The sequence below is a fragment of the Cellulosimicrobium funkei genome (assembly GCF_900155925.1).
In the GTDB taxonomy this organism is placed as follows: Bacteria; Actinomycetota; Actinomycetes; order Actinomycetales; family Cellulomonadaceae; genus Cellulosimicrobium; species Cellulosimicrobium funkei.
This window is the reverse complement of sequence record NZ_FTMI01000003.1, coordinates 169,723-226,800: the sequence shown is the minus strand read 5'-3', so window position 1 is coordinate 226,800 and position 57,078 is coordinate 169,723. Positions and strand designations below refer to the sequence as shown.

The following is a 57,078-nucleotide window of genomic DNA, read 5'->3' as shown; positions in this document are numbered from 1 at the left end:
GGCGTCACGACGAAGTCCTTGCGGAGCACGGGGACGTCGACCCGCGCCCGGACGGCGTCGAGGTCGGCAAGGCTCCCGTTGAACCGCCGCTGCTCGGTGAGCACCGAGATCGCGGCCGCGCCGCCCTTCTCGTACTCCCCCGCGAGCTCGGCCGGGTCGGAGATGGACGCGAGCGCGCCCTTGCTGGGGCTCGACCGCTTCACCTCGGCGATGACGGCCACGGCGTCGTCCGCCTTGAGGCGGCTTACGCACTCGAGCGCACCGGGGACGCGGGCGGCTCGTTCCTTGAGCTCGTCGAGCGAGGTCGTCGCCTGGCGTACCGCGAGGTCCTCGCGCACACCCGCGACGATGTCGTCCAGCACCGTCATCGTCCCACCACTCCCCGTGTCGTCCCGCCCCCTGCCGGGCCGGTCGGCCGGCGTGCACCCACAGGTTCGGGCCGACCCGTTGACAGGGAGGTACCTGCCATCGTAGAGCCGCCCCCGAGTGACGATGACCACGGCCCAGCCCCCGAGACGCGCGCGGCGCGGCCGGTCGCAGTCACGGCCGCCGGCTCAGGCGGCCACCGGGCCGAGCCACGGGACCAGAGCGGGCACGTTGCGCAGCACCCCGAAGAGCACGAGCACGGCGAGCGACGTCCACGCCACCCCCGCGGGCACGCGCGGCGCGGGGCGGCCGCGCCAGGCACGGACGAGCCACACGCCCCACAGCACGACGAGCAGAGGCGCGACGACGACCCACAGCGGGTTCATGGACCAGGCCGCGGCGAGGTCGAGGTGCACGAGGTCGTGCGTGGCCCGTAGGCCGCCGCACCCGGGGCACGCGAGGCCCGTCAGGGCGAGCAGCGGGCACGTGACGTAGTGGCCCGGGCGGTTCGGGTCGACTGCGCCCACGTACGCCGTCGCGGCCGCGACGAGCGCACCGACGGCGAGCGGCGCCACGGCCTCGCGCGGCACCAGCCGTCGGCGCACCGCCTCGGACGTCACGTGACCGCCCCGTCAGTACTGGTCGGGGATCGTGCCGACCCAGGCGAGCACGGCGGGGAAGAACACCAGCAGGAGCAGCAGACCGATCGCGGACAGGCCGATCGCGACCCAGCCGAGGATGATCCCCGCCGTCGCCATGCCGTCGTTGTCCGCCTGGCCCTCCGCGACGGCACGCTTCGCCGCGTTGCCCACGATCACCGCGGGGATGCCCGTGAAGAAGCCGCAGCTGAGCACGAACGCGGCGATGCCCAGGACGAGGGACCAGATCGCGAGGTTGTTCTTCGGGTAGTACGGCGGCGGCGCGTAGGCGCCTGCCGGGTACGGCTGGCCCGGGTACTGCTGGCCGGGGTACGGCTGCCCGGGGTACTGCTGGCCCGGGTACGGCTGACCGGGCTGCTGCTGCCCGGTGTAGCCCTGGTCCGGGTCCTGCGGGCCGGGGTGCTGCGCGCCGCCGGGCACCGACGAGCCGTACGGCGCCTGCGACCCGTCCTGCGGGGGCGTGCCGTCGTGCGGGCCCGGTCCCGGCGGCTGCGTCACCGCGCGTCCTGCTTCTTCTGCCCGTAGCCCATGTTGCGGAGCACGAGGCCGCCGACGAGCGCCACGGCCACGACGCCCATGCCGACCCAGAACAGCCAGACGGCGGCGACCACGACACCGATCGCGGCCACGAGGGCGCCGACCATGATGCCGATCATGGTGAACCACGCGGCGACGGTGTGGCCGTGGTTCGTGGGCGGTGCCGCGGGCGGCAGGTAGGCGATCTCGGTCGTCTGCTGGTTCTCGGCCATGAGGGTCGTGCCTTTCGTCAAGATGTGGTCAGAGCCTATCGGACCGGGCCGGGGCCCGTCCCGTCGCGGGACGTCGGCGGACGTCGCGTGGGACACGTCCGCGCTGCTCAGCGGTCCGTGGGGTCCTCGCCGCGGGAGAGCGCGTCCCACGCGTCGTGGTCGGAGACGTCCTCGGCGTCGGCGGGGCCGGCCGCGCCCTTGGCCTCGGGCGTCCCGTCCGCGGGCGTGCCGGCTGCCGTCGCGGGCGCCGCCCCGGCCCGCTCGTGCCGCGTCGAGGCGCTCGCCCACGACCGCGCGCCGCGCGCCACCCACACCACCACGAGCACGGTGAGCACGCCGAGCACGGCCGCCACCCAGGGCGCCGCGGTGAGCTCGACCGGTGCGATCAGCTCCGTCACGCCCGTCGCCTCGGCCACCGCCGACCGGGCGGTCGGTTCCGGGTCGATCGCGACGCTCAGCGCCGACACCGTCGCGACGACGCCGCTCGCCGCCGCGACCGCCAGGACGACCCACCGGCCGACACGTCCCACGAGGCCGAGCGCGAGCGCGGCCGCGACGAGCACGAGCGCGGCCGCGCTCACGCCGGGTGCGGCCGACGTGCCGGCCACCGCGACGTCGACCTGCGGGTCGAGCGCGGTGGCCCCCGTCGTGCGCAGCCACGTGGGCACGGCCGCCGCGAGGGTCGCGCCCCCGAGGAGCAGCAGGACCCAGATGGCCGTGCGGCGGGCCGGGCCGCCGGGGCGGCTCACGCGAGCCCCCGCAGCCGCGCCGCGACCTGCACGGCGCGGACCGCCGCGGCCGCCTTGTTGCGCGACTCCGCGTACTCGAGCGCCGGCACGGAGTCGGCGACGATCCCGCCCCCGGCCTGGACGCTCGCGCGCCCGTCGCGGATCAGCGCCGTGCGGATGGCGATCGCCATGTCCATGTTCCCGTCGAAGTCGAAGTACCCGGCCGTCCCACCGTAGATCCCGCGCGAGGCGGGCTCGAGCTCGTCGATGAGGGCGATCGCGCGCGGCTTGGGCGCGCCCGAGAGCGTCCCCGCGGGGAACGTGGCCCGGAAGGCGTCGAGCGCGGTCGCGCCGTCGCGCAGCGTGCCGACGACCGTCGAGCACAGGTGCATGATGTGGCTGAACCGCTTGGTCGCCATGAACTCCACGACCTCGACCGACGTCGGCTCGCAGACCTTGACGAGGTCGTTGCGCGAGAGGTCGACGAGCATGATGTGCTCCGCGAGCTCCTTGGGGTCCTCGCGCAGCTCCTCCCCGAGCGCGACGTCCTCCTCGGGCGTCGCGCCGCGCGGCCGCGAGCCCGCGATGGGGAACGTCGTGACCCGCCCGTCCTCGACCTTGACCAGCGTCTCCGGGCTCGACCCGACGACCGCGAAGTCGCGCCCGTCCGCGTCCGTGAGCTGGAAGTAGTACATGTACGGGCTCGGGTTGATCGTGCGCAACGCCCGGTAGACGTCCAGCGGGTCCGCCGGGCAGTCGAGGTCCAGGCGCTGCGAGAGGACGACCTGGAAGACCTCGCCCTCGCGGATCGCGTCCTTGCCCGCCACGACGGACGCCTCGAACTCGTCGCGCGTCGAGCGGAACTCGAGCTCCGGCTCGACGGCGTCGGCGGCCACGACCGACGCGACGTGCGCACCGCCGGCGACGAGGCGCGCCTGCATCGCGTCCAGGCGCCGCACCGCGTCGGCGTACGCCTCGTCGACCCGCTCGTCCGTGTCGTCGAAGTTGATCGCGTTCGCCACGAGCCACACGCTGCCCTCCGCGTGGTCGACGACCGCGAGGTCCGTCGCGAGGCACAGCGTGAGCTCCGGGACGCCCAGCTCGTCGGGCGCGTGCGCGGGCAGCGTCGGCTCCCAGTGCCGGATGACGTCCCACCCGATCGCCCCGGCGAGCCCGCCCGTGAGCGGCGGGAGGCCGTCGACCGCGGGCGTGCGCAGCACGTCGAGCGTCGCCTCCAGCACCTCGACCACGTCGCCCTCGCGCGGGACGCCCGCGGGCACGTCGCCCGACCACACCGCCCGGCCGTCGCGCGCCGTGAGGGTCGCGCGGGACGCGACGCCGACGAACGAGTAGCGGGCCCAGCGCCCGTCCGACTCCGCGGACTCCAGCACGAAGGTGCCCGGCCGCCCCTGCGCGAGGGTGCGGTAGAGCCCGACGGGCGTGACGTCGTCGGCCAGGAGGCGCCGCACGACCGGGACGACCCGGCGGGAGCGGGCGAGCGCGCGGAAGCCGTCGAGCACGGGCCACGTCGTGCCCCACGCGGGCCCGCCCGCGGGGACGGTGGTGGTTCCGGCCGGGTCGACGGTCGTGCTCACTGGTTCTCCTCCTCGGGGTCCGGTCCGACGGCGGGCGCGGCCCCGGCGTCCGGGGCACCCGGCGCGGACGGCAGCTCGCCGACGACGGCGCCCAGGTCTCCGCCGGCCTCGAAGCACGTGCGGGTGCCCGTGTGGCACGCGGCGCCGACCTGGTGCACGCGCACGAGGAGCGCGTCGCCGTCGCAGTCGAGCGCGACCGAGCGCACCACCTGGACGTGGCCCGACGTGTCGCCCTTGCGCCAGTACTCCTGGCGCGACCGGCTCCAGAACGTCACCCGCCCGGTGGTCAGGGTGCGGTGGAGCGCCTCGTCGTCCATCCAGCCGAGCATGAGCACCTCGCCCGTGTCGTGCTGCTGGACGATCGCGGCGACCAGGCCGGCGTCGTCGCGCTTGAGCCGCGCGGCGACCTCGGGGTCGAGCGCGGACGGGGTCGTGGTCTGCGGGCCGGTCGTGGAGTCGGGCACCCGAGAATCCTGCCAGACGCCGGGCCGCCGCCGGTCCCCCGTCTCGCCCGACCCGGCGTGACGTCGGTCGCCCGGCCGCGCGGGTCAGCGGGTCTGGGAGACCCAGGCGTCGTGCATGCGGGCGTAGACCCCGCCCGCGCGGGCGAGGTCGTCGTGGTGGCCCACCTCCACGACGTGCCCGGCGTCGACGACGACGACGAGGTCGGCCGCCTCGGCCGTGGAGAGGCGGTGCGCGATCGTCAGCGTCGACCGGCCCGCGGTGAGCGACGCGAGCGCCCGCGCGATCCGGACCTCGGTCGCCGGGTCGACGGCGGACGTCGCCTCGTCGAGGACGAGCAGGTCCGCCTCGGCCAGGTAGGCCCGGACGAGCGCGACGAGCTGCCGCTCGCCCGCGGAGAGGGACTCGCCCCGCTGGCCGACCGAGGAGTCGAGCCCGTCCGGCAGGTCCGCGACCCAGTCGGTGAGGCCGAGCCGCTCGACGGCCGCCTCGATCCGGGCGCGACGCGCGGCGGCCGGCTCCTCCTCGGCGGCGCCCCGGAGCCCGTAGGCGACGTTGTCGGCGAGCGTCCCGTCGAACAGGAAGCCCTCCTGGGGCACGAGCACGACGCGCTCGCGCAGGGACGCCACGGACAGGTCGCGCAGGTCCGTGCCGTCCAGGAGCACGCGCCCGCCCGTCGGGTCCATGAGCCGCGTGACGAGCTTCGCGATCGTCGTCTTGCCCGAGCCGGTCGCGCCGACGACGGCGACCGAGGCACGCGCCGGCAGGTCGAGGTCGACGCCGTGCAGCACCTCGGGCCCGTCGGGGTAGGCGAACCGGACGCCCTCGAGGCGTACGTGGGCCGGGCCGCGCAGGCTGCGCACGCCGTCGGGGCCCTTGTCGACGACCTCGACCGGCGTCTCCAGGACCGCAAGGACGCGGCGCCAGCCCGCCACGGCGTTCTGCAGCTCGTTGAGGATCTCCGTCGCCATCTGGACGGGGCCGGTGAAGAGCTGGACGAGGAACAGGAAGGCGAGGAGCTGCCCCACCGAGATGTCGCCCGCCACGCCGAGCAGCGACCCGACGACCACGACGACCGCGAGCACGAGGTTCGCCACGAGCACGCCGCTCGAGAACACGACGGCGACGAGCTTCTGCGCCCGGACCATCGCGCGCCGCGTCGCGTCGACCGCGGCGTCGATGCGGCGGGCCGTCCGGGCCCCGGCGCCGTACGCGCGGATGGTCTCCGCGCCGACGACGGACTCCGAGATCGCGCCGAGCATCGCGCCGACCCGCGCGCGGACCTGGGTGTACGCGTCGTTGACCCGCGCCTGCGCGGGGCGCAGGACGAGGAACAGCGGCACGAAGCACGCCCACACCACGAGCGTGAGCTGCCACGAGTAGACCGCCATGAGCACCGTCGCGACGCCGATCTGCAGCACCGAGACGAGCAGCATGATGCCGCCCCACTGCACGAACAGGGAGATCGTGTCGACGTCGCTCGTGACGCGGGAGACGAGCGACCCGCGCCGCTCGGAGTTCTGGGTGAGCACCGACAGGTCGTGCACGTGCCGGAACGCGCGCACGCGCAGCGCGGCGAGGCCCGCCTCGGTCGACCGGAACAGGCGCACGTTGACGAGGGCCGAGCACAGCCCGGCGAGGACGAGGATCCCGGCGGCGACGCCCACGAGCACCGCGACGCGCGTCGTGTCCGGACCGCCGTCGGCGAGCACGCCCGTGTCGATGGTCTGCTGCACGGTCACGGGCACGACGACCCGGCCCAGCGCCGCGGCGACGGCGAGGCCGAGGGTCACCCAGATGCCGGCGAGGATCTGCGGCGACACCTGCACGCCGCGACGCAGCGTCGCGAGGACGCCCAGGGAGCTCGCCGAGGCGATGCGCGCGTCGCCGGTGCGGACGTCCGCGCCGCCGTCGACGGCGGGACCCGCGCCCCGGCGGGGCGAACGCCCGGGTCGTTCGGTCGTGGTCCGGGTCATTCCTCCAGCGCCCCCGTCTCGACGTGCCGCACGACGTCGTCCTCCTCCGTCTCCTCCTGGCGCACGAGGTCGTCGTCACGGTGACCGTCGCGGACCTGCTCGTCCTCGCCCGCCTCGCGCACGGAGTCGTCCGTCGCGTCGGCCCGCTCGTTCTCCCGGCGCTCCGCCTCGCGCGCGTACGCGGTCGCGAGCTCGCGGTACCCCGGGTCGCGGGCGAGCAGCTCGTCGTGCGTCCCGACGTCCACCACCCGCCCGGACTCCACGTGCACGACGACGTCCGCCAGCGCGACGCTCGACATGCGGTAGGCGACCATCACGACCGTCGGGCGGTCGTCGCCGCCCCGCGCGACGCCCGCGAGGATCTCCTGCTCGACCCGCGGGTCGACGGCCGAGGTCGCGTCGTCGAGGACGAGGAGGCGAGGACGCCGGACGAGCGCGCGCGCGATCGCGAGACGCTGGCGCTGGCCACCGGACAGGTTGGCCCCCCGCTCCCCGAGCGGGGCGTCGAGGCCCTCCGGGAGCCGCTCGACGACGTCGTCCACGCGCGCGAGCCGCAGGGCCGCCCAGACCTCCGCGTCGTCCGGGCCGGGATCGCCGTCGTCGACGAGCGTGACGTTCGCGCGCACGGTGTCCTCGAACACGAACGCCTGCTGCGCGACGAGAGCGACCTGCGTCGTGAGGTCCGCCTCGCGCACGTCGCGCACGTCGGTGCCGTCGAGGAGCACGCGCCCGCGCGTCGGGTCCGAGAGCCGCGCGAGGAGCGAGACGAGCGTCGTCTTGCCGGCGCCCGTCGGGCCCACGACGGCGACCGTCGTCCCCGGCGCCACGGTGAGGTCCACGCCGTCGAGCAGCGTGAGCTCGCGGCCGCCCGCCCGGACGTCGACACCGACGCCCTCGAGCCGCACGCCCAGCCCGGCACCCGTCCCGCTCAGGGCCGACGTCCCGGGACGCAGCACGCCCCCGGCGTCGACGACGCGGCTGATGCGCTCGTACCCGACGAGCGCGCGCGGGAGTTCGCCGAGGACCCAGCCGAACGCGCGGACCGGCACGGCCATGACGGTCAGGAGGTACGCGGCGGTGATGATGTCGCCGGGCGCGACGTCGCCCGCGGTGAGGCGCACGGTCCCGACGCCCAGCACGAGGAGCGTGCCGAGCGACGGCAGGAGCTCGATGACGGGGTCGAAGAACGCGCGCACGACGCCGACCCGCACGTTCGCGGCGCGCAGCTCGTCGGTGCGCTCGGCGAAGCGGCGCTCCTCGCGGTCCGCGGTGCCGAGCGACGTGACGAGGAGCGCGGCCTCGAAGCTCTCGTGCGCGACGTCGGACACCTCGGCGCGCAGCTGCTGCGCCCGCGTGATGGCGGGCGACATGTAGCGCTGGAACACGATGTTCACGGCGACGGCGACAGGGATCACGACGAGCGCCGCGCACGCGAGCCAGACGTCCACCCGGAAGAGCATCACGGCGGCGACGCCGATCATGACGACGACGCCCAGCGCGAACGGCAGCGGGTTGAAGACGCCCGTCGCGGCCTCGACGTCGGAGTTCGCGTTCGACAGGAGCTGCCCGGCCGGGTGCGAGCGGTGCCACGACATCGGCAGGCGCAGGTACTGGCGGGTCACCGCGGTGCGGTGGCGTGCCTGCAGCGCGGCGTACCCGTTGCCCGCGAAGATGCGCCGCGCGGCGACGCTCACCGCGAGCGAGAGCGCGATCCCGGCGAGCACGAGGCCCGCGACCCAGATGCGGCCGCGCGCAGCCTCGTCGCCCGCGAGCGCGGGCACCACGACGTCGTCGGTGACCCGGCCGACCGCGCTGCTCACGGCGACGGTCAGCGCGCCGAACAGCGCGGAGGACCCGATCGCCAGCACGTAGGTGCGCGGCTCGTCGCGGATGCCGCGCCCCATGAGCGCGAGCGAGCGGCGGACCCGGGAGCCGGTGAGCGCGTGCGGTCGGCGGACCGACGGCTCGGCGGGGAGCCGGTCGCGGGAGCGGTCGTGCCGGGCGGCGGTGGCCGGCGGGTCGGTCGGGGCGGGCGGGGCGTCGGCGCCGGTGGGGCGCGTCCTGCTGCCGGGCACGGGACGGTCCTCGTCTTTCGTTCAGGGGGTGGCCCGATCCTCTCACGGGCTCCCGACACCGCCGCCGGGCGTCCGCGCCGGTCAGCGCACCCGCACGCCCTCGGCCCGCATCGCGTCCTTCACCTGGCCGACGGTGAGGGCGCCGAAGTGGAAGACGCTCGCGGCGAGCACCGCGTCCGCCCCGGCGCGCGCCGCCGCCACGAAGTGCTCGGGCGCGCCCGCCCCGCCGCTCGCGATCAGCGGCACACGCACCTCGGAGCGCACCGCGGCGAGCATCTCGAGGTCGAACCCGGCGGTCGTGCCGTCCGCGTCCATCGAGTTGAGCAGGATCTCGCCCGCGCCCAGCCCCGCTGCGCGCGACGCCCACTCCACGGCGTCGATCCCCGTGCCGCGACGCCCGCCGTGGGTCGTCACCTCGTAGCCGGACTCCGTCCGCACGTCGCCGGTCGTGCGGCGCGCGTCCACCGAGAGCACGAGCACCTGGCTGCCGAAACGGTCCGCGATCTCCGCGATGAGCTCCGGACGGGCGATCGCCGCCGTGTTCACGCCGACCTTGTCCGCGCCCGCGCGCAGGAGACGGTCCACGTCGTCCGCCGAGCGGACCCCGCCACCGACGGTGAGCGGGACGAAGACCTGCTCGGCGGTCCGCCGCACGACGTCGTACGTCGTCTCCCGGTTGCCGGACGACGCCGAGACGTCGAGGAACGTCAGCTCGTCGGCGCCCTCGGTGTCGTAGCGGGCGGCGAGCTCGACGGGGTCGCCCGCGTCGCGCAGGTTCTCGAAGTTCACGCCCTTGACGACGCGTCCCGCGTCGACGTCGAGGCACGGGATCACGCGGATCGCGACGGTCATGGGGAGTCTCCTCGGTCGGCCGGCGCTCCGCCGGTCGTGTCGGTGCCGGCCGTGCCGGTCGTGTCGGTGCCGGTGTCGGTGCCGGCTGTGTCGTCGGCCGTTCCGGTGTCGCCCGCGTTCTCCTCGGTCACGGGGAACTGGGCGTCGAGAATGTCGACGACGTAGACGAGCGTCTCACCGGCCAGCGGGTTGGCGGTCGCGCCGTAGGCCAGGTCGGGCGGCACGACGAGGAGCACCTGGCTCCCCACCGACTGCTCGAGGAGCCCTTGCTCCCACCCCTCGATGACCTCGCCGATGCCGATCATCACCGACAGGGGCGCCGCGCCGTCGGTCCACGTCGAGTCGAAGACCTCGCCGTCGGACCAGCGCACGCCCGAGTACCGGACGGTGACCACCTGACCGACCTCGACCTGGCGCCCGTCGCCGCGGACGAGCGGCTGCACCACGAGGCCCGCGGGCGCCGCGGCCTCCGACGGGACGGTGACGCTCGGTGCGCCCTGCTCGTCGAGCGTCACCGTGGGCAGGCCGTCGACCGGCTCGACCGGCTCCCCGGACGCACGCGTCGGCAGGACGTCGACGACCAGGGCGACGGGGACGCCGTCGTCCACCTCGAGGCGCAGCAGGCGCGCCCCCACGCGCTGGCCCCGCAGAAGGTCACGCAGCTCGCGGCCGACGGACTCGTCGGTCAGCGTGCGCCAGCGCGGCGCGTCCGTGTACGTGTTCTGCAGGACGGTGCCGTCGCGCAGGTCCTCCGCGTAGAGGTTGAGCAGCAGCGGGCCGCCGTCGACGAGCTCCGCCCCGGCGCCCGGCCACACCACCTCCGACCGCGCGTCCGGCACGTCGAGCGGCGCGCGGTACTCCAGCGCCGGCGGGGCGCCGGACGACCCGGCGACCGTGAGGTCGGTGTTGAGCGGCGTCTCCGTCGCGTCCTCCGGCTCCGTGCACGCACCGAGCACGAGCGCCGCGAGGAGCGCCACGAGCAGCACGAGCGCGGCCCGGGACGCGGGCGCACGACGAGCGCGCCGGACGCCCCGAGGGCGCCCGGCCGCGAGGGCCAGGTTCGTCACATCACGTCCTGCATCACATCGACTCGATGAGGCGCTCCACGCGCTCGTCGACGTTCCGGAACGGGTCCTTGCACAGCACGGTGCGCTGCGCCTGGTCGTTGAGCTTGAGGTGCACCCAGTCCACCGTGTAGTCCCGGCGGGCCTCCTGGGCGGCGCGCACGAAGTCGCCGCGCAGCTTCGCGCGCGTGGTCTGCGGCGGGACGGCCGTCGACTCGAACACCTCGAGGTCCGTGGTCACCCGCTCGACCATGCCGCGCGCCGCGAGCAGGTTGTACAGCCCCTCGGTGCGCGAGATGTCGTGGTAGGCGAGGTCGAGGCGCGCGATCCGCGGGTCGTCGAGCTCGAGACCGTGCTTGGCCTGGTAGCGCTGGATCAGGCGGTACTTGATGACCCAGTCCAGCTCGCGGTCGACGAGCGAGAGGTCGCCCGTCTCGAGGGCGCGCAGCCCGCGCTCCCACAGGTCGAGCACCTGCTTGACGACGGGCGTCGGCGCGACGTCCTGCTCGACGAACTCGCGCACGCGCTGCAGGTACTCGCCCTGGAGGTCGATCGCGGTGACCGTCCGGCCGCTCGCGAGCTGGACGGGCTGCTTGCCCGTCATGTCGTGGCTGATCTCGCGGATCGACCGGATGGGGTTCTCGAGCGCCAGGTCCCGCATGGGGACCCCCGCCTCGACCATGCGCAGGATGAGGTCGGTCGAGCCGACCTTGAGCATGGTCGTCGTCTCCGCCATCGAGGAGTCCCCGACGATGACGTGCAGGCGCCGATAGCTCTCGGCGTCGGCGTGCGGCTCGTCGCGCGTGTTGATGATCGGGCGCGACCTGGTCGTCGCGCTCGACACCGCCTCCCAGATGTGGTCGGCGCGCTGGGACAGGCAGTACACGGCGCCGCGCGGCGTCGCGAGGACCTTGCCGGCGCCAGTGAGGACCTGGCGCGTGATGAGGAACGGCACGAGGACGTCCGACAGGCGAGCGAAGTCGCCCTGGCGTCGCACGAGGTAGTTCTCGTGGCAGCCGTACGAGTTGCCCGCCGAGTCGGTGTTGTTCTTGAACAGGTGGATCCGGCCGGGCAGTCCCTCGTGCTCGAGCCGCTGCTGCGCGTCCGCGACGAGGCCCTCGAGGATCCGCTCGCCGCCACGGTCGTACGCGACGAGCTGACGGACGTCGTCGCACTCCGCCGTCGCGTACTCGGGGTGCGAGCCGACGTCCAGGTACAGCCGGGAGCCGTTGCGCAGGAACACGTTCGACGAGCGGCCCCAGGCGACCACCTTGCGGAAGAGGTACCGCGCGACCTCGTCCGCCGAGAGCCCGCGCCCGTCGTCGGACGCGCACGTCACGCCGTACTCGGTCTCCAGCCCGAAGATCCTGCGGTCCATGCGGCGCTACCCCTCGTCCGTCGGGCCGGTGCCCGTCGTGTCGTCGGGCGCGCCCTCGGCGGTCCCGTCGGTGGTGGTCGCCGCGTCCTCGTCCGCGAGGAGGCCCTCGAGGACGGAGCCCGTGAGACGGCGGAACGCGCGCCGGGGCCGGGTGCGGTCCAGGACGGCCACCTCGAGCTGCGCGGCCGGGATGGTGCGGGCGTCGTCCCCCTCGCCGCCGGACGCGAGCGCGTGCACCGCCAGGCGCAGCACCTCGGCGAGCCCGAGACCGGGCCGCCACGCGTCCTGGAGCACGCGACCGAGCTGGTCGGCCTGGCCGCCCATGACGACCACGCCCTGCTCGTCGGCGACGGAGCCGTCGTAGGAGATGCGGTAGAGCTGGTCCTGCTCCGCCGTGCGACCGACCTCCGCGACGACGAGCTCGACCTCGAGCGGCTTCGACTCCGTGGTGAACACCGTGCCGAGCGTCTGGGCGTACGCGTTCGCGAGACCGCGCGCGTTGACGTCCGTGCGGTCGTAGGAGTAGCCGCGCAGGTCCGCGTACCGCACCCCGGCGACGCGCAGGTTCTCGAACTCGTTGTACTTGCCCACCGCGGCGAACGCGATGCGGTCGTAGATCTCCGAGATCTTGTGCAGCGCGCGCGACGGGTTCTCCGTCGCGAACGCGATGCCGTCCTCGTAGGCGAGGACCACGACCGACCGGCCGCGCGCGATGCCCTTGCGCGCGAAGTCCGCCCGGTCCTTCATCAGCTGCTCGGGCGAGACGTAGAAAGGCATGTTCACGCGTCGTCACCTCCGGTCGGGCCGTCCTGCGGGCGGTCGTGCGGGACGGCCTCGGCGTTCGTCACCGGGGGACGGCCGCGCTCCACGCCCGCCCCGGAGCGCTCCGCCACGATCTGCTCGACGACCGCCGCGAGCTCGTCGTCCGGCACGCGCTCGTAGCCGTCGGCCGTGACGACCGCGACCACCGGCCAGATCCGGCGGACCGGGTCCGGGCCGCCGGTGGCCGAGTCGTCGTCCGCCGCGTCGTAGAGCGCCTCGACCGCGACGCGCACGGAGGCCGCCCGGTCGAGACCGGTGCGCCACAGCTTCTTCAGGGAGCCGCGCGCGAACACCGAGCCCGATCCCACCGAGTGGTACGCCCGCTCCTCGTACCGCCCGCCCGTGACGTCGTACGAGAAGATCCGGCCGGCGCCGCGGTCGAGGTCGAACCCGGCGAAGAGCGGCACGACCGCGAGGCCCTGCATGGCGAGGCCGAGGTTCTGGCGGATCATCGTCGACAGGCGGTTCGCCTTGCCGTCGAGCGAGAGCAGCGCGCCCTCGATCTTCTCGTAGTGCTCGAGCTCGAGCTGGAACAGGCGCACGAGCTCGACGGCGATCCCCGCCGTCCCGGCGATACCCACGGCCGAGTACTCGTCGGCCGGGAAGACCTTCTCGATCTCCCGGTTCGCGATCATCGAGCCCATCGTCGCGCGGCGGTCCCCCGCCATCACGACGCCCGCGCCCACGCCCTCGGCGCCGAACGTCAGCGCCACGATCGTGGTGGCGTGCGGCGCGTCCGGAAGCGTGCCGGACGCCGCGTGCCCGGCCACGCGGTGCGACGGCAGCAGGTCGGGGGCGTGCCCGGACAGGAACTCCAGGAAGGACGACGACCCGGGGGTCGTGAACGCGTCGGGCAGGCGCCCGGGCTGGTCCGTGCTCATCGGGTTGCCGTCACCCTTCCTACTCGCCGCCCTTCTGCACGAAGCCCCGGACGAAGGACTCCGCGTTCGTCTCCAGGACCTCGTCGATCTCCTCGAGGAGCGCGTCCACCTCGGCGTCGCGCGACTGCGCCTGCGGCGCGACCGGGGTCGCCGGGGCCTCGGGCTCGTCATCGGGACGCCGGTCCTCGTGCGACGCGTGCGTGCGTTCGGTACCCGCCATGGCTGCCTCCTCGTCCGTCGGCCGGCCTCGCGCCGACGCTCTGTCCGTTCCAACCCCGTCCGGGCTCGCGCCCTTCCCGGCCCTGCTCGCACGCGGCGCCCCTCCCACGGAGGGCGGGCGCCGTCGTGCGTCCAGCCTAGTCGCCGCCGGTCACGACGGGCCTGCCAGACCCGCCAGCAGCGCGGCGGCGTCCGGGCTCGCGTCGAGCAGCGCCCCGATGTGGGCGCGCGTCCCGCGCAGCGGGTCCATCATCGGGACGCGCTGGAGCGACGGCGCGCCCGGCACGTCGAAGATCACCGAGTCCCAGCTCGCCGCGGAGACCTCGTCGCCGTAGCGCGCCATGACCTCGCCGCGGAAGAACGCGCGCGTGTCCTCGGGCGCGTGGTGCACCGCCGCGCCGACCTCGCGCTCGGTGACCACCCGGTCCACGGCGTCGGCGGCGAGGAGGCGGTGGTAGATGCCGCGCTCGGGCCGCACGTCGGACCACTGGAGGTCCATCGCCGCGAGGCGCGAGTGGCCCCAGTCGAGACCGTCGCGCTCGCGCAGGCGGTCGAGGAGCCGCAGCTTCGCGACCCACTCGACGTCGCGCCCGCACGCGTCGCGGTCGGTCGCCAGACGGTCGAGCACCGAGCGCCACCGCGCGAGCACGTCACGCGTCGGGGCGTCGACCCCGTCCGGTCCCGCGAGGCGCTCCGCCGCGTCGGCGGCGACCTCCAGGTACTCGCGCTGGATCTCGAGCGCCGTCAGCTCGCGCCCGTCGGCGAGGGCGAGACGACGCGTCAGGTCGAGGTCGCGGCTCACGCGCTGGACGTCCGCGACCGGGTCCGCGAGGCGCAGCCCGGCCAGGCGGGCGCGCACCTCCGGGCCGAGCTCTTCCAGGTGCTCGACGACGAAGAGCACGAGCGACGTCGTGCCCGTCTTGAGGTAGGTCGCGGTCTCGAACATGTTCGCGTCGCCGATGATGAGGTGCAGCCGGCGCCAGCGCTGCCGGTCCGCGTGCGGCTCGTCGCGCGTGTTGACGATGGGGCGGCGCAGCGTCGTCTCCAGCCCGACCTCCGCCTCGACGTAGTCGGCGCGCTGGGAGATCTGGAACCCGTGCTCCTCCCCCGCCGGGCCGAGCCCCACGCGCCCCGAGCCGGCGAACACCTGCCGGGTCACGAGGAACGGCGTGAGCATCTCCACGAGGACGCCGAACGGCACCTCGCGGTCGACGAGGAAGTTCTCGTGGGTCCCGTAGCTCGCGCCCTTGCCGTCGACGTTGTTCTTGTAGAGCACGACGCCGCCGCCCGGCACCTGGGCCAGCTCGCGCGCCGCGGCGAGCATGACCCGCTCCCCCGCGACGTCCCAGCACACGACGTCGTGCGGCACCGTGACCTCGGGCGAGGAGTACTCGGGGTGCGCGTGGTCGACGTAGAGCCGGGCGCCGTTGGTGAGGATGACGTTCGCCGCGCTCGGGTCGTCGTACTCCTCCGTCGTCGGCCGCGCGACCTCTTGGAGGGAGGCCCCGGCGGCGCCGCCCTCCGCGGCCCGGTCGACCGGCCCCGACGGCGCGGGGCGCGACGGGTCGTCCGTCAGGAGGGACGGGTGCGCCGACGCGCGCGGCACGTGGAACCCCCGCGCGTCCTGCAGCGGGTCCTCGTCGTCGTAGTCCCAGCGCGCCCGACCCCGGGCGCCGTCGCTGCGCGCGGCGAGCGCCCGGTACGTGGTGACGACCTGGCTCGACATGAGCATCGGGTTCGCCATCGGCTTCCCCGGCTGCAGGACGCCGTACTCCGTCTCGATCCCCATGACCCGTCGTACGCTCACGCGCTCACCCTATGTCCGCCCTCCGACGCCGCGCCGCGCCGTCCACGGGGCGGCGCGACCACCCCTGCTTACAGGTACTGGCCGGTGTTGGTGACCGTGTCGATGGTGCGCGGCGAGCCGCCCTCCCCCTTCTTCTGGACGATCGTGCGGATGAAGACGATGCGCTCGCCCTTCTTCCCGCTGATGCGCGCCCAGTCGTCGGGGTTGGTGGTGTTCGGCAGGTCCTCGTTCTCCTTGAACTCGTCGACGCACGCGGCGAGCAGGTGGTCGACGCGGATGCCGCGCTGGCCCGTGGCCAGGAGGTCCTTGATCGCCGACTTCTTCGCGCGGTCCACGACGTTCTGGATCATCGCGCCCGAGTTGAAGTCCTTGAAGTACAGGATCTCCTTGTCGCCGCTGGCGTAGGTGACCTCGAGGAACTGGTTCTCCTCCTCCTCGGAGTACATGCGCTCCACGACCGAGCGGATCATCGCGTCGAGGGCCTCGCGCTGGTTGCCGCCGTGCTCGGCGAGGTCGGCCGCGTGGATCGGCAGGTCCTCCGTGAGGTACTTGGCGAAGATCTCCTTGGCGCCCTCGGCGTCGGGCCGCTCGATCTTGATCTTCACGTCGAGGCGCCCGGGCCGCAGGATGGCAGGGTCGATCATGTCCTCGCGGTTCGACGCCCCGATGACGATGACGTTGTCCAGCCGCTCGACGCCGTCGATCTCGGCGAGGAGCTGGGGCACGATCGTCGTCTCGACGTCCGACGACAGGCCCGTCCCGCGGGTGCGGAACAGCGACTCCATCTCGTCGAAGAACACGACGACGGGCGTCCCCTGCGACGCCTTCTCCCGAGCGCGGGCGAAGATCAGCCGGATGTGCCGCTCGGTCTCGCCCACGTACTTGTTGAGCAGCTCGGGGCCCTTGACGTTGAGGAAGTAGCTGCGCGCCGCGCCCGAGCCGTCCTCCACCTGCTCGCCGCGCGCCCGCGCCACGGTGTGCGCGAGCGAGTTGGCGACGGCCTTGGCGATGAGCGTCTTGCCGCACCCGGGCGGCCCGTACAGCAGCACGCCCTTGGGCGGGTGCAGGCCGTGCTCGCGGAACAGGTCGGGGTGCGTGAACGGCAGCTCGACGGCGTCGCGGATCTGCTCGATCTGGGGCCCGAGACCGCCGATGTCCTCGTACTCGATGTCCGGGACCTCTTCGAGGACGAGCTCCTCGACCTCGGACTTCGGGATGACCTCGAACACGAAGCCGCTGCGCGTGTCGATGGTGAGCGAGTCGCCGACGCGGAGCGTCGTGCGCGCGACCGACCCGGCGAGCCGCACGACCCGCTCCTCGTCGGCCCGGCCGACGACGAGCACGCGGTCGGCGTCGAGGATCTCCTTGACCGTGACGATCTCGCCCGTGCGCTCGTAGCCGCCCGCGGCGACGACGGTCATCGCCTCGTTGAGCTTGACCTCCTGCCCCGGGCGCAGGCGCTGGACGTCGAGGCTGGGGCTCGCGCCGACGTGCATCTTGCGCCCGGCGGCGGACACGTCGACCGATCCGTCCGGGTGCGCGGCGAGGAACACCGCGTACGTGCCCGGGGGCTTGGCGAGGTCGTCGATCTGCCGCTTGAGGTCGAGGATCTGGTCCCGGGCCGCGCGCAGCGCCTCGGCGAGCCTCTCGTTCTTCGCGGACAGCAGCGCGAGCTCGCGCGCGCCGTCCTGCGGGGCCTGGTCGCTACGGCCGAATGTCTCGCTCATCGGGTGTCCCTCTCGCCGCCGGCTCGCCCGACCACGGGTGGACGGCGGACGACGGGCCTCGCGAGGCGCCCGTGCCGACCATCGTCCGGCGGTCGGGTGTAGACCTTAGGCACAAGTCTCGCCCGTGCACACGGACGACACCCAGGGTGAGACGGCGGCGCCCCGATCGTTACCGGACCGTCACGCGCCCGACACGTCGGGCGCCCCGCCGGCCTCGTCCGCGCCCTGCTGCACGCCGTGCTCCGCGCCACGGTCCGTGCTCTGCTCGGCGCCCGGACCGGTCGTCTGCTCGGGGCCCTGGCCGACGTCGCGCCGCACGCGCCGGATCTTCTTCTCGGAGACCGGGCGCTCGCCCAGCTCCTCGGGCGACCACTGCTCCGCGTCGGTCGGGTACGCGCCCTTGGCCGGGCGGCGCTTGCGCTCGGGCGGCGCGACGCCGTCCGCGAGGCGCCGTGCGGTGAGCAGGAACCCGGTGTGCCCGATCATGCGGTGCTGCGGCCGCACCGCGAGACCCTCGAGGTGCCAGCCGCGCACCATCGACTCCCACGCGACGGGCTCCGCGTAGCGGCCGTCGGCCCGCAGGTCCTCCGCGAGGCGCGAGAGCTGGGTCGTCGTGGCGACGTAGCACACGAGGACGCCGCCGGGCACGAGCGCGCGCGCGACGACGTCGAGGTTCTCCCAGGGCGCGAGCATGTCGAGCACGACGCGGTCGACCGTGCCGTCCTCGGCGACGGTCGGGAGCACGTCGGCGAGGTCGCCCACGGACAGCGTCCAGGCCGGGTGCTCGCCGCCGAAGAACGTCTCGACGTTGCCGCGCGCGATCGCGGCGAAGTCCTCGCGCCGCTCGATCGAGTGCAGCTCGCCCGCGTCGCCGACGGCGCGCAGCAGCGACATCGTCAGCGCGCCCGACCCGACGCCCGCCTCGACGACGCGCGCGCCCGGGAAGATGTCCGCCATCGCGACGATCTGGCCGGCGTCCTTCGGGTAGACGACCGCCGCGCCGCGGGGCATCGAGAGCACGTAGTCCGCGAGGAGCGGGCGCATCGCGAGGTACTCGATCTCGGCGGTGTTGCGCACGACGCTGCCCTCGGGGCGGCCGATGAGGTCGTCGTGCCGCAGGTAGCCCTTGTGCGTGTGGAACGTCGCGCCCGGCGCGAGCGTGATGGTGTGCAGGCGACCGCGCGGGTCCGTGAGCTGGACCTTGTCCCCCACGCGGAGCGGGCCGCGGCGCTCGTCCGCGCCCGTCGCGCCGGGGCGGTCGGACGCGCCGTGCGCGGGGGCGGCTGCGCCGTCCCCACCGGGCTGCGGGGTCGGGTGGCCGGGCGTGGTGGCGGGCTCGGAGGTCACGGGCGACCATCCTACGGGCCGCCCGCCCCGCGCCCGACGCCGGTCGGTCGCGCGCGCGGACGACGCGCCGGTCACCGTCCGCGTCGGGCGTCCCGCAGCGCCGCGACGACCCGGGCGACCTCGAGCGCGCCGACGACGCGGCCGCCGTCGGTCACGACGACGACCGCCGCGTCCCGCCCGACGCGCGAGAGCTCGGCGAGCATGTCCTGCCCCGCACCGTGGGCGTCGATCGTCGCGGCCCCGGGCAGGGGCACGGCGACGGCGCCGACCGGGGTCGTCTCCGCGGCGTCGGGCGGCACGGCCGCAGCGGCGGCGGGATCCACGTACCCGAGGGGCCGGCCCGCGCCGTCCACCAGGACGGCCACCACGTGCGGACCGCCCGCGAGCGCCACCGAGCGCCCGACCGCGCCGACCGTCGCCGTGGACGGCACGGCGACCGCGGGGCGCGCGAGGCTGCGGACGGTGAGCCCGGACACCGCCTCGCGGGTGCGCCCGACGGTGATGGCCTGCCCCGCGCCGCTCCACAGGAACGCCCCGATGAGCGCCGCCCAGGCGACGGTCCACAGGTCCGGCCGTCCGCCGTAGGTCAGCGGCCACACGAGCGCCCACGCGACGACCCCGACGGCGACCGCGCGCCCGACCCATCCCGCTGCGACCGTGCCCTTCGTCCGCGACCCGGTCGCGGCCCACACGGCGGACTCGAGGATCTGGCCGCCGTCGAGCGGGAGGCCGGGCAGGAGGTTGAAGAAGCCGACGAACGCGTTGGAGAACGCGGCCGCGTACAGCAGGAGGGCGGGCACGGAGAAGGTCGGCTGCGCCTGGAACGTCACCCAGAACACGACCGCGAGCGCCAGGTTGGTCAGCGGTCCGACGACCGAGATGAGGAAGCCGTCGAGCGGGCGCGCCGACGTCCCGGAGTACGCCGTGTGGCCGCCCCAGAGCGTCACCGCGAGCTCGGTCACGTGCTGGCCCCGGGCGCGCGCGACGAGCGCGTGGGCGACCTCGTGCAGGAAGACGGACGCGAAGAGCAGCAGCACGAACGCGAAGGACACGAGGTAGATCTCGGGGCCGAGGTGCGGGGCGAGCCGCTGCACCGTCGGCGCGAAGAGGACCGTGAGGATCGCCGCGGCGAGGAACCACGACGGCGTGAGGATCACCGGTGCGCCGACGACGCGGCCGATCACCCAGCCCTTCGTGCGCGGGCCTGCCGGTGCGGGCGTGCGGGGTGCTCGAGGTTCGGGTCCGTCCACCCTGAGAGCCTATGCGCTCGGCGGGTCCGTCCCGACGGCCCGCGCACCGTCGGGCAGGCCGTCCGGGCGGCTCAGGCGGCGTCGTCCTCCATGAGGTCGACGACGTCGCCCGCGACGAGCCGCGACAGGAGCGCGACGTCGACGAGCTCGAGCGACGGCGTCCGGCTCAGGCCCGGTGCCGGGAGCACCGGGACCACGGCCTCGACGCCCAGCGTCGCGGCCCCCGCGGCGCGGGCCGAGGCGATCCCCGCGGGCGAGTCCTCGATCGCGACGCAGCGCGTGACGTCGACGCCCAGGCGCTGCGCGGCGAGGAGGTAGGGCTCCGGGTCGGGCTTGCCGCGCTCGACCTCGTCGCCGCAGACCAGCACCTGGAACGCGTCCGGCGGCGCCATCTCGGCGATGGGCTGGGCGAGCTCGCGGTAGGACATCGTGACGAGCGCGCACGGCACGCCCGCCTCGCGCAGCGCCGTGAGGAGCTCGCGCGCGCCGGGCTGCCACGGCACCTCGACGCGCACCTGCTCGATCACGCGCCCGATGAGGAACGCGACGACCTCGTCCACCGGTAGGTCGACGCCGCCGCGCTCGCGCAGGATGCGCGCCGACTCGCGCAGCGGGTTCCCGACGAGCGACATCGCGTCCTCGTGCGTCCACGTGCCGCCGTGCGCGGCGACGAGCTCGTGCTCCGCCGCGATCCAGTAGGGCTCGGTGTCGACGAGCGTCCCGTCCATGTCCCACAGGACCGCCTCGGGCAACGCGGGGACCTCTAGACGCTCGGCAGAGCGCTGACCTGCGGACGTGCTGTCAGGACGAGAAGGCAAAGCGGTCTCCATCAACGGTCGTACGACGAACCCCTGCACCCTCGACCCTAACCGGGCGGCTCTGCCGCGGGCGCGCCGCCGTTCCTGGGCGTGCGGTCGCGCGCGACGGCTTCTGGCGACGCCGCTCCCGAACTCGCGCGCCGGTCGACAGAAGCGTGCGGCTTCCCTAGGCTGCTGAGCGCCCGCCACCGCCGTCGGGCCCGACGAAGGAGTCGCCATGTCCGCACCCCCCGTCCGCCGCCCGCTCGTGCTCGCCCTCGCCGGGGTGCTCGTGCTCGCCGGGACCGCGCTCCCCGCGAGCGCCGCCGTCCCCGACCCCGTGGTGACCGGCCCGGTGCCCGCGACGACGGCGCCCGGCGATCCCGCCCATGGATATCCGTTCCTCGCGACCGACTACGACCTGGCCGCGCGCGGCTACGTCGAGGAGGAGTTCTTCGTCGAGGGCGAGGCGACCCGCTACCAGGCGGACGGCGTGACGGACGCGACGGTCCTCAGCACCGGGCACGCGTTCCGGACCCGCGTCGTGGTGCGCCGGCCCGTCGACCCCGCGACGTTCAACGGCACGGTGATCGCCGAGTGGTACAACGTCTCGAACCAGTGGGACCAGGAGGTCGACTGGTTCCAGACGCACGAGCACCTGGTGCGCGAGGGCTACGCGTGGGTCGGGGTGTCGGCGCAGCGGGCGGGCGTGCACTCGCCCACCGGCCTACGGGCCTGGAGCCCCGAGCGCTACGGCACGCTCGACCTCACCGACGGCGGCACCGTGACCGACGACACCCTCTCGTGGGACGTCTTCAGCCAGGCCGTGGCCGCGGTGCGCGACCCCGCGGGCACGGCGCCGCTCGGTCCGCTCGAGGCGGAGCGCGTCGTCGCGACCGGGCACTCGCAGTCGGCGGGGCGGCTGTGGTCGTACGTGAACTCGGTCGACCCGCTCGCGGGGGTCGTCGACGCCGTCGTGCTGCACGGCGGGGGCGGCCTGCTGCGCGACGACCTCGAGACGCCGGTGTTCAAGATCAACAGCGAGACCGACGTCGCGATCGACCTCCTCGGGGCGGCGCAGCGCCAGCCCGACACCGACCTGCGGCGCACGTGGGAGGTCGCGGGCGCGTCGCACGGCGACTGGAAGCTCATCACCGACTACGGGAGGCTGCGGATCCGCGACGTCGGCTCCGCGCCCGGCGGCTACCCCGGGACGCCGCAGACGTGCGAGGAGCCGTCCGGCTCCCGGGTACCTCAGCACCTCGTCCAGGCGTCGGTGTACGACCACGTGGCCGCGTGGGTCGCGGACGGGACGGCCCCACCGTCGGCGGCGCCCATCACGCTGACCGACCAGGCGCCGCGCCAGGTGGTGCGCGACGAGCGCGGCCTGGGCCTGGGCGGCGTCCGGCTCGCGCAGCAGGACGTCCCGACGCGGATCAACTCCGGCGCCAACGCCGGGCCCGGGTTCTGCTTCCTCGACGGCGGCTCGCGCCCGGTCGACGACGCCACGCTCGCGGCCTGGTACCCGGACGTCGAGGACTACCGCGACGCCGTCGTCGCGTCGACCCGTGCCGCGGTGGAGGCGGGCTTCGTGGGTGCCGACGTCGCGGCCGACCCCTCCTGGTACACCGACGTCGTCGACCTCGTCGACGAGCGTGTCGCCGCGGGCACGGTCGAGCCGGAGGCCGGGGCGCAGGTCCAGGTCCGGATACGGCGCGCGCTCGAGGCCGCGGACCGGCGTGACTGGGACGCGGCGCAGACCCTGGTCCAGGAGGCGCTCGCTCTCGGCTCCACGGCGATCGAGGACGCCGGCGCGTCGGCGAGCGTCGTGCGCTCGACCACGGCCGTGCTCGGCGTCCTCGCGCTGTCCGCCGCCCTCGACGGCCCCGACGTCTCCGCGACCGCCGTCCCCCGGTGCCTGGCCGGGCGGGCGTACGTCGCGGTCCGCGCGACGAACGACGGCGCGGTGCCCGTGGACGTCACGCTGAGCACGCCGTTCGGTGAGCGCACCGTGGCGGGCGTCGCGCCCGGCGCGTCCGCGTACCAGTCGTTCTCGGCGCGCTCGGCCACGCTCGACGCGGGCAGCGCGCTGGTGACGGCCACGGGAGACGGGCGGTCGTCGTCGGACGACGTCGCCTACCCGGCGCTCGACTGCGGCTGAGGCGGCTACGCCGGGCGCGAACCCGCCCCGACGCCGTCGGGCCCGGCCGCATAGGCTGGGGTGATGACCGAGAACGCGACCGAGGGCACCCGCCAGACCGTGATGATCGCGGCGTTCGAGGGCTGGAACGACGCCGGGAGCGCCGCCACGGCCGCCCTCCAGCACCTGCACGAGGTGTGGGGCGCCGAGGACGTCGACGAGCTGGACCCGGAGGAGTACCACGACTTCCAGGTGAACCGCCCGGTCGTCACGACCGACGACGACGGCCGCCGCGAGATCACGTGGCCCACGACGACGATCGCGTCGGCGGTCCTGTCGCCGACGGGTCGCCGCGTGGTGCTCGTGCACGGCATCGAGCCGTCCATGCGCTGGCGCCGGTACTGCCGCGAGCTGCTCGACGTCGCGGAGGAGCACGGCGTGCGCACGGTCGTCACGCTCGGCGCGCTGCTCGCGGACGTGCCGCACACGCGGCCGATCCCCATGACGGCGACGTCGGAGAGCGTGGGCCTGCAGGCCGTGCTCGACGTCGAGCCGAGCACGTACGAGGGTCCGACGGGCATCGTCGGCGTCCTCCAGCACGCCGCGGCGGAGCGCGGGATGCAGTCCGTGTCGCTCTGGGCGGCCGTGCCGCACTACGTGGCGCACCCGCCGTCGCCCAAGGCGACGCTCGCGATCCTCGCGCGCATCGAGGAGCTGCTGTCCGAGCCGATCCCGCTGGGCGACCTGCCGGAGGACGCCGAGGCGTGGCAGCACGGCGTCGACGAGCTCGCCGCAGAGGACGCGGAGATCGCGGAGTACGTCCAGCAGCTCGAGGAGGCGAAGGACACGGCCGAGCTCCCCGAGGCGAGCGGCGAGGCCATCGCGCGCGAGTTCGAGCGCTACCTGCGCCGCCGCGACCGCGGCAACCCGGGCAAGGGCCCGACCGTCTGACGCACGGCCCGCCTCGCGGGCGGCGGTGTCAGCGCGGGGCGGCTCGTCAGAGCCGGACGCCCAGCAGGGCGTTCACCGCGCGCGCGACGACGCCCGGGGCGCCCTCCTCGTCGCGAGAGGTGTCACGACCGGGGCGCAGCGACTCCGCGGCCCAGGCGTCCACGGCGGCGAGCGCCGTCGGGGCGTCGAGGTCGTCGGCGAGCGCGGCGCGCACGGCCGCGAGCGTCGCGGTCGCGTCCGGGCCACCGTTGCCGGACACGGCGTCGCGCCACGTCTCGAGACGTCGCACGCCCGCGGGCAGGTCGTCGTCGGTCCACTCCCACTCGCCGCGGTAGTGGTGCGCGAGCAGCGCGAGGCGGATCGCCATCGGGTCGACGCCCGTAGCCCGCAGGTTCGACACGAGCACGAGGTTGCCGCGCGACTTGCTCATCTTCTCGCCCTCGTACGCGACGAGTCCGGCGTGCACGTGCGCGCGGGGCGCACCGCCGCCCGCGAGCATGCGGTCGTGCGACGACGACATCTCGTGGTGCGGGAACAGCAGGTCCGCTCCCCCGCCCTGCACGTCGAACGGCAGGCCGAGCCCGTCGCGCGAGATGACCGCGCACTCCACGTGCCAGCCGGGGCGGCCGGTGCCGAGCGCGCCGCCGTCCCACGCGGGCTCCCCCGGGCGCTCGCGGCGCCACAGCAGCGGGTCGAGCGCGTCCTTCTTGCCCTCGCGGTCGGGGTCGCCGCCGCGCTCGGCGAAGAGGTGCTCCATGACGTCGCGCGCGAGCCGTGAGACCGAGCCGAACGCGCAGTCGGCCGAGAGGTCGGCGTAGACGTCGCCCAGGCCGGGGTCGGTACCGCCCGCACCGGGCTCGACCGGGACGCGGTACGCGAGGCCCGCGTCGAGGAGCTGGGTCACCGCGTCCACGACGGCGGGGATCGTCTCCACCGCGCCCTCGTAGACGTCGGGCGGGACGACGCCGAGCGCCGTCATGTCCTCGGCGAACAGCGCGGTCTGCTCGACGGCGAGCGCGCGCCAGTCGACGCCGGTCGCGGCGGCACGCTCCAGCAGCGGGTCGTCGACGTCGGTGACGTTCGACGCGTAGCGCACGCGGTGCCCGGCGTCCGTCCACGCGCGCACGAGCAGGTCGAACGCGACGTAGGTGGCCGCGTGGCCGATGTGCGTCGCGTCGTAGGGCGTGATGCCGCACACGTACAGGGTGGCGTCCTCGCCCGCGGCGGCGACGACGAGCTCACGGGTCGACGAGTCGTGCACCCGGACCGGGAGGCCTCGTCCGGGGAGCTCGGGGATCTGCGGGGCGGGCCAGCTGTGCACGCGTCAACCTTAGCCGCCGGGGCGCCGCCGTCGGACCGCCGTCCGGCACGCGGGCGAGGCGCGGCGCCGCGCCCGACGGCGACCGGGCAGGTCCGTGCGGGGCGCGGGACAATGCGGACGTGACGAACCCCACCGAGCCGCGGACGGGCACCCCGCCCGACGGCGCGCCCGCCCCGGCGCCCCGACGACCGACCGTGCGCGCCGTCGCGGCGTGGACGGTCGAGCCCGGCGCCGACGGCGTGCACCCGGCCGATCCCGGCACCCTGGACACGCCTGGCGACCGGCACGCCGCCCGCGCCACGGTGACCTGGGCGCGTCTGGAGGACCTCGACGCCGTGCTCGACGCCGCGGCCCAGGTCACGACCGGGGTGGGCCCGACGCGGCAGGACCTCGCGCGGCACAACCGCCACCCCTTGGCGCACGTGCGCCGCGTCGCGGCGGACTGGCTCCTCCTGGTGACCCCGACGGCATGGTTCACCGAGTCGGACCGCCAGGTGCACACGGGCCAGTTCGCCGCGCTGCTCGGCCCGGGCCTCGTCCTCACCGCCGAGGAGGGCGACGCGGACGTGCACGCGATCATGCTCGACAAGGTCGCCGCGCCCGGCGACCCCCACGGCTCGCCCGTCCAGCGGATCGTCTCCGCCGCGGTCCTCGCCATCGTCGGCGGCGCCTCGCAGGTCGAGCTGGGCCTGGGCGACGCCGTCGCCGACACCGAGCGCGTGGTGTTCGACCAGCAGCGCGAGGACCCGGTCGAGCGCATCTACGACCTCAAGCGCGAGATCACCGAGGCGCGGCGCGCCCTGATGCCCGTCACGGCGGAGCTGCCCGAGCTGCTCGACCCGGACGTCCCCGACCACCTCGGGGTGAACCGGCGCATGCTCGAGCGCGTCGTGACGACGGTCGAACGGATCGACCGGCACCTCGACGCGCACGACGACCTGCTCTCGGACATGCTCCAGGTCCACATGACCCAGGTCTCGGTGCGGCAGAACGAGGACATGCGCAAGATCTCGGCGTGGGCGGCGATCCTCGTGTACCCGACGATCGTCGCGGGCGTGTACGGGATGAACTTCCGCAACATGCCGGAGCTGCACTGGGCGTTCGGCTACCCCTTCGCGCTCGCCCTCATGGCGGGCGGCTGCGTCCTGCTCTACCGCGTCTTCAAGCGCGTCGGCTGGCTCTGACCGCGGCCCGAGAGGGTCACGGCGTCGAGACGGCCGTCCCGCCCGGCTCCAGCACGCCCACGAGCAGGAGCAGCACGACGAGCGCCGCGAGCACGAGGCGGTAGACCACGAACGGCGTGTAGCTGAAGGTCGAGACGATCTTGAGGAACGCGATGATGACGAAGTACCCGACGACGAACGCGACGAGCGTCGCGATGAGGGTCGCCCCGGCGCCGGGGGCCCCGGGTGCCGGCTCGTCCGCGGACTTGAAGAGCTGGTAGAAGCCCGAGCCCATGACGGCCGGGATCGCGAGGAGGAACGAGTAGCGCGCCGCCGCCTCGCGCGTGAAGCCCATGAGCAGGCCGGCGGTGATCGTGCCGCCCGAGCGCGAGACGCCGGGGACGAGCGCGAGCGCCTGCGCGAAGCCGAACGCGACCGCCTGCCCGGCCGAGAGCTCGCGCAGCGTGCGCCGCTTGGCGCCGATGCGGTCGGCCCAGCCGAGCAGGAGCGCGAAGACCGCGAGCATGAGCGCCGTCAGGTAGAGGTTCCGGAACGTGTTCTCGATCGCGTCCTGGAACAGCAGGCCGAGCAGCACGATGGGCACCGAGCCGAGCGCGATGTACCAGGCCATCGCGGCGTCGTGGTCGTGCCGGCCGAGCCGCGCCCGCCAGTCCGTGCCGTGGTCGCCGCGCACCGAGCGCCACCACGCGGCGCAGATGCGCGCGATGTCCCGCCGGAAGTACAGCAGCACCGCCGTCTCGGTCCCGATCTGCGTGATCGCCGTGAAGGCGGCACCCGGGTCCTGCGACCCGATCAGCTCGCCGACGATGCGCAGGTGGGCGCTCGACGAGATCGGGAGGAACTCGGTCAGGCCCTGGACGAGGCCGAGGAGGACGGCTTCCCACGCGTTCACGAGCGGTCACGATACCCGCTCGGGGCGCGGCAGCCGCGCACGTGCAGACCCGCGACCGAGCGGGTGAACCTGGGCCGACCAGGTCGCCGACCGCGCGCCCCGACGGTCGCCCGCGGGCCCCCGCCGGTACCCTCGGCAACCATGGAGAACCGCCACCTCGGCAGCACCGGCCTGCGCGTGTCCGAGCTCGGGCTCGGCACCATGACGTGGGCCCGGGACACGGACGAGCTCGACGCGGCCGAGCAGCTGCGGGACTTCGTGGACGCCGGCGGCACCCTCGTGGACACGGCCGCCTCCTACGCCGACGGCGACGCCGAGTCGCTCCTCGGGTCGTTGCTCGGGGCGAAGGTCGACCGGCGAGACGTCCTGCTCTGCACCAAGGCGGGGGTGCGCCACACGCCGTCGGGCCCCGTGGTCGACGCGTCCCGCGGCGCGCTCCTCGACTCGCTCGACGACTCGCTCGCGCGCCTGGGCACCGACCACGTCGACCTGTTCCTCGTGCACGCGCCCGACCCGCGCACGCCGTTCACCGAGACGCTGTCGGCGCTGCGCCACGCGGTGACCTCCGGGCGCGCGCGCTACGTCGGGCTGTCCAACCACCCGGGATGGGCGACGGCGCGGGCCGCGACCCTCCTCGGCGGGACCGACGACGTCGGCCTCGCCGCCGTCCAGCTCGAGTACTCGCTGCTCCAGCGCGGCGCCGAGCGCGAGGTCGTCCCGGCCGCCGAGTCGCTGGGCCTGGGCCTGCTCGCGTGGTCCCCGCTCGGGCGCGGCGTCCTCACCGGCAAGTACCGGCGCTCGCTCCCCGCCGACTCGCGCGGCGCGTCCCCGCACCTCGCCGCGTTCGTCGAGCCGTACCTCGACCACGCGTCGTCGGGGATCGTCGAGGCCGTCGTCACCGCCGCGGAGGGCCTGGGCCGCGCGCCGCTCGATGTCGCGCTGTCCTGGCTCCTGGGGCGCCCCGCCGTCGCGAGCGCGGTGGTCGGTGCGCGCACCCCGGCGCAGCTGCGCACGTCGCTCGCCGCGACCGACCTCGTGCTTCCCGACGCCGTGCGCGCCGCGCTCGACGACGTGAGCGCGCTCGACGTCGGCTACCCCGAGCGGTGGTGACCCCGTCCTTCCCTCGGCGACCTCGGGCGGCTCAGCGCGCGCCGTCGGTCTCGAGCTCGCCGGAGAGGACGTCGTCGTCGAGCGTGTCGTCGAGGTCGTCGTCCTCCTCCGCGTCGTCGTCCTCGTCGTCCTCGTCGTCGTCCTCCTCCGCGAGGTAGAACGGCGTCGCCTCCCCGTGCACCTGTCCCAGCGCCTCGTCGTACACCTCGAAGGCGTCCCCGAGGACGTAGTAGGCGTCGTCGACCGCGGGGTCGTCCTCCCCGCGACGTGCGGCGACGGCGTTGTAGTGGGCTTCGAGCGCGGCGATGAACCGGTCGAGCGCGGCACGCGGGTCAGCGGTCATACCCTGACGGTAGCGCCGAGAGGGGCACAATGGCACTCGTTGGCCGGGTCGGTCCCACCACCCGGCCCGCGACCGAGACAGGCGAGAGAGGACGGTGGCACGTGGAGGAGAGGCCGACGTCACGCCGGAGGTCCGGATGGGCCGCGCACGGCGGGCAGTACGAGTACCGCGTCCTGACGATCGACCGCTCCACGAGCCGGTCGGACGCGAGCAGGCTCCTCACCGACGAGGCGGAGTACGGGCGCTGGGAGCTGGCCCGCACCCGGCTGTACGTCGGGGGCGAGCGCCGGGTCTGGCTGCGGCGCAAGATCATCCGGGTCAGCTCGACGCTGTGAGCACGAGCACGATCCGGTGAGAGCGGCCCGGTGAGCGGCGAGCACGAGGCGGCGCCGGCCGTCTTCACGAAGTCGCGCGCCGCGGCTCCGGCGGGGTTCTTCCGCTGCGAGGCCGCCGGGCTGGCATGGCTCGACGTCCCGGGCGGGCCGCGCGTCGCCCGCGTGCTCGACGTCGGCCCCGACCACCTCGACCTGGAGCGCGTGCCGACGACCGCGCCGACCCGCGAGGCGGCCCGGGCGTTCGGGCGGGCGCTCGCCGTCGTGCACGACACCGGGGCGCCGGCCTGGGGTGCTGCCCCGCCGGGGTGGTCCGGTGAGGCGTTCTTCGGCCCGCTCGACGACCCGCTGCCGCTGCCGACGGGCGCGTGGCCGGACTGGCCGACCTTCTACGCCGAGGCGCGCCTCCTGCCGGTCGCGCGGCAGGGCCGCGACCGGGGTGCGCTCGACGCCGAGGACGCGCGGCTCCTCGACCGCCTCGCCGCGCGCCTGACCGACCTCGCCCGCCCCGCGCTCGACCACGCGCCGGCGCGCGTGCACGGCGACCTCTGGTCGGGCAACGTGCTGTGGGCGCCAGGCCGGGGCGGCGCCCCGGACGACCGCACGGGCGGCTCGGCGGGCGCGGTCGAGGCCGTGCTCATCGACCCGGCCGCGCACGGCGGGCACCGCGAGGCCGACCTCGCGATGCTCGCGCTGTTCGGCGCGCCGTTCCTCGACGAGATCTTCGCCGCGTACGACGCCGCGCACCCGCTCGCGCGCGGGTGGCGCCACCGCGTCGCGCTGCACCAGGTGTACCCGGTCGCGGTGCACGCGGTGCTGTTCGGCGGGGGGTACCGCGCGCAGCTGCGCTCCTGCGTCCGAGCGCTGCTCGGCGAGACCTGACCGCGCGACGCCCTCCGGTCAGCAGGTGCGCAGGAGCCGGTCCAGGACGCGCACGCCGAACCGCAGCGAGTCGACGGGCACGCGCTCGTCGACGCCGTGGAACATGCCGGAGAAGTCGAGGTCGGCGGGCAGGCGCAGCGGCGCGAAGCCGTAGCCCGTGATCCCGAGCCGGGCGAGCGACTTGTTGTCCGTGCCGCCCGACAGCGTGTACGGCAGCACCGTCGCCTCCGGGTCCTCCGCGAGCAGCGAGTCCACCATCGCGTCCACCAGGTCGCCCTCGAACGGCACCTCGAGCGCGATGTCGCGGTGGATCTCCTCGACCCGCACGTGCTCGCCCGCGAGCGCGCGGAGCGTCGCGAACCCGTCCTCCTCGTGGCCCGGCAGGAGGCGCGCGTCGATCGCCGCCTCGGCGCGGCCGGGGATGACGTTCGCCTTGTAGCCCGCGGCGAGCTGCGTCGGGTTCGACGTGTGCCGCACCGTGGCGCCGACGAACCGCGACGCCGGGCCCAGCGCGGCCACGAGGGCCTCGATCGACCGGGAGTCCTCGGGGTCGTACCGCAGGCCCGTGAGGTCCGCCACGCCGCGCAGCAGCTTGTCGACCGTCGGCGTGAGCGTGTTCGGCCAGTGGTGCGTCCCGATGCGCGCGACCGCCTCGGCGAGCCGCGTCACCGCGTTGTCGTCGTTCACCTGCGACCCGTGCCCGGCGCGGCCCTCCGCGACGAGGCGCAGCCAGGCGATGCCCTTCTCCGCCGTCTGGAGCAGGTAGGCCCGCCGCCCCCCGACCTCGACCGAGAACCCGCCGACCTCGCTGATCGCCTCGGTCGCGCCCTCGAACAGCTCGGGCCGGTGGTCGACGGCGTAGCGCGCCCCGTAGGCACCGCCCGCCTCCTCGTCCGCGAAGAACGCGACGACGACGTCGCGCGCGGGCTTGCGGCCCTCGCGCACCATCTGGCGCACGACCGCGAGGATCATCGCGTCCATGTCCTTCATGTCGACGGCGCCGCGCCCCCACAGCAGGCCGTCGATCTCCTCGCCCGCGAACGGGTCCACCGACCAGTCCTCCGCCTGCGCGGGGACGACGTCGAGGTGACCGTGGAGCACGAGCGCCGGTCGCGTCGGGTCCGCGCCCTCGAGCCGCACGACGACGCTCGCCCGGCCGGGCTCCGACTCGAACAGCTCCGGCTCGAGCCCGACCTCGTGCAGCAGCCCCATGACGTACTCCGCGGCGGCCCGCTCCCCCGGGCCCGACCCGTCGCCGAAGTTCGACGTGTCGATGCGCAGCAGCTCGCGGCAGATCCGCACGACCTCGTCCTCGGCGCGCGGCACCGCGCCGGGGGTCGCGTCGGTCGCCGCGAGGGCGCTGGCCAGGGAGTCCGGGTGCGGAGCGGTCATGAGCGACACGCTACCCGTCGCCGCAGGACGCGCCGACCGCCGGGCCCGACCGCCCATATCCCGGACGCGCCGTCGTCCGGCGTGCGGCTCAGTGACCGCCGTGCGGGCCCCGAGCGAGGCCGCGGGGGCCCGTGCCGCCGAGGGGCGCGGCGTCGTGACCGGGGTGCGGGGAGCCGTCGGGCGCGTCGAGGCGCGACGGCGCCTGCTCGCCCGGGGCGACGACGACGAGCTGGCCCATCATGCCGCGGTCCTCGTGCGTGAGCAGGTGGCAGTGGAACATGTACGGGGTCGTCGGGTCGGTCGTGCCCTCGGCGGCGTCGAACCGCACGAGGAGTCGCGTCACGCGCCCCGGCTGGACGTAGACCGTGTCCTGCCAGCCGGCGAGGTCGGGGCCGGGCGGCTCGCCGGCGACGTCGAGCACGCGGAACCGGACGTCGTGCACGTGGAAGTTGTGCGGGGTGTCGTCGAGGCCCGTGACCTCCCAGACCTCGGTCTCGCCGACGGTGACGACCTCGTCGACCCGGTTCATGTCCATGGACCGGCCGTTGATCGCGCTCCCGGAGAGCTCGAAGCGCCGGGTGCGGACGGCGTCGGACTCGTCGAGCGCGTCGGCCGGGTCGGTCGCTCCGAGGACGGCCGGGACGTCCGGGCTGGGCGCGAGCGTCGCGGCCGCGCGCAGCTCGAGGAGGTCGAACGTGTCGTCCCCGCCGGAGAAGCGCTCGAACACGGGGTTGACGCCGAGGTCGGGCGGGAAGCTGCGCAGCACCTCGCGCTGCCCGGGCGTCAGAGTCACGACGACCTCGGCGCGGTCGCCGGGCGAGAGCCGGACCCGCTCGACGGTCTGCGGCGCGGCGAGCAGGCCGCCGTCGGTCCCGACGAGCCGGAACGCGCCCCCGTCGGCGAGCCCGACGTCGTAGACGCGCGAGTCGGAGCCGTTGAGCAGGCGGAGCCGGACGCGCTCGGTCGTGACGTCGAGGTAGGGGCCCGGCGTGCCGTTGACGAGGACCGTGTCGCCGAGCGTGCCGACCGGCGACAGGAACGACACCGCGTCGTCGAGCCGGCCGTCGGCGTGGAAGCGCTTGTCCTGGAGGATCACCGGGATGTCGTCGACGCCGTACTCGTGCGGCAGGTCGGCAGCCGGGCCCTCCGAACCGACGGGGTCGTCGAGGAGGAACATCCCCGCGAGGCCGCGGTACACCTGGTCCGCCGTGCGACCGTGCAGGTGCGGGTGGTACCAGAGCGTCGCGGCGGGCTGGTCGACCGTCCACGTGGGCGACCATGTCTTGCCGGGCTCGACCATCTGGTGCGGGCCGCCGTCCATCGCGGGCGGCAGGTGCATGCCGTGCCAGTGGAGCGTCGTCGTCTCGTCGAGCGCGTTCGTCACGTCGACGCGCACCCGCTCGCCCCGCGCGGCCCGCAGCGTGGGCCCGAGGTAGTCCCCGTTCAGGCCGATCGTCGGTGTGGGCGCGGACGCGCCGAGGTCCGCGAGGCCCGCGCGCGCCTCGAGCGCGAAGACGCGCACGCCGTCCTCCACGCGCGACTCCGCGAGGGGCGGGACGGCGAGAGCTCGGGTGAACTCCACGGCGCCGGCCGTGCTCGTCGCGGCGCGCGCCCACGCGACGCCGAGGACGGCGACGACCGTCCCGACGAGCAGGAGCGCGCCCAGGCCGAGCACGAGGACGACCCGCCGCGCACGGTGCGGCGGGCCCGCGGCCGGGACGACGGCGGGCGGGACGGTCGGCGAGGTCGGCATGGCGGCTGGGCTCCAGGGGACGACGGCGGCCTCCGGGACCGGGGCCGGTGGCGGCCCGGGCGAGGGCCACGTGTCGACGCTAGGAGGCCCGCGGGGCGTCGGGCGTCGGCCGGGCGGCGTACGCGCGCCCGGAGCGGACCCTGAGCGCGGGCCGGGGAGGCTCAGGGGCCTCCCCGGGCCGTCGGCTCAGGCGTCGAGGCCGCGGCGCGCGAGGAGCGGCGCGATGTCGGCGTCGCGGCCGCGGAGCTCCCGGAACGACTGCAGCGGGTCCTGCGAGCCGCCGCGCGCGAGCAGCACGCGGCGGAAGCGCTCGCCGTTCTCGCGCGACAGGCCGCCGTTCTCGCGGTACCACTCGACCGTGTCGGCGTCGAGGACCTCGGACCAGATGTACGAGTAGTACCCGGCCGCGTACCCGCCCCCGAACACGTGGTTGTAGTACGTCGTGCGGTAGCGCGGCGGGACGGGCGCGAACGCGACGCCCGCCGCCTCGAGCGCGGCGGCCTCGAACGGCACGACGTCGGCCTCCGACGCGGGGACGCCGTCGGGCCCGACCTGGTGCCAGGCCTGGTCGAGCAGCGCCGCGGCGAGGTACTCGGTCGTGCCGAAGCCCTCGTTGAACTGGCGCGAGGCGAGCATCGTGTCGACCCACTCGGCAGGCATCGGCTCGCCCGTGACGTGGTGCACCGCGTAGGAGCGCAGGACCGACGGCTCCCACGCCCACATCTCGTTGACCTGCGAGGGGTACTCGACGAAGTCGCGCGGCACCTCGGTGCCGGACTGCGACGGGTAGCGCACGTCGGAGAACAGGCCGTGCAGCGCGTGCCCGAACTCGTGGAAGAGCGTGATGACCTCGTCCCACACGAGCAGCGTGGGCTGGCCGGCCGGCGGCTTGACGATGTTGAGGTTGTTGACGACGACCGGCTTCTGCCCGAGCAGGTGGTTCTGGTCGACGAGGTTGTTCATCCAGGCGCCGCCGCGCTTGGACTCGCGCGTGTACCAGTCAGCGAGGAAGAGACCCAGGCCCTGGCCCGGCTCCCCCGGCGTCTCGGCGTCGAACACCTCGAAGACGCGCACGTCCGGGTGGTACCCGACGAGGTCGTGGCGCTCGGCGAAGGAGATGCCGAACAGGCGGTTCGCGGCCAGGAACACGCCGTCGTGCACGACGCGCTCGAGCTCGAGGTACGGGCGCAGCAGCGCGTCGTCGAGCGCGTAGCGGTCCTTGCGCACGCGCTCGGCGTAGAACGACCAGTCGGACGCGCGCAGCGTCGCGCCCGGCTCGTCGGCCCGCAGCGCCGTCTCGAGGTCGGCCGCCTCGCGGCGCGCGTTCGCGACGGCGGCAGGAGCGAGCCGCCCGAGCATCGCGTTCACGGCCTCGGTCGTCTTGGCGGTCGCGTCCTCGGCGACGTACGCGGCGTGGTGCTCGTAACCGAGCAGGCGTGCGCGCTCGGCGCGCAGGCGCACGGTCTCGAGCACGATCTCGCGCGTGTCGTGGTCGTCGCCGGTCGCACCGCGCGACTCCGACGCCTGCTGCACGCGCTCGCGCACGTCGCGGCGCGCGAGCGAGGCGAGGACGCCCTGCTGGGTGGGGAGCTGCATCTCCAGCAGCCACGCGCCCTCGTGCCCCCGCGCGGCGGCGGCCGCCGCCGCGCCCGCGACGGCGTCCTCGGCCAGGCCGTCGAGCTCCGCGCGGTCGGTGACGAGCACGCTCGCGGCGTTCGCGCCGGCGAGCAGCTTGCGGCCGAACGCGGCCTCGAGCGTGGTCAGGCGGCCGTTGAGCGCGCGCAGGCGCTCCTGCTGCTCCGCGTCGAGCTCCACGCCCGAACGGCGGAACCGGACGAGCAGCGTGCGGAGCAGCCACGCGGCGTCCGGCTCGAGGGTCTGCTCGCCGGCGTCCACCGCGTCCTGGAGCGCGCGGGCGCGGGCGTAGAGGCGCGCGTCCATGTAGATCGCGTCGTGGTGCGCGGCGAGCTCGGGCGCGAACTCCTCCTCGATCTGCTCCAGGCCCGGCGTCGCGTCGGCCGAGAGCTGGTTGTAGAACGCGTTGAGCACGCGCGCGAGGTCGCGGCCCGACCGCTCGAGCGCCTCGAGCACGCTCGCGGCGGTGGGCGGCGCGTCGTCGCTCGCGATCGCCTCGATCGCCGCGCGCTGCGCGGCCGTCGCGGCCCGCAGCGCCGGGAGGTAGTGCTCCTCACGGATGGCGTCGTAGTCGGGCAGCTCGTACGGCAGCACCGACGGCGCCGCGAACGGGTTGGCGGGGTCGAGGTCGAGAAGGGCCGGCGCGGTGGTGGGCGCGGGCGCGTCGGCGCGCGTCGTGGGCTCGGAGGTCATGGTGCCCATCTTGGCCCGCGGGCGGGCACGACGGAAACGGATACCTCGCCGCCCGGGAGCGCCGTGGCGGTACGGCGTCAGGCCGCGCGGCCCGACGGCGGCGCGTCCGCCGGCCACGGCTCCGCCGGCTCGCGCGGGTCGTCGGGCAGGAGCGTGCCGAGCCACGCGTCACGTCGCTCGCCGCGCTGCAGCGCGAAGCCGCGCACCGTGCCCTCGACCCGGAAGCCGAGGCGCCACGCGGTCCGGCGCGAGGGCCAGTTGCCGACGTACGCCTGCCAGAAGAGCCGCGCGAGACCCGCCCCCTCGGGGTCGAGAGCCCAGTCGACGACGAGGCGGCCCGCAGCCGTCATGAGGCCCCGGCCCCGGGCACCGGGGGCGGTCCAGTAGCCGATCTCGGCCGACCGCCGGCCCTCGGGCGCGTCGTCGAGGCTCAGGCCGATCATGCCGAGGACCGGGCCCACGCCGTCGGGACCGGGGATGCCCGAGCGGCCCGCGCTCTCGCGCACGCCCCACGTGAGGACGTTGCCACGCTCCCACCCGGGACCGACGTACTCCTCGACGAACTGCACCGCGTCCGCGCGCGTGTACGGCGACGGCACCACCGTCCATGCGGCGACGTCGGGGTCCTGGCACGCGGCCGTGATCGCGTCGACGTCGTCGAGGGTCGGGGTGGACAGGTGGACGCGGCCGTCGTCGAGGGCGAAGGGGTGCACCCGCCCGAGCCTGGCACGCCGTGCCGCGCGGCGTCATCCGGAATCGCCGCCCGGAAGATCGCAGCGACGGCCGCGCTCGACCGTGCCCGGACCCGGGTGGGTCACCGGCGCAGGGCGTCCTCCACGGGCGTCCACGGCAGGTCGTGCGCGGCGGCCACCGCCGCGTTGAGGAGCGTGCCGCGGTGGGTGGACGCCCCCGACCGCAGGAGCGGGTCCTCCCGCAGCGCGTCGACCCCGGCGTCCGCGAGCGCCGCGAGGTACGGGAGCGTCGCGCTGGTCAGCGCGAGCGTGCTCGTCACGGGGACCGCGCCGGGCATGTTCGCGACGCAGTAGAACGTGGTGCCGTGGACGGCGAAGGTCGGGTCGTCGTGGGTCGTCGGCCGCGACCCCTCGAAGCACCCGCCCTGGTCCACGGCGACGTCCACGAGCACGGCGCCGGGCCGCATCCGCGCGACGAGGTCGTCGGTGACGAGGCGCGGGGCGCGCGCCCCCGCGACGAGCACGGCGCCGACGACGAGGTCGGCCTCCAGCACCTCGCGCTCGATCGCGTACGCGCTCGACACGACGGTGCGCACGTGCCCGGAGAACTCCCGGTCGACGGCGCGCAGCACGGGCAGCGCGAGGTCGACGACCGTGACCTCGGCGCGCATGCCGACGGCGATCTCGGCGGCGTGGCGCCCCGCGGTGCCGCCCCCGAGCACGACGACCCGGCCGGGTCGCGTCCCGGGCACGCCGCCGAGCAGGACGCCGCGGCCGCCTGCCGGGCGCTGGAGGAGCCACGCGCCGACCTGGGTCGCCATGCGTCCGGCGACCTCGCTCATGGGCGCCAGGAGCGGGAGGGTGCCGTCCGGGGCCCGGGCGGTCTCGTAGGCGACCGCGGTGGTGCCGGCGTCGAGCAGGGCGCGCGTGCACGCCGCGTCGGCCGCGAGGTGGAGGTAGGCGAAGAGCAGGAGGTCGTCGCGCAGGAAGCGGTGCTCGCTCGCGACCGGCTCCTTGACCTTGCAGACGAGCTCCGCCTCGCCCCAGACCTCCTCGGCGGTCGGCACGATGCGCGCTCCCGCGCTCTCGAACTCCGCGTCGGGCAGGTGGGAGCCGGTCCCGGCCCCGGACTGGACGAGCACGTCGTGCCCGGCCCGTACGAGGTGGTGCGCGCCGGCGGGGGTGAGCGCGACGCGGTCCTCGTGGTTCTTGACCTCGGTGGGTATCCCGATCCTCATGGTCCAGTGTGGCCGCAGGCTGCCGTCGTGCGCAGGGTGGCAGGATCTTGTGCCTGCGTGTCCTGCCTGCCACTCGTCCGGCCCCGCCGTCGTTGCCAGGGTGGGCGGGTGGACCCGACGACCTCCCGCACAGCCCGGCCCGCCCCGACGGGCGGCCCGGCCTCCCCCTCCGGACGGGATCTGCCCGCCAGCCCGCTCGACCGGTCCCCGACGGGCACGCTGGGCCTCGCGCGCGGCAGCGCGCTCTACGTCGCGAGCGTCCTCGGGACCGGCGTCCTCGCGCTGCCGGGCCTCGCGACGCGCGTCGCCGGGCCCGCGTCCGTGCTCGCCGTCGCGCTCGTCCTCGTGGCGAGCGTGCCGCTCGCGGGGACGTTCGCCGCGCTCGCCGCACGGCACCCCGACCGGGGCGGGGTCGCGAGCGCGGTGCGTGCGGCGCTCGGCCCGACGGCGGCCCGCGCCACCGGGTACTGGTTCTCCTTCGGTGTGTGCGCGGGCGTCCCCGTCGTCGCGGTGCTCGGGGCCGAGTACGTCGTCGCCGTCGTCGGGGCGGACCGCGCGGTCGTCCCGGTCGTGGCGGTCGCGCTCGTCGTCGTGCCGGCGCTCGCCGTCGCGCTCGGGGTGCGCGTGGCGGGCGCCGTCCAGCTCGGCCTGACGACGCTCCTGCTCGCGGCCGTCGTCGTGGTCGTCGCCGCGGCGGCGCCGGCGGCGAGCGCCGAGCGCTTCACGCCGTTCCTCAGCGAGGGGTGGTCCGGCGTGGGCTCCGCCGTGAGCCTGTTCGTGTGGGCGTTCGCGGGGTGGGAGGTCGGCACGCACGTCTCGGCCGACTTCCGCGACCCGCGGCGCACGATCCCCGCCGCGACGGGCGTGGCGCTCGTCGTGGTCGGCGTCGCGTACCTGGCGCTCCAGGTCACGACGGTCGGGGTGCTCGGGACGGACGCGGGGACGGGGACGGTCGCGCTCCTCGACCTCGCGCGCGTGGGCGCGCCCGGCGCGGGTCCGGTGCTCGTGGGCGTCGTCGCCGCGGTCGTCACGTCCGGGGTGCTCACCGCCTACCTCGCCGCGTTCGCGAACCTCGGGCAGGCGCTCGCCCGGGACGGCGACCTCCCGCGCCCCCTCGCCGCGCTCGCGGGCCGTGCCGGGGTGCCGCGCCGCGCGCTGGCCGTCACGCTCGCTCTCGCTGCGGGCTACCTCGCGGTGCTCGTCGCCACGGGGCTCGACCTCGAGCCGTTCGTCCGCGTCCACACGAGCAGCATGGTGGCCGTCTACGCGCTGGGCATGGTGGCGGCGCTGCGCCTGCTCCCCCGACGCTCTCCCGGCTGGTGGCTCGCCGCGGTCGCGACGGCCCTGACGGCGGTGCTGCTGCTCCTCGCGGGGGCGTCGCTCGTCGCACCGGCGCTGCTCGCCGCGGCCGCGGTCGTGGTGACGCTCGTCCGTCGTGGCGCCGCGCGTGCACGGGCCGACGGCCGGTCGGCCGGGCCCGAGGCCGGCTGACCGGGCCGCGCGGAAATCGCCCGGGCGGCCCGTTCCCCGCGTCCGCGCTCTCCGCTACGGTCGACGCCATGCCCACGTGGACGGACCCCGGCCCGGTGGAGTTCGACGCCGTGGTGGTCGCCGCCGGGACACGGTCGGGAGCGTTCGTCACGCTCCCCGTCGACGTCCTCGACCTGTTCGGGACGCGCGGCCGGGTCCCCGTGCTCGCGGCGGTCGACGACGTCGCGTACCACGCGTCCCTCGTCGCCTACGGCGGCCCGCACCTGCTCGCGGTGCTCCGGTCCGTGCGAGCCGCGACCGGCAAGGACGTCGGGGACACCGTGCACGTCTCGGTCCGGCTCGACGCGGGGGTGTCCGCCGTCCCGCGGTGATCCCGGTCGCCTCCCCGCGACGCGGCACCGCACGGGTCGACGCGCCTCGGCCCCGCGCCGCCCCGGAGGCGCGGCGGTCAGCTCGTCGCGCCCTCCGGGGGCGGCGGCGTGACGCCCGGGCCGACGTCCCCGAGGGCGATCTCCTTCGCCGTCGGCAGCTCGTCCTCCATCGGTGGGTCCTTGTGCCGCAGGTGCGAGAACACCGACCACGCGACCGCGACGAGCGGCACCGACACGACCGCGCCGAGGATCCCGGCGAGCAGGGTGCCGGCCGTCACGGCGATCGCGACCACCACCGGGTGGAGCGACACCTGCTTGCCCATGACGAGCGGCTGCAGCACGTGACCCTCGAACTGCCCGATGAGCGCGATGCCGATCGTCACGATCAGCGCGATGAGGAAGCCCTTGGCCGCGAGCGCGACGATCGCGGCGATGATCATCGCGAGCGGGGCGCCGATGATCGGGATGAACGCCCCGATGAACACCAGGACGGCGAGCGGCGCCGCGAGCGGGACGCCGAGGATCGCGAGGAAGATCCCCGCGAGGATGCCGTCGACGAGCGCGATGATCACCGTGCCGCGCGCGTAGCCGGAGAAGGTGTACCAGCCGGCGCCGCCCGCGATCTTCCAGCTGTCGCGCGAGCGCGACGGGAGCTGGTTGAGGAACCACGTCCACATGTCCTTGCCGCGGGCGAGGAAGAAGACCGTGCAGAAGATCGCGAGCGCGATGGCCGCGAACGCCTCGAAGACGGAGCCCGCGCTCGCCGCGGCCTGGCTCGCGATGTCGCCGCCGTGCTCCGTGAGCCACTGGCGCCCGTTGTCGATCCAGCCGTTGACGTCGTCCGCGGTGATCGTGACCGGCAGCGGGCCGTTCTCGAGGAAGTCGAAGATCTGCTCGATGCCCTGGTCGAACTGCTCCGCGAGGCTCTGCCACTGGCCCGCGACCGACGTGATGACGTACGTCAGCAGGCCCGCGAAGAAGAGCAGGGCCGTGAGGATCGCGAGCCCCGTGGCCAGGCCGCGCGGCATGATCCTGCTGTAGAAGTCGGTCACCGGCCGCAGGACGGACGTGATGACGAGCGCGAGGAAGACCGCGACGAACACGAGCTGCACCTGCGCGGTCGCGAAGAAGACGAGCGCGACCGCCGCGACGATCATGAGCAGGCGCCACGACCAGCCGGCCGTCGTGCGCAGCCAGGCGGGCACGGTCTCGTCGTACCCCACCACCGACGGGTTGCGGCGCGCTCCCGCGACCTTGCGCGCGGCGCTCGACGCCCCGGCGAGGTGCTTGACCGACGCCGCCGAGCGGTCGGTGCCGGAGCCCGGCCGTGCTGTCGGTGCCGGGCCTGCCGCGGGTCGCTGCTCGTCCGTCACGCGTGCCTCCGTCGCGTCGTGGCCACCATCCGCCCAGTCTGCCCCAGGTCGTCCCCGCACGCCGGGCGCCGCGCACGGCCCTGGTCGAGCTGGACGACGAGGTCGAGGTCGAGGTCGCGGCCCTGGTCCGGGCCGTGACGGCGATGTGAGAACCACCCCCGAACCGTGCTATGTTTTTCCCCGCACCGGAACGGCGGAAACGCCGGGAAGGTCCACTCGTCCGGGTGGCGGAATGGCAGACGCGCTAGCTTGAGGTGCTAGTGCCCTTTATCGGGCGTGGGGGTTCAAGTCCCCCTCCGGACACCATGATCGAGGCCCCTGGCCTGCGGAGACGCAGACCAGGGGCCTTCGTCGTGCCCCGGGCACATGCTCCACCGTCCGGTCGAGCCGTGGGCACGGCGCGGACACGTGCTCGTTCGCCGGTCGCCGGGCGGCACGAGCGGCTAGCGTGTCACCGTGGGCGTCCTCACCAGGGGTGGCTGGCGGGCCGAGGCCGCGGTGGGGGTCGCCACCGCGATGCTCGGCGTGACCCTGGTCGTGCTGCGCGCGGACGCGGACATGCTCGGTCGTCCCGTCGAGGTCGAGGCGGCGGCGCAGGTCGTCGGCGCCGTGCTGCTCGTCGCGCTCGGCCGGTGGCCGCTCGGAGCGTACGTGGCGTGCACCGTCCTCAGCGCCTTCTCCCCCGTGGTCGCCACCGCGGTGTGCGCCTACCTCGTGGGCCGCGACCTGGCACCCACGCGCGCGGTCACGACGACCGTCCTGGGCGCCCAGGCCGGGGCCGTCGTGGTCTGGGTCGTCTCCGCGCGACCGTGGGAGGCGAGCCACCTGGTGGCGGTGGTGGCCGTGACGCTGCTGGCGTGGCTCCTGGGAGGTGCCGCCCGGACCACGGCAGACGCGGCGCGGGCGCGCCAGGACGCGGAGATCGTCCGGGAGACGCAGCTCGCCGACGCGGTCCGTCGCGGAGAGCGGGACCGTCTCGCGCGCGAGATGCACGACGTCGTCGCCCACCGCATCTCGCTCATCGTCCTGAGCGCGAACCGCATCGAGGCGGGGTCCGCGCCCGACCCCGGCGCGGTCGCCGCGCAGATCCGGCAGACCGGGCGCGCCGCGCTCGACGACATGCGCGAGGTGCTCGGACGGCTCCGCCACGACGTCGCCGCACCGGACCTCGCTCACCTGTCCCTCCCGGAGATCGACGGACTGGTCACGGAGATGCGGCAGGTGGGCCAGCCGGTCGACGCGCGCGTCACGGCGGCCCACCGGGAGCCTCCCGACGTCGCCGAACGCACGGCGGTGCTCGTCGTGCGCGAGGCGCTCACCAACGCCGTCCGCCACGCGCCCGGCGCACGCACGACGGTCGACGTCGCGGACGAACCGGCGACGCTCCGCGTACGGGTGGCCAACGCCCGTCCGGCGCGCATCCCCGAGCAACCGCTGACGACGGGCGGGCACGGGCTCGACGGGCTGCGCGAGCGCGTGGACCTGCTGGCGGGCCGATGGAGCGCCGGGCCCGCGCCGGACGGAGGCTTCGCCGTGGAGGCGGTCATCCCGAGGGCAGAGCCATGATCCGGGTCGTCGTGGTCGACGACGAGGTCCTCTTCCGCGAGGGCCTGGTGGAGCTCCTCCAGGGGGACCCCGACATCGACGTCGTCGGGCAGGCGGGCGACGGCCGAGCAGGCGTCGCCGCCGTCCAGGCGCACCGCCCCGACGTCGTGCTGCTGGACATGCAGATGCCCGTCATGAACGGCCTCGACGCCACCGTCGAGATCCGACGCACGAACCCGGCCGTCGCCGTGCTCGTCCTGACCAGCTTCCAGTACGACGAGTACGTGCTGCCCGCGCTGCGCGACGGCGCCGCCGGGTACCTCCTCAAGGACTCGTCCACCGCGGAGCTGCGCCACGCGGTGCACGTCGCCGCCGCGGGCGAGGCGATCCTCTCGCCCGCCGTGACGCGTCGGCTGCTCGACGCCCTCGGCGACCGTCTGCCCGTCCACGACGACCACGCGCACCGCGCCGTCGACCGACTGAGCGCCCGCGAGCGCGACGTCCTCGGGTGCGTCACGGCCGGGATGTCGAACGCCGAGGTCGCCCGACGCCTCTACATGTCGGAGACCACGGCCAAGACCCACCTCGCGCACGCGATGGCCAAGCTCGGGGCCACGAACCGGACCCAGGCCGCGATCATCGGCTTCCAGGCCGGCCTCCAGCCCCCGTGACGCGTGCGATGGACGACGACCGGCCACGGTGGTGTCGTGGTGGGTCGGGACGACGAGCACCCTGCCGCACCTGCGACGCCTCGGCGTCATCCCGCCCGGTCACGAGGGCGAACCCGCTCCGGACGTCGAAGAGCCGAGGTACCGCTGATGAGCGCACTCCTGGACACCGCATCGGGTCCCGTCGAGAGCGGACCGACGCTGCGGAAGGTCGCGGTGGTCGGACTGGGCTATGTCGGGCGACCGCTCGCGCTGGAGCTGTACCGGCACGGTCATCACGTCGTCGGCTACGACCTCACCGCGGGGCGCCGGACGCAGGCCGCACGCGACGCCGCCACCGTGACACCGCGCGAGGGTGCGCGGTTCCGGACCGTGCGCAGCCCCGCCGCGCTCCGAGGCTGCGACGCGTTCGTCGTCGCCGTCCCCACACCCGTCGGCGACGACGACCGCCCGGACCTGTCCGCGGTCGAGGCCGCCTGCCGCGACGTCGGCGGCGCCCTCGCGCCCGGCAGCCTCGTATCGTTCGAGTCCACCGTGCACCCCGGCGTCACCCGAGGGGTGTGCGTGCCGATCCTGGAGGAGCGCTCCGGCCTGGTCGCGGGGCGCGACTTCCACGTGGCCTTCTCCCCCGAGCGGATCGCGCCCGGCGAGGTCGGGCTCACCGAGGTCGTCAAGGTGGTGGGCGGCCTCGACGAGGCGTCGTCCCGGGCGGCGTGGGACCTGTACGAACCCGTGGTCGCGGCAGGGCTCGTCGCCGTCTCCAGCCTGGAGGCGGCCGAGCTGACCAAGCTCGTCGAGAACGGTCAGCGCGACGTCAACATCGCGTTCATGAACGAGGTGAACGAGTACGCCCACGCCCTCGGGGTCGACCTCGCCGAGGTGCTGGCGGCCTGCCGCACGAAGTGGTCGTTCAAGGACTTCCGCCCCGGGCTGGTCGGCGGCCACTGCATCGCGGTCGACCCGTACTACCTCCTCGACCACGCCGCCTCGATCGGCGTCGACATGACGGCGACGGCCTCCGCACGAGCGACGAACGCCCGCTACCACCAGCGGCTGGCCGACCGGATCGAGGCGCTGGTCGCGGGTCGCGGCGAGCGCCCGCGGGTCGTGGTCTACGGCACGACCTACAAGCCGGACGTGGACGACACCCGCAACTCCGGGCCCCTGCGCCTGGCCGCGCACCTGCGGGAGCGAGAGTTCGACGTCACCACCCTCGACCGGCTCGTCGACGACCCCGCGCACGTCGCGGCGGTCCTGGCCGGGCCCCGGTCGTCGCGTCTCGTCGTGGTCGCCGTCGTGCACGCTGCGCACCGGGCGCGCCTCGCGGGCGACCTGGACGTCCTCGCCGGCGAGGACGGGCTGGTCGTGTCGCTCACCCCGGCGGCGGGCCGCGACGTGGTCCCGGAGCGGCTGGAGCTCACCGCGCTCCTGTGACAGGCGCCGTACCGGCTCGCGGAACCCGACCGATCGGAGGAGGGGCCGCGCCCGTTCGGACGAGGAGCCGGAGGGGTGCCGGGCCCGAACCTTGAGATGTCAACGAACGCCGCGCACGCGGCGGAGGGATCTCAAGGAAGGCACGACCATGAGCGAGGACTTCGGACCTGCAGGGATGGCCGGAGCGCCGGTCGCGACCGTCGCCCTGGCGACGACGGGCGCGAGCGTGACCTGGGTGGCGATCGCGGGGGCCGCGACCGTGCTGCTCGGGATTATCCTGGTGCGTGTCGCCCGTCGCCGGTCGCGCGACCGCGGCAGCGAGGCCCGCTGACTTCGCCCGAGAGGGCACGGGAGGTCGTCATGACCGCGATCAGCACCGCACCGCGCTCGGCCCGCTACGCCGGGACGGCCGCACGCGTCGTCATGGCGGGCGTCGGGCTCGCGATCGCCGGCTACGCCTCCTGGCGCCTGCTCTCCCTGCTCGGCGTGACGACGGCGGTCACGGTCGTCTACTTCGTCGGCCTGCTGATGGTGGTGTGGGAGGCCTTGACGGCGTCGCTCGAACGCACCGTCGTCGCCACGCCGGGCGAGCAGGTCGAGCTCGCCCGGTTGCGGGTCGTGGCCCTCGTCCCGGCGTACAACGAGGACGAGGCGGCCCTGCGCGACTGCCTCGACTCCATGCTGCGTCAGACCCGCCGTCTCGACGCCGTCTGCGTCACGGACGACGGCTCGACCTCGGGCGACTACGCGCCGGTGCGCGCGTGGTTCGAGAAGGCGGCCGCCGAGCTCGGGATCGTGGCGCACTGGGTCCGCACCCCGAACGGCGGCAAGCGGCACGCCCAGATGACCGGGGTCGACGCCGAGCCCGACGCGGACATCTACCTCACCGTCGACTCGGACACGGTGCTCGACGCCGACGCCGTGCACAACGCCCTCCCCCCGTTCACGGACGCCCGGGTCCAGTCGGTCGCGGGGGTCATCCTCGTCTCCAACTACGGCACCAACCTCCTGACCCGCATGCAGGAGCTGTGGTTCGTCGCGCTGCAGATGGTCAGCCGCGGCGCGATGTCTCGCATGGGCTCGGTGATGGTGAACTCCGGCGGCTGCGCGTTCTACCGCGGGGACGTCCTCCGGGACAACAAGGAGACCTACCTCGGCGAGACGCTCCTGGGCCGCGAGATGCATGCCTCGGACGACTCGCTGCTGACGCTCTTCGCGCTCCGGCGTGGCCGGACCGTCGCGCAACCCAACGTGTTCGCGTTCACGCTCATGCCGACGACCATGTCCCACCACCGGCGCCAGCAGCTGCGATGGATGCGGGGATCGACGATCCGTGCGGCATGGCGAGCGCGATACCTGCCCGTCGGTCGGTTCGCGTGGTGGTACCACACGCTGAGATGGATGCAGTACGGAGCGGTGACCGCCGTGATGGTCGCGCTCGTGGTCACCGGCGCTATCTTCCAGGCCGCGATCCTCTGGCAGTCGTTGGTGATCCTCGTCGCGGCGCAGCTCGTCCTGACGTCGCCGTACCTGACGCTCCGCCGCTCGGACCAGAGCCGTGCCCAGCGGTTCGCCGTCTACGCCACCGCCCCCCTGGTGGGTCTGTGGCAGGCCACGTTCCTCCGGGCGCTGCGCTGGTACGCGATCCTCACGGCGCGCAAGGCGGCGGTCGGGTGGGGCACCCGCGGCACGATCGAGATCACGGCCGACCCCGACCGGTCCGCCCCGTAGTCGTCGCGCCGGGCCGCGGCCGGAGCGCAGCCGGCGAGACCGTCGACGGGGAACGCGGACGTCATGCCGGGCCCTCGGGAGCCGCGTCGTCCGGACGGTCGGCGGACACGCCGGCGTCCTCGACGAACCGGGGTCGGCAGGCGAACCAGCCGGCCACGACCCCCGGGACGGCGGTCGCGGCGAGCACGACGAGCGGGACGGTCCACGAGCCGGTCGCCTCGCGCAGCAGGCCGAGCCCGAGGGGCCCGAAGCAGGCGAGCCCGTACCCGATGCCCTGGACGAAGCCGGACACGGCCGACGCCGCCTGGGCCGTCCGCGTGCGCCGGTTGATGAGCGTCATGCACAGGGGGAAGGTGCTCACCCCGATGCCGAGCGCGCACACCCACACCGCCGTGCCGTCGAGCGGGGAGAGCAGGAGGCCCAGGTACCCGGCGACGAGCACCACCGAGCACGCGACCACGACGACGAACGGGTTCGTCATCCGGGTGGCGACCTGGGGCACCACCAGCGCCGCGAGCACGCCCCACGCCGAGTACAGCGCGACCATGGAACCGCCGAGCGCGGCGCTGCCCCCGGCGTCGGTGAGGACCGCCGGCACCCACGTGATGATCGCGTAGTTCGACAGCGACATCATGGCGAAGAGGCCGACGAGGCCCCACGCGGTGGACGACCGGCCCACCCGGAGGCGCGCGCCGGCCGCCGCGACGGGTGCGGGCGCGTGGTGGGCGGCGGGCAGCCGGAGCGCGAGCAGGAGCCAGACGACGGCGGCCACGGCGGCGGGCCCGGCCCAGAGCCCCACGGACACGCGCCAGCTGCTCGCCTCGGCGACCGGGACCGCGAGCAGCGGGGCGACGAACTGCCCCGTCTGCATGAGGAGGAGGTAGAGCGAGGTCCACAGCGCGAGCCGGTCGGAGAACCAGGCCTTCACCAGCGGCACGATGACGACGTTGGCCGCCCCGATGCCCGCGAGCGCGAGCACCGTCGACAGGACGAGCACGGTCGTCGTCGGGGAGGACGCGCGCAGCACGAGAGACAGCGCGGTGAGAGCGAGGGCCACGGTCGCCGTGCGCTCGAGCCCGAACCGCCGCGTGACCGCGGGCGCGAGGAAGCCGAACACGGCGAACGACGCCGCGGGGACCGTGCCGAGCAGCCCCGCGACGCCGACCCCGAACCCGAGGTCGGCGCCCACCATCTCCAGCAGCGGGGTGAACCCGGTGACCGCCGTCCGGAGGTTGAGGGCCGTCAGCCCGACGGCGAAGCCCGCCCAGAGCGTGAGGCGTCCGGGGCGCACGCGGGGCCGGGAGGGAGAGAGGGTGGTCACGCTACACTCCACACTGAGGTCGGCGGATGATGGGATCATGGGATGAATCTGGAGCAGTCTGGCACAGGCGGACCGATGCGTCGAGTAGGCCTCATCGACCAGGCCGCGGCGCGCTTCCGGGACGAGATCGTCTCGGGTCGCTGGGCGGTCGGCGAACGGATCCCCACGGAGGCCGCGCTCGTCGCGGAGTTCGGCGTCGGGCGCAACACCGTGCGCGAGGCGCTGCAGTCGCTCGTCCACGCGGGGCTGCTGCGCCGCGAGCAGGGCCGCGGCACGTTCGTCATCTCGAGCTCCGAGCTGACCGGCACCCTGGAGCGCCAGCTCGCGGGCGGCAGCCGCCGCCACTACCTCGAGCTCCGCCTCGCCCTCGACAGCACCGCCGCCTCGCTCGCCGCGGCGAGCCGCTCGGACGACGACGTCGAGCACCTGCGCGAGCTGCGCGACCGGCGGGAGGCGGCCTGGGAGGCCGACGACCGCGACGCCCGCGCGCGCGCCGACCTCGACCTGCACCGCGCGATCGTGGCCGCGACGCACAACCCGCTCTACGTCACGCTCTACTCGAGCATGCTCGACGTCTTCACCGTGCACATGCGCGACGAGGAGAACGCGGACGACGAGGCGGCGCACCGTCACCACCACGAGCTGGTCGAGGCCGTCGCACGGCAGGACGCCGCCGGGGCCGCGGCAGCGGTCGCCGCGATCTTCGACCCGTTCCTGCCGCTCGCGGACGCCGGACCCTCCCCCATCCGCTGAGGCACGGCGCCCGGCCGGGCGGCAGGACGCGCCGGGACAGCGAGAGGCCCCGTCGTGTGGAGCGACGGGGCCTCTCGATCCGCTGTCTCATTCGGATCCCGCCGGCGCTCTCACGCCGGAAGCATGGCCCCGAGCCTACCGCTCCCGTCCGGGTTCGCGTGCCGTAGCGTCGGGGCGTGACCGCGCCCACCCCCGGCGACGACCGGGCGGAGCTCCTCTGGCTGCCCGTCGGGGCGGGGGGCCACGTCGTCCGCCGCACGAGCGCCGCGTGGGAGCGCGCCGCCGCGCTGCTCGCGCGGCGGCGCCCCCGCCGGCTGTTCCACGCGGCGCTGGGGCTGCGGTGCGACGGGGTGCCGTACGTCGTCGAGATGACCCCTGCGTGGGGCGGCCCGCCGTGCGACCGTGGCGTCGTCGTGACCGGCCCCGTGGGTCTGCGGCCGCTGGGCCGCTCCCGCTGGTTCCGGTACGAGGTGCGCTGCTGGGCGCACGGCGCGATCCCCGACCGGGAGCACGCCGTCGGGCCACCCGTCCTCGTCACGCGCGACGCCGCCGCGGTCGCGCGGATCCTGCGGGCCGTGCGTGGCGTCCCGCCGCTCACGTGGGGTCGGCGGCCGCCCGGCGGGGGCGAGATGTGGAACTCGAACTCGCTCGTCGCGTGGTCCCTCGCCCAGGCAGGGCTCGCGACCGACCACGTCCCCCCGGGCGGTGGGCGCGCACCGGGATGGGACGCGGGCGTCCGGTTGGCCGCGAGGACCGCCACCGCCTGACCGTCGTCGTCCCCGCAGGGGCCGCGCCCCGTCCCGCCCGGCCACCCCGTCCCGCCCGGCCACCCCGTCCCACCCGGGCACGACCTCCTCCTCCCCGAGGAGGAGGCGGGAGGGTCGCGGATCTCCGCCGACCGCCCGAGCCGGGGCCCCGCGGGCGTCCGTAGCGTCGACGGCGGCGGTGCCCGACGACCGGGCCCGCGGACGACGGGAGGACCGATGATCCAGGTGGAGGCGCTGACGAAGCGCTACGGACCCACGACGGCGGTGGACGGGCTGACGTTCACGGCGCGGCCCGGGACCGTGACGGGCTTCCTCGGCCCGAACGGTGCCGGGAAGTCCACGACGATGCGCGTCGTCGTCGGGCTGGAGCGCCCGACCTCCGGCACGGCGACCGTGGACGGCCGCCGGTACGCGGACCTGCCGGCGCCCCTGCGCGCGGTCGGGGTCATGCTCGACGCGCGCTCCGTGCACCCGGGCCGCACGGCGTTCCGCCACCTGACGGCGCTCGCCCGCACCCACGGGATCGGGCGGGCGCGCGTGGACGAGGTGATCGGGATGACCGGCCTCGAGAGCGTCGCGGGGCGGCGTGCGGGCACGTTCTCGCTCGGGATGGGCCAGCGCCTCGGCATCGCGGGCGCGCTCCTCGGCGACCCCGGGACGCTCGTCCTCGACGAGCCCGTCAACGGCCTGGACCCCGACGGCGTGCTGTGGGTGCGCGGGCTCGTGCGCGGTCTCGCGGCGGAGGGCCGCGCGGTGCTGCTGTCGTCGCACCTCATGCACGAGCTCGCGCTGTGCGCCGACCGCGTCGTCGTCATCGGCCAGGGCCGGCTGCTCGCCGACGCGCCGGTGCAGGAGCTCGCGGGCGCGGCGGGCTCGCTCGAGGAGGCGTACCTGCGGCTCACCGCCGACGCCGTCCAGTACCGCGGCCGTGCCGCGGGCGAGACCGGTCTGGCGTCGGCCGGAGGTGCCCGATGACCGCCCCCACCGCACCGACCGCGTCGTCAGGGCGTGCGCACCCGGCGGTGCCCCGGCCCGCGAGCGCCGGTGGCCCCACGCTCCCCCGTGCCGTCGCCGCGGAGTGGACGAGGCTGACGAGCCTGCGCTCGTCGTGGTGGGCGGCCGCGATCACCGTCGTCGTCTCGGCCGTGCTGACGTACCTCTCGGCCCAGGCGTCGTCCGTGGACCCGGGGTTCGACCCGCTCGGCTCCCTCACGTCGGGCCTGCTGCTGGCCCAGGTGCCGCCCCTCGTCCTGGGCGTCCTGGTCGGGACGGGCGAGTACAGCACGGGCACGTTCCGCACGACGTTCGTCGCGGAGCCGCGGCGCTGGCCCGTGCTCGTGGGGCAGACGGCGGCGACCGCCGCGTTCGCGCTGCTCACCGCGGTGCTCTCGGTCGGGGCGGCGGTGCTCGCGCTGCTGCCGTCGGCCCGCGCGCGCGGCCTCGCGCTCGACCTCGGCCGGGACGGCACGCCGCAGGTCCTCGTCGGGATGGCGCTCCTGCTCGCCGGCATGGCGCTGCTCGGCCTCGCGATCGGCGCGCTCGTGCGGCGGCCCGTCCCCGCGCTCACCGCGGCGGTGCTCGTCGTGCTCGTGCTGCCGGTCGCGCTCGTGCTGGCGGCCGACCTGTCGGGCGACCCGCTCGCGGTGCCCGCGGGCGTCTCGTCGGCGCAGGCGGCGGTGAACACGGTCGTCACGTTCCTCCCCACCGGGGCGGCGTCCCTGCTCACGGGCGAGGGCGCGGTCGAGGGCGCACCCGACCTGGGTGCCGTCGGCGGAGGGCTCGTCCTCGCGGCGTGGGTCCTCGTCCCGCTCGCCCTGGCCGCCGTCCGCCTGCGCACGCGGGACGTGGTCTGACGTGGCCGCCACGATCCCCCCGACGGCCCCGGCACCGGCCCGCACCCCGCCCGCGCCCGACCGGCCGCAGGTGACCCTGCCCCGGGTGCTCGCGGCGGAGTGGGACAAGCTGACGAGCCTGCGCTCGACGGCCTGGCTCGCGCTCGCGACCGTCGCCGCGGCGGCGGGGACGGCGTGGGCGCTGGGCGCGTTCGCCCGGCCCGACGCCGGGTCCTCCGGGGCGCCGCTCGCCGTCGCGGGGTCCGTGCTCGCCCAGCTCGGCTTCCTCGTGCTCGGCGCGGGCGTCGGCGCCGGAGAGTTCCGGACCGGCACCGCGCGCGTGACGTTCGCCGCGGTCCCCCGCCGCCTGCCCGTGCTCGCGGCGCAGGCGCTCGTGACGACGGCGGCCGCGCTCGCCGTCGCGGCCCTCGCGCTGGGTGCGGCGCTCGCCGCGACCGCCGAGCAGCGCGCGGACGCCGCGCTCGTGCTCGACCTCGCGGACCGCGAGACGCTGCGCGTGCTGGCGGGCTTCGTGCTCTACCTGACCGGGGTCGCCCTCGTGGGCCTGGGCCTGGGGGCGCTCGTGCGGCGGCCGGACGGGGCGCTCGTCGGCGGGGTCGTGCTGCTCGTCGTGCTCGACCACGTGCTCGCGACGAACCCGGGACGCGTCGCGGACACGGCGCGCGCCCTCCTGCCCGGTGCGGGCGCGCGCCTGCTGCAGGACGACGCCCGGCTCGCCGCCCTCGACGCGACGACCCTGGGACCGCACCTCGGCACGTGGGGCGGAGGCCTCGTCCTCGCGACGTGGGCCGCCGCGCTGCTCGCCGCGGCGGCGTACCGGCTGCGGCGCCATGACGTCGTCTGACGCGCCCCGCGACGGCCGGTGGGAGAGTAGGCCCGTGCCCTCGTCGCCCCTCGCCCTCCCGTCCGCACCCGGGGCGCACGACGGCGGCCCGCGCGCCGAGCCCGACGTGCGGCGGCGCGGCGCCGTCGGCCGCGTGCTCGCGCGGCACCCGTGGGCGACCGACCTCGCGCTCGCAGGCGCGGTCGCGCTGCTCGGGCTCGTCACCGCGGCGGTCGCGCTCGCGACGGTCGAGGGGTCCACCGGGCTGGGGCTGTTCCGCCCCGACGAGCCCGTGGCCCAGGTGGTCGTCGCGGCCTGGCTCGTCGGCGCCGCCCTCGGGGCGGCCCTGCTCCTGCTCCGGCGGTCGCGCCCGCTGACCGTCACGGCGGCCCTCACCGTGCTGGCCGTCGCCTCGCTCGCGACGGCGGGCGTGCTCGGCGTGCTCGGCGTGTGCCTCGCGTGCACGGTGCACACCGTGGCCGCCGAGCGCGCGCCCCGCACGGCGTGGGTCGTGTGCGGAGCTGTGCTCGCCGTCGTCGTGGCGGCGCTGTGGTGGTGGCAGGACATCGGCCTCGCCGAGATGCTGCTGTGGAGCGACCCGATCGTCCTGCCGGACGGCGACCCGGTGCGCGACCTCGCGCAGCCTCCCTTCTCCCCCGGCCGGCGCTCGGTGTCGGTCCTCCTCCTGCTCGCGCTCCTGCTGCTGGGGATGGCCACGGGGTCGGGGGCACGCGCACGGCGGCTGCACGACGAGGACCTCGTCGCGCGCTACCGCGCCATGGCGCGCGACCGCGACCAGAGCGCGGCGCTCGCCCGGGCCGCCGAGCGGGCGCGGATCGCGCGCGAGATGCACGACGTCGTCGCGCACAGCGTGTCCGTGATGGTCGCGCTGTCCGACGGCGCGGGCGCGGCGCTCGACCGGGCGCCGGACCGCTCGCGCGAGGCCCTGCACGAGCTGTCCCGCACGGGACGGGACGCGCTGGCCGACATGCAGCGCGTCCTCGGCGCGCTCGACCCCGAGGAGGGCGGCGACGGGGCGGGCACCCCGGTCGAGCCGACCGGGACGGACCTCGCGGCCGTCGTCGCACGGTTCCGCGCGGCGGGCGTGCCCGTCGCCGCGAGCGGCCTCGACGTCGCGCTGCCTGCGGACACGTCGCTGCGGCTCGGGGCCGTGCGCATCGTGCAGGAGGCACTGACCAACGTGCTGCGGCACGCGCCCGGGACGCCCGCGGCCGAGGTCGTGGTGCGGCGCTCCGCGCGCGCGGTCGAGATCGACGTCCGCGACGAGGGCGGCACGCGCCTGGCGACCGGCGGCGGGACCGGGCGCGGGATCGTGGGCATGCGCGAGCGCGCCGCGCTGCTCGGCGGCGTCGTCGAGGCGGGGCCGCGACCGGGCGGCGGCTGGGCGGTGCACGTGGTCCTGCCCTGCGACCCGGGCGAGGTCGGGGCGCGGAGCGCCCCCGAGCAGGAGCACCCGCACCGCGACGTGCACGACGACGAGGGAGGACGACCGTGACGACCGTGCTGCTCGTCGACGACCAGGCGCTGCTGCGGATGGGCTTCCGGCTCGTCATCGAGTCCGAGCCCGACCTCGAGGTGGTGGGCGAGGCCTCCGACGGACGCGTCGCGCTCGACCAGGTCGCGGCACTCGCCCCCGACGTCGTCGTCATGGACGTCCGGATGCCCGGCATGGACGGCATCGAGGCGACCCGGCGCGTCGTCGCCGAGCACCCCGGGACGCGCGTGCTCGTGCTCACGACGTTCGACGTGGACGAGTACGCGTTCGCGGCGCTGCGCGCCGGGGCGAGCGGGTTCCTGCTGAAGAACGCGCGCCCGCACGAGCTCGTCGAGGCGATCCGCACCGTCGCGGCAGGCAGCTCGGTCGTCGCGCCCCGCGTGCTGCGCCGCATGCTCGACCTCTTCGCGCCGCACCTGCCCGCGGGCGAGCAGCCGGCCGTCGACGACGGCCTCGACCCCCGGCTGCGCTCCCTCACGCCGCGCGAGCTCGACGTGCTGCGGTGCGTGGCCGAGGGGATGTCGAACGCCGAGATCGCCGACCGCCTCGTGCTGTCCGCGACGACCGTGAAGACGCACGTCGGCAACCTGCTGGCCAAGCTGGGCGTGCGCGACCGGGTGCAGGCCGTGATCGTCGCGTACGAGAGCGGGCTCGTGGGGCCGCGCGGCTGAGGCCCGGGCGGCACGCGCGTCGAGCGCGGGCGTCGGCGGCACGTCGCGCACCGGTGCCGCGCCGCCGCGGGGCGTTCACCCCCGCCGGGTGAGGACCCCGCCCGAGCCCGCTGCGACGGTGGGACGAGCGCCCGAGAGGAGCCGAGGATGACGGCTGCACCGATCCCCCGACAGCAGGCACCGGCCCCCGCGGGCCCCTGGCACACGGCACCGCCCGAGGCGGTGTGCGCGGCGCTCGACGTCGACCCGGCCGTCGGGCTGACGTCCGCGCAGGTCGCCGAGCGGCGCGCGCGCTACGGGCCGAACGCGCTCGCGCAGGAGCGCAAGGAACGGCCGTGGCAGGCGTTCCTGCGCCAGTACCGCGACCTCATGCAGCTCGTCCTCGTCGGCGCGGCGGTCGTGAGCATCATCGCGCTCGGGGACGTGACGACCGGCGTCGTCGTGCTCGCCCTCACCGTCCTCAACGCGCTCATGGGCCTGCACCAGGAGGGCAAGGCGGCCCAGAGCGTCGCCGCACTCCAGCAGATGCTCGTCATGACGGCCACCGTGCGCCGCGACGGGCGCCAGGAGCAGGTTCCCGCTGAGGAGCTCGTGCCGGGCGACGTCGTCGGGTTCGAGGCGGGCGGCAAGATCCCCGCGGACGGGCGGCTGCTCGTCGCCGCCTCGCTCGAGATCGAGGAGGCCGGGCTCACGGGCGAGAGCACGCCCGTCGCGAAGGGCGTCGCGGCGGTCACGGCCGACGACGCCCCCCTCGGCGACCGCACCGACATGGCGTACATGAACTCCCAGGTCACGCGCGGCCGCGGCGAGATGGTCGTGACCGCCACGGGCATGACGACCGAGGTGGGCCGCATCTCCGGGATGCTCAGCGGGGTCGAGCAGGACAAGACCCCGCTCACGCGCCAGCTCGACCGCATCACGGTGATCATCACGGTCATGGCGGCGGTCGCCCTCGTCGTGGTCGTCGTGCTGGGGCTCGTGCGCGGCGAGGACTTCGACAGCCTCTTCGTGGTCGGGATCAGCCTGGCGATCGCCGCGATCCCGACGGGGCTGCCCGCCGTCGTGACGATGCTCCTGTCGCTCGGCACGCGCCGCCTCGCCGAGGAGGGCGCGATCGTCAAGCGCCTCAAGTCCGTCGAGACGCTCGGGTCGACGTCGGCGATCTGCTCCGACAAGACCGGGACGCTCACGCTCAACCAGATGACCGCGCGCCGGCTCGTGCTCGCCGGGCGCCGGTTCTCCGTCGACGGCGAGGGCTACTCCACGACCGGCCGCATCCTCGCGGCGGCCGGGTCGACCGACGTCCCGCTCGAGCCGGTCGCGCTCCCGCTGGCGCTCGCGAGCGACGCCGTCGTGCGCGACGGCGAGTGCATCGGCGACCCCACGGAGGGCGCGGTCGTCGTGCTCGCGGCCAAGGCCGGGCTCGACGTCGAGGAGACGCGCGCCGAGCACCCGCGCGTCGCGGAGGTCCCGTTCGACGCCGCGTACAAGCTCATGGCGACGTTCCACGAGATCGACGGCGAGCTCGTGTGCTTCGTCAAGGGCGCCCCGGACGTGCTGCTCGCCCGCTCGGCCCGGTACCTCACGGCCGACGGCGGGTCGGCGCCCCTCGACGACCAGGGCCGCGCGCGCGTCCTCGCGGAGAACGACGCGCTCGCGGGCGAGGGCATGCGGGTGCTGGCCGTCGCGCGGCGCACCGTCGCGCGCGACGAGCTCGGGGGCGACCTGCTCGACGCGGTGCGCGACCTCGAGCTCCTCGCGCTCGTCGGGATCGTGGACCCTCCGCGCCGCGAGGCGCGCGACGCGATCGCCGAGTGCCGCGACGCCGGCATCCGGGTACGGATGATCACGGGCGACCACGTCACCACGGCCGCGGCGATCGCCGGGCAGCTCGGGATCGAGGGGCGCGCGCTCACGGGCGCCGAGTTCGCCGCGATGTCCGACGCGCAGCTCGAGGCGGAGGTCGGCGAGATCGGCGTGGTCGCGCGCGTGGCGCCCGAGGACAAGGTGCGGCTCGTCGACGTGCTCAAGCGCAAGGGCGACGTGGTCGCGATGACGGGCGACGGAGTGAACGACGCCCCCGCCCTGACGCGCGCGGACATCGGCGTCGCGATGGGGATCACGGGCACCGAGGTGACGAAGGACGCCGCCGAGATGATCCTCACCGACGACAACTTCGCCACGATCGTGGCGGCGGTCGAGGGCGGCCGCGGTCTCTACGACAACCTCATGAAGTACATCCGCTTCCAGATGGTCGTCCTCGTCGGGTTCATCCTCACGTTCGTCGGCGCGGGCATCTTCACCGTGGCCGGGGGCACCCCGCTCACGCCGCTGCAGATCCTGTGGGTCAACTTCGCGATCGACGTGCTGCTCGCCGTCGGCCTCGGCTTCGACGCCGCGACGCCCGGCCTCATGCGGCGTCGGCCCCGCCCGCCCACCGAGCCGGTCATCGGGCGCGCGCTCGGCGTGCGGCTCGCCGTCGGGGGCGTGCTCATCGCCGTCGGCACGCTCGTCGCCGTCGCGTGGGGAGAGGCCGACGCCGACCTCGCGGTCGCGACGACGATGGGCCTCACCGCGATGTCGCTCCTGCACGTCGTCGCCGCGCTCGAGTGGCGCGACCCGCGGGCGAGCATCCTGTCGTCCGAGACGCTCGCGAACGGCCGCTTCGTCGTGCTCCTGCTCGCATCCCTCGGGCTCACGTTCCTCGTCACGACGCTCGACGGGCTGCAGCGGATCTTCGGCACCGTCGACCTCGACGGCGGCCAGTGGGGCGTGTGCGCGCTCGTCGCGCTCGCCTTCCTCGTCCTCGTCGAGCTCGGGAAGCTCGTGCTGCGCACGGTGGACCGGCGCCGCGCCTGAGCGCGTCTCCTCGGCAGACCCGTCAGGGCACGACGCCGAGCTCGCGGCCGCGCCGCACGGCCTCGCGCCGCGAGCCGACGCCGAGCTTGCGGTAGACCGACTTCAGGTGCGCCTTGACGGTGTTGACCGACACGAAGAGGTCGGCGGCCACCTCGGCGTTGCTCGCCATCGACGGCAGGACGGCGAGGACCGCGAGCTCGCGCTCGGTGAGCGGCTCGACGAGCGGGACCGGCTCCGGTGCCCGGCCCGGTGCGTCCAGGTGGGTGCGCAGCAGCGCGGCGAGCGCGTCGTCGCGGCGCGCGACCGCGCGCGCGAGCGGCTCGTCGAGCGCGGTGCCCCGGACGGCGAGGAACGGCCGGACGACCCGCTCCGCGGCGGCCAGTTCGAGGGCCCGCCCGAGCGGGGCGTCGACGCGGCGCGTGCCCGCCCGGGCGAGCGCGGACGCCTCGACGAGCGCCGCCTCCACCCGCACGACGACGTCCGCCTCCTCCCCCGGCGCGTCCCCGAGGCCCGCCACGGCACGCTCCGCCGCCCCGGTGCGCCCCGCCGCGAGGAGCTCGCGCGCACCGCAGACGGCGACGACCGCGGCG

At 75.3% G+C, this 57,078-nt stretch carries 52 protein-coding genes and 1 tRNA gene (2 of these 53 cut by a window edge); 22 read left to right on the top strand and 31 right to left on the bottom strand.

Annotated features, from left to right (window positions below):
• The 20 genes from trpC to BXA05_RS09060 form a co-directional block, all read right to left on the bottom strand.
• A protein-coding gene (gene trpC, locus BXA05_RS09155; protein ID WP_076404780.1) for an indole-3-glycerol phosphate synthase TrpC crosses the window boundary here: on the bottom strand, window positions 1–368 show its beginning. 445 nt of this gene lie to the left of the window's left edge; only the first 368 of its 813 coding nucleotides appear in the window; the start codon lies at window positions 366–368; the stop codon falls past the left edge of the window.
• A gap of 186 nt (window positions 369–554) precedes the next feature.
• Window positions 555–986, bottom strand: a complete 432-nt coding sequence (locus BXA05_RS09150; RefSeq protein ID WP_076404779.1) for a DUF2752 domain-containing protein — start codon at window positions 984–986, stop codon at window positions 555–557.
• A gap of 12 nt (window positions 987–998) precedes the next feature.
• Window positions 999–1,523, bottom strand: a complete 525-nt coding sequence (locus BXA05_RS09145) for a DUF4190 domain-containing protein (RefSeq protein ID WP_076404778.1) — start codon at window positions 1,521–1,523, stop codon at window positions 999–1,001.
• The gene (locus tag BXA05_RS09140; RefSeq protein WP_228075274.1) at window positions 1,520–1,795 is read right to left on the bottom strand and encodes an HGxxPAAW family protein; all 276 of its coding nucleotides are present in this window, start codon (window positions 1,793–1,795) and stop codon (window positions 1,520–1,522) included. Before BXA05_RS09140 ends, BXA05_RS09145 begins: the two co-directional genes overlap by 4 nt.
• A gap of 86 nt (window positions 1,796–1,881) precedes the next feature.
• Window positions 1,882–2,523, bottom strand: a complete 642-nt coding sequence (locus BXA05_RS09135; protein ID WP_083711766.1) for a Trp biosynthesis-associated membrane protein — start codon at window positions 2,521–2,523, stop codon at window positions 1,882–1,884.
• Window positions 2,520–4,097, bottom strand: coding sequence for an anthranilate synthase component I (locus tag BXA05_RS09130; protein WP_061267739.1), 1,578 nt, complete (start codon window positions 4,095–4,097; stop codon window positions 2,520–2,522). Before BXA05_RS09130 ends, BXA05_RS09135 begins: the two co-directional genes overlap by 4 nt.
• Window positions 4,094–4,561 (bottom strand): phosphoribosyl-AMP cyclohydrolase, encoded by a 468-nt coding sequence (gene hisI, locus BXA05_RS09125; protein ID WP_076404777.1) that lies wholly within the window; start codon window positions 4,559–4,561, stop codon window positions 4,094–4,096. The genes BXA05_RS09130 and hisI overlap by 4 nt, the downstream gene beginning before the upstream one ends.
• 84 nt (window positions 4,562–4,645) lie before the next feature.
• Window positions 4,646–6,535: an ABC transporter ATP-binding protein gene (locus tag BXA05_RS09120; protein WP_083711765.1), complete on the bottom strand. Its 1,890-nt coding sequence runs from the start codon at window positions 6,533–6,535 to the stop codon at window positions 4,646–4,648.
• Window positions 6,532–8,439 (bottom strand): ABC transporter ATP-binding protein, encoded by a 1,908-nt coding sequence (locus BXA05_RS09115; protein ID WP_083711764.1) that lies wholly within the window; start codon window positions 8,437–8,439, stop codon window positions 6,532–6,534. The genes BXA05_RS09120 and BXA05_RS09115 overlap by 4 nt, the downstream gene beginning before the upstream one ends.
• A gap of 252 nt (window positions 8,440–8,691) precedes the next feature.
• On the bottom strand, window positions 8,692–9,462 hold the full coding sequence (gene hisF, locus BXA05_RS09110; RefSeq protein ID WP_061267737.1) for an imidazole glycerol phosphate synthase subunit HisF: 771 nt from the start codon (window positions 9,460–9,462) through the stop codon (window positions 8,692–8,694).
• Window positions 9,459–10,529, bottom strand: a complete 1,071-nt coding sequence (locus BXA05_RS09105) for an FKBP-type peptidyl-prolyl cis-trans isomerase (RefSeq protein ID WP_076404776.1) — start codon at window positions 10,527–10,529, stop codon at window positions 9,459–9,461. Before BXA05_RS09105 ends, hisF begins: the two co-directional genes overlap by 4 nt.
• Before the next feature lie 13 nt (window positions 10,530–10,542).
• Window positions 10,543–11,904, bottom strand: a complete 1,362-nt coding sequence (pafA, locus tag BXA05_RS09100) for a Pup--protein ligase (RefSeq protein WP_021479769.1) — start codon at window positions 11,902–11,904, stop codon at window positions 10,543–10,545.
• Between the two features lie 6 nt (window positions 11,905–11,910).
• Window positions 11,911–12,687 (bottom strand): proteasome subunit alpha, encoded by a 777-nt coding sequence (gene prcA, locus BXA05_RS09095; protein WP_083711763.1) that lies wholly within the window; start codon window positions 12,685–12,687, stop codon window positions 11,911–11,913.
• The gene (gene prcB, locus BXA05_RS09090; RefSeq protein ID WP_082774448.1) at window positions 12,684–13,607 is read right to left on the bottom strand and encodes a proteasome subunit beta; all 924 of its coding nucleotides are present in this window, start codon (window positions 13,605–13,607) and stop codon (window positions 12,684–12,686) included. Before prcB ends, prcA begins: the two co-directional genes overlap by 4 nt.
• A 19-nt stretch (window positions 13,608–13,626) precedes the next feature.
• A complete protein-coding gene (locus BXA05_RS09085) occupies window positions 13,627–13,827 on the bottom strand; it encodes a ubiquitin-like protein Pup (RefSeq protein WP_021479766.1) in 201 nt (66 codons plus the stop codon).
• A gap of 150 nt (window positions 13,828–13,977) precedes the next feature.
• Window positions 13,978–15,615, bottom strand: coding sequence for a depupylase/deamidase Dop (gene dop, locus BXA05_RS09080; RefSeq protein WP_076404775.1), 1,638 nt, complete (start codon window positions 15,613–15,615; stop codon window positions 13,978–13,980).
• 86 nt (window positions 15,616–15,701) lie between these two features.
• Window positions 15,702–17,360 carry a proteasome ATPase gene (gene arc, locus BXA05_RS09075; RefSeq protein ID WP_021479740.1) on the bottom strand — a complete coding sequence of 553 codons (1,659 nt, stop codon included), beginning with the start codon at window positions 17,358–17,360 and terminating at the stop codon, window positions 15,702–15,704.
• A gap of 180 nt (window positions 17,361–17,540) precedes the next feature.
• Window positions 17,541–18,572, bottom strand: coding sequence for a tRNA (adenine-N1)-methyltransferase (locus BXA05_RS09070; RefSeq protein ID WP_228485415.1), 1,032 nt, complete (start codon window positions 18,570–18,572; stop codon window positions 17,541–17,543).
• 206 nt (window positions 18,573–18,778) lie between these two features.
• Window positions 18,779–19,957: a site-2 protease family protein gene (locus BXA05_RS09065; RefSeq protein ID WP_241005764.1), complete on the bottom strand. Its 1,179-nt coding sequence runs from the start codon at window positions 19,955–19,957 to the stop codon at window positions 18,779–18,781.
• A gap of 71 nt (window positions 19,958–20,028) precedes the next feature.
• Entirely contained in the window at window positions 20,029–20,709 is a 681-nt protein-coding gene (locus BXA05_RS09060; protein WP_280174308.1) for an HAD family hydrolase, read from the bottom strand.
• A gap of 283 nt (window positions 20,710–20,992) precedes the next feature.
• Here BXA05_RS09060 and BXA05_RS09055 point away from each other — a divergent pair, with 283 nt between their 5' ends.
• Both BXA05_RS09055 and BXA05_RS09050 read left to right on the top strand, forming a co-directional pair.
• On the top strand, window positions 20,993–22,915 hold the full coding sequence (locus tag BXA05_RS09055; RefSeq protein WP_076404772.1) for an alpha/beta hydrolase domain-containing protein: 1,923 nt from the start codon (window positions 20,993–20,995) through the stop codon (window positions 22,913–22,915).
• A 63-nt stretch (window positions 22,916–22,978) separates the two neighbouring features.
• Complete coding sequence (locus tag BXA05_RS09050) at window positions 22,979–23,845, top strand: PAC2 family protein (protein WP_021482086.1); 867 nt, start codon at window positions 22,979–22,981, stop codon at window positions 23,843–23,845.
• Window positions 23,846–23,891: 46 nt separating this feature from the next.
• On the opposite strand, the gene mshC is transcribed toward BXA05_RS09050, so the two are convergent.
• The gene (mshC, locus tag BXA05_RS09045; RefSeq protein ID WP_076404771.1) at window positions 23,892–25,166 is read right to left on the bottom strand and encodes a cysteine--1-D-myo-inosityl 2-amino-2-deoxy-alpha-D-glucopyranoside ligase; all 1,275 of its coding nucleotides are present in this window, start codon (window positions 25,164–25,166) and stop codon (window positions 23,892–23,894) included.
• 119 nt (window positions 25,167–25,285) lie between these two features.
• Between mshC and BXA05_RS09040 the strand changes: the two genes are divergently transcribed.
• On the top strand, window positions 25,286–26,350 hold the full coding sequence (locus BXA05_RS09040) for a magnesium and cobalt transport protein CorA (RefSeq protein ID WP_076404770.1): 1,065 nt from the start codon (window positions 25,286–25,288) through the stop codon (window positions 26,348–26,350).
• Window positions 26,351–26,366: 16 nt separating this feature from the next.
• Here the strand turns inward: BXA05_RS09040 and BXA05_RS09035 are convergent, their stop codons facing one another.
• Entirely contained in the window at window positions 26,367–27,242 is an 876-nt protein-coding gene (locus BXA05_RS09035; RefSeq protein WP_021482775.1) for an undecaprenyl-diphosphate phosphatase, read from the bottom strand.
• 141 nt (window positions 27,243–27,383) lie between these two features.
• Between BXA05_RS09035 and BXA05_RS09030 the strand changes: the two genes are divergently transcribed.
• A complete protein-coding gene (locus tag BXA05_RS09030; RefSeq protein ID WP_034651393.1) occupies window positions 27,384–28,352 on the top strand; it encodes an aldo/keto reductase in 969 nt (322 codons plus the stop codon).
• A gap of 31 nt (window positions 28,353–28,383) precedes the next feature.
• Here BXA05_RS09030 and BXA05_RS09025 read toward each other — a convergent pair whose 3' ends face one another.
• The gene (locus tag BXA05_RS09025; RefSeq protein WP_034651396.1) at window positions 28,384–28,695 is read right to left on the bottom strand and encodes a hypothetical protein; all 312 of its coding nucleotides are present in this window, start codon (window positions 28,693–28,695) and stop codon (window positions 28,384–28,386) included.
• Between the two features lie 101 nt (window positions 28,696–28,796).
• Here BXA05_RS09025 and BXA05_RS09020 point away from each other — a divergent pair, with 101 nt between their 5' ends.
• Together BXA05_RS09020 and BXA05_RS09015 are read left to right on the top strand one after the other, a co-directional pair.
• The gene (locus BXA05_RS09020; protein ID WP_009861400.1) at window positions 28,797–29,030 is read left to right on the top strand and encodes a DUF5703 family protein; all 234 of its coding nucleotides are present in this window, start codon (window positions 28,797–28,799) and stop codon (window positions 29,028–29,030) included.
• A gap of 30 nt (window positions 29,031–29,060) precedes the next feature.
• The gene (locus BXA05_RS09015; protein WP_076404769.1) at window positions 29,061–29,909 is read left to right on the top strand and encodes a fructosamine kinase family protein; all 849 of its coding nucleotides are present in this window, start codon (window positions 29,061–29,063) and stop codon (window positions 29,907–29,909) included.
• Window positions 29,910–29,927: 18 nt separating this feature from the next.
• Here BXA05_RS09015 and BXA05_RS09010 read toward each other — a convergent pair whose 3' ends face one another.
• The 5 genes from BXA05_RS09010 to ald all read right to left on the bottom strand — a co-directional run bounded on the left by BXA05_RS09010 (window position 29,928) and on the right by ald (window position 37,312).
• Window positions 29,928–31,301, bottom strand: a complete 1,374-nt coding sequence (locus tag BXA05_RS09010) for a M20/M25/M40 family metallo-hydrolase (RefSeq protein ID WP_083711805.1) — start codon at window positions 31,299–31,301, stop codon at window positions 29,928–29,930.
• Between the two features lie 88 nt (window positions 31,302–31,389).
• On the bottom strand, window positions 31,390–33,054 hold the full coding sequence (locus BXA05_RS09005; RefSeq protein WP_083711762.1) for a multicopper oxidase family protein: 1,665 nt from the start codon (window positions 33,052–33,054) through the stop codon (window positions 31,390–31,392).
• A 186-nt stretch (window positions 33,055–33,240) separates the two neighbouring features.
• Window positions 33,241–35,382 (bottom strand): M3 family metallopeptidase, encoded by a 2,142-nt coding sequence (locus tag BXA05_RS09000; protein ID WP_076405010.1) that lies wholly within the window; start codon window positions 35,380–35,382, stop codon window positions 33,241–33,243.
• 77 nt (window positions 35,383–35,459) lie between these two features.
• Window positions 35,460–36,095 (bottom strand): GNAT family N-acetyltransferase, encoded by a 636-nt coding sequence (locus BXA05_RS08995; RefSeq protein WP_076404768.1) that lies wholly within the window; start codon window positions 36,093–36,095, stop codon window positions 35,460–35,462.
• A gap of 101 nt (window positions 36,096–36,196) precedes the next feature.
• On the bottom strand, window positions 36,197–37,312 hold the full coding sequence (gene ald, locus BXA05_RS08990; RefSeq protein ID WP_076404767.1) for an alanine dehydrogenase: 1,116 nt from the start codon (window positions 37,310–37,312) through the stop codon (window positions 36,197–36,199).
• A gap of 108 nt (window positions 37,313–37,420) precedes the next feature.
• Here ald and BXA05_RS08985 point away from each other — a divergent pair, with 108 nt between their 5' ends.
• Together BXA05_RS08985 and BXA05_RS08980 are read left to right on the top strand one after the other, a co-directional pair.
• Window positions 37,421–38,803 (top strand): APC family permease, encoded by a 1,383-nt coding sequence (locus BXA05_RS08985; RefSeq protein ID WP_083711761.1) that lies wholly within the window; start codon window positions 37,421–37,423, stop codon window positions 38,801–38,803.
• A gap of 68 nt (window positions 38,804–38,871) precedes the next feature.
• Window positions 38,872–39,174 (top strand): DUF1905 domain-containing protein, encoded by a 303-nt coding sequence (locus tag BXA05_RS08980; RefSeq protein WP_076404766.1) that lies wholly within the window; start codon window positions 38,872–38,874, stop codon window positions 39,172–39,174.
• 77 nt (window positions 39,175–39,251) lie between these two features.
• On the opposite strand, the gene BXA05_RS08975 is transcribed toward BXA05_RS08980, so the two are convergent.
• Window positions 39,252–40,400, bottom strand: coding sequence for an AI-2E family transporter (locus BXA05_RS08975; protein WP_425291922.1), 1,149 nt, complete (start codon window positions 40,398–40,400; stop codon window positions 39,252–39,254).
• A 365-nt stretch (window positions 40,401–40,765) separates the two neighbouring features.
• Here BXA05_RS08975 and BXA05_RS08970 point away from each other — a divergent pair.
• The 6 genes from BXA05_RS08970 (at window position 40,766) to BXA05_RS08950 (ending at window position 45,925) form a co-directional block, all read left to right on the top strand.
• Window positions 40,766–40,853 (top strand) — tRNA-Leu (locus tag BXA05_RS08970).
• A gap of 150 nt (window positions 40,854–41,003) precedes the next feature.
• Window positions 41,004–42,113: a sensor histidine kinase gene (locus BXA05_RS08965; protein ID WP_143311112.1), complete on the top strand. Its 1,110-nt coding sequence runs from the start codon at window positions 41,004–41,006 to the stop codon at window positions 42,111–42,113.
• Window positions 42,110–42,763 (top strand): response regulator, encoded by a 654-nt coding sequence (locus tag BXA05_RS08960; protein WP_076404764.1) that lies wholly within the window; start codon window positions 42,110–42,112, stop codon window positions 42,761–42,763. The genes BXA05_RS08965 and BXA05_RS08960 overlap by 4 nt, the downstream gene beginning before the upstream one ends.
• 147 nt (window positions 42,764–42,910) lie before the next feature.
• Window positions 42,911–44,194 (top strand): nucleotide sugar dehydrogenase, encoded by a 1,284-nt coding sequence (locus BXA05_RS08955; RefSeq protein WP_076404763.1) that lies wholly within the window; start codon window positions 42,911–42,913, stop codon window positions 44,192–44,194.
• Window positions 44,195–44,342: 148 nt separating this feature from the next.
• A complete protein-coding gene (locus BXA05_RS19720) occupies window positions 44,343–44,525 on the top strand; it encodes an LPXTG cell wall anchor domain-containing protein (protein ID WP_143311111.1) in 183 nt (60 codons plus the stop codon).
• A gap of 29 nt (window positions 44,526–44,554) precedes the next feature.
• Window positions 44,555–45,925, top strand: a complete 1,371-nt coding sequence (locus BXA05_RS08950) for a glycosyltransferase family 2 protein (RefSeq protein ID WP_143311110.1) — start codon at window positions 44,555–44,557, stop codon at window positions 45,923–45,925.
• Between the two features lie 61 nt (window positions 45,926–45,986).
• Here the strand turns inward: BXA05_RS08950 and BXA05_RS08945 are convergent, their stop codons facing one another.
• A complete protein-coding gene (locus tag BXA05_RS08945) occupies window positions 45,987–47,246 on the bottom strand; it encodes an MFS transporter (RefSeq protein ID WP_076404762.1) in 1,260 nt (419 codons plus the stop codon).
• A gap of 75 nt (window positions 47,247–47,321) precedes the next feature.
• Between BXA05_RS08945 and BXA05_RS08940 the strand changes: the two genes are divergently transcribed.
• From BXA05_RS08940 to BXA05_RS08905, 8 genes are all read left to right on the top strand, one after another.
• Window positions 47,322–47,999 (top strand): FadR/GntR family transcriptional regulator, encoded by a 678-nt coding sequence (locus BXA05_RS08940; RefSeq protein WP_061267717.1) that lies wholly within the window; start codon window positions 47,322–47,324, stop codon window positions 47,997–47,999.
• Window positions 48,000–48,175: 176 nt separating this feature from the next.
• Entirely contained in the window at window positions 48,176–48,766 is a 591-nt protein-coding gene (locus BXA05_RS08935; RefSeq protein ID WP_076404760.1) for a hypothetical protein, read from the top strand.
• Window positions 48,767–48,982: 216 nt separating this feature from the next.
• Complete coding sequence (locus BXA05_RS08930; protein ID WP_061267715.1) at window positions 48,983–49,741, top strand: ABC transporter ATP-binding protein; 759 nt, start codon at window positions 48,983–48,985, stop codon at window positions 49,739–49,741.
• Window positions 49,738–50,619, top strand: coding sequence for an ABC transporter permease subunit (locus BXA05_RS08925; RefSeq protein WP_076404759.1), 882 nt, complete (start codon window positions 49,738–49,740; stop codon window positions 50,617–50,619). The genes BXA05_RS08930 and BXA05_RS08925 overlap by 4 nt, the downstream gene beginning before the upstream one ends.
• A 1-nt stretch (window position 50,620) precedes the next feature.
• Window positions 50,621–51,463: a hypothetical protein gene (locus tag BXA05_RS08920; RefSeq protein WP_244550426.1), complete on the top strand. Its 843-nt coding sequence runs from the start codon at window positions 50,621–50,623 to the stop codon at window positions 51,461–51,463.
• A 34-nt stretch (window positions 51,464–51,497) separates the two neighbouring features.
• On the top strand, window positions 51,498–52,958 hold the full coding sequence (locus tag BXA05_RS08915; RefSeq protein WP_076404758.1) for a sensor histidine kinase: 1,461 nt from the start codon (window positions 51,498–51,500) through the stop codon (window positions 52,956–52,958).
• Window positions 52,955–53,629, top strand: coding sequence for a response regulator transcription factor (locus BXA05_RS08910; protein ID WP_076404757.1), 675 nt, complete (start codon window positions 52,955–52,957; stop codon window positions 53,627–53,629). Before BXA05_RS08915 ends, BXA05_RS08910 begins: the two co-directional genes overlap by 4 nt.
• 147 nt (window positions 53,630–53,776) lie before the next feature.
• A complete protein-coding gene (locus BXA05_RS08905; protein ID WP_076404756.1) occupies window positions 53,777–56,488 on the top strand; it encodes a cation-translocating P-type ATPase in 2,712 nt (903 codons plus the stop codon).
• Window positions 56,489–56,510: 22 nt separating this feature from the next.
• Here the strand turns inward: BXA05_RS08905 and BXA05_RS08900 are convergent, their stop codons facing one another.
• Window positions 56,511–57,078 carry the 3' end of a winged helix-turn-helix domain-containing protein gene (locus tag BXA05_RS08900; protein WP_076404755.1) on the bottom strand. Its footprint extends 2,102 nt past the window's final position, so only the last 568 of its 2,670 coding nucleotides appear in the window; the start codon falls outside the window, past its right edge; its stop codon occupies window positions 56,511–56,513.

Excerpts from the sequence above, each read along its gene's own strand:
- arc (WP_021479740.1), bottom strand. The coding sequence starts at position 17,360 with ATGAGCGAGACATTCGGCCGTAGCGACCAGGCCCCGCAGGACGGCGCG.
- BXA05_RS09010 (WP_083711805.1), bottom strand. The coding sequence starts at position 31,301 with ATGACCGCTCCGCACCCGGACTCCCTGGCCAGCGCCCTCGCGGCGACC.
- BXA05_RS08940 (WP_061267717.1), top strand. The coding sequence starts at position 47,322 with ATGCGTCGAGTAGGCCTCATCGACCAGGCCGCGGCGCGCTTCCGGGAC.
- dop (WP_076404775.1), bottom strand. The coding sequence starts at position 15,615 with ATGGGGATCGAGACGGAGTACGGCGTCCTGCAGCCGGGGAAGCCGATG.
- BXA05_RS08925 (WP_076404759.1), top strand. The coding sequence starts at position 49,738 with ATGACCGCCCCCACCGCACCGACCGCGTCGTCAGGGCGTGCGCACCCG.
- BXA05_RS09000 (WP_076405010.1), bottom strand. The coding sequence starts at position 35,382 with ATGACCTCCGAGCCCACGACGCGCGCCGACGCGCCCGCGCCCACCACC.
- BXA05_RS19720 (WP_143311111.1), top strand. The coding sequence starts at position 44,343 with ATGAGCGAGGACTTCGGACCTGCAGGGATGGCCGGAGCGCCGGTCGCG.
- BXA05_RS08960 (WP_076404764.1), top strand. The coding sequence starts at position 42,110 with ATGATCCGGGTCGTCGTGGTCGACGACGAGGTCCTCTTCCGCGAGGGC.
- BXA05_RS09005 (WP_083711762.1), bottom strand. The coding sequence starts at position 33,054 with ATGCCGACCTCGCCGACCGTCCCGCCCGCCGTCGTCCCGGCCGCGGGC.
- BXA05_RS09025 (WP_034651396.1), bottom strand. The coding sequence starts at position 28,695 with ATGACCGCTGACCCGCGTGCCGCGCTCGACCGGTTCATCGCCGCGCTC.
- BXA05_RS08905 (WP_076404756.1), top strand. The coding sequence starts at position 53,777 with ATGACGGCTGCACCGATCCCCCGACAGCAGGCACCGGCCCCCGCGGGC.
- BXA05_RS09055 (WP_076404772.1), top strand. The coding sequence starts at position 20,993 with ATGTCCGCACCCCCCGTCCGCCGCCCGCTCGTGCTCGCCCTCGCCGGG.
- BXA05_RS08930 (WP_061267715.1), top strand. The coding sequence starts at position 48,983 with ATGATCCAGGTGGAGGCGCTGACGAAGCGCTACGGACCCACGACGGCG.
- BXA05_RS09115 (WP_083711764.1), bottom strand. The coding sequence starts at position 8,439 with ATGGGGCGCGGCATCCGCGACGAGCCGCGCACCTACGTGCTGGCGATC.
- BXA05_RS08980 (WP_076404766.1), top strand. The coding sequence starts at position 38,872 with ATGCCCACGTGGACGGACCCCGGCCCGGTGGAGTTCGACGCCGTGGTG.
- prcB (WP_082774448.1), bottom strand. The coding sequence starts at position 13,607 with ATGAGCACGGACCAGCCCGGGCGCCTGCCCGACGCGTTCACGACCCCC.
- hisF (WP_061267737.1), bottom strand. The coding sequence starts at position 9,462 with ATGACCGTCGCGATCCGCGTGATCCCGTGCCTCGACGTCGACGCGGGA.
- ald (WP_076404767.1), bottom strand. The coding sequence starts at position 37,312 with ATGAGGATCGGGATACCCACCGAGGTCAAGAACCACGAGGACCGCGTC.
- BXA05_RS08950 (WP_143311110.1), top strand. The coding sequence starts at position 44,555 with ATGACCGCGATCAGCACCGCACCGCGCTCGGCCCGCTACGCCGGGACG.
- BXA05_RS09050 (WP_021482086.1), top strand. The coding sequence starts at position 22,979 with ATGACCGAGAACGCGACCGAGGGCACCCGCCAGACCGTGATGATCGCG.
- BXA05_RS09085 (WP_021479766.1), bottom strand. The coding sequence starts at position 13,827 with ATGGCGGGTACCGAACGCACGCACGCGTCGCACGAGGACCGGCGTCCC.
- BXA05_RS09030 (WP_034651393.1), top strand. The coding sequence starts at position 27,384 with ATGGAGAACCGCCACCTCGGCAGCACCGGCCTGCGCGTGTCCGAGCTC.
- BXA05_RS09120 (WP_083711765.1), bottom strand. The coding sequence starts at position 6,535 with ATGACCCGGACCACGACCGAACGACCCGGGCGTTCGCCCCGCCGGGGC.
- BXA05_RS08955 (WP_076404763.1), top strand. The coding sequence starts at position 42,911 with ATGAGCGCACTCCTGGACACCGCATCGGGTCCCGTCGAGAGCGGACCG.
- pafA (WP_021479769.1), bottom strand. The coding sequence starts at position 11,904 with ATGGACCGCAGGATCTTCGGGCTGGAGACCGAGTACGGCGTGACGTGC.